General features: G+C 70.7%; 43 protein-coding genes, 1 tRNA gene and 1 pseudogene (1 of these 45 cut by a window edge). 20 read left to right on the top strand and 25 right to left on the bottom strand.

Translation table 11 applies throughout. The features are described 5' to 3' along the window. Positions 1-37: 37 nt before the first annotated feature. On the bottom strand, positions 38-1255 hold the full coding sequence (locus KBX34_RS15750; RefSeq protein WP_210925583.1) for an MFS transporter: 1218 nt from the start codon (positions 1253-1255) through the stop codon (positions 38-40). Between the two features lie 90 nt (positions 1256-1345). Between KBX34_RS15750 and KBX34_RS15745 the strand changes: the two genes are divergently transcribed. Then, positions 1346-1966 carry an ABATE domain-containing protein gene (locus KBX34_RS15745; protein WP_210925581.1) on the top strand — a complete coding sequence of 207 codons (621 nt, stop codon included), beginning with the start codon at positions 1346-1348 and terminating at the stop codon, positions 1964-1966. A gap of 137 nt (positions 1967-2103) precedes the next feature. After that, positions 2104-2868, top strand: coding sequence for an ATP-grasp domain-containing protein (locus tag KBX34_RS15740; RefSeq protein WP_210925580.1), 765 nt, complete (start codon positions 2104-2106; stop codon positions 2866-2868). 49 nt (positions 2869-2917) lie between these two features. Here the strand turns inward: KBX34_RS15740 and KBX34_RS15735 are convergent, their stop codons facing one another. After that, the gene (locus KBX34_RS15735; RefSeq protein WP_210925578.1) at positions 2918-3361 is read right to left on the bottom strand and encodes a hypothetical protein; all 444 of its coding nucleotides are present in this window, start codon (positions 3359-3361) and stop codon (positions 2918-2920) included. Between the two features lie 197 nt (positions 3362-3558). Next, positions 3559-4140, bottom strand: coding sequence for a suppressor of fused domain protein (locus KBX34_RS15730; protein WP_210925576.1), 582 nt, complete (start codon positions 4138-4140; stop codon positions 3559-3561). A 310-nt stretch (positions 4141-4450) separates the two neighbouring features. Here KBX34_RS15730 and KBX34_RS15725 point away from each other — a divergent pair, with 310 nt between their 5' ends. The 5 genes and pseudogenes from KBX34_RS15725 to KBX34_RS33620 all read left to right on the top strand — a co-directional run. Then, positions 4451-4846, top strand: a complete 396-nt coding sequence (locus KBX34_RS15725) for a hypothetical protein (protein ID WP_307871407.1) — start codon at positions 4451-4453, stop codon at positions 4844-4846. Further along, positions 4843-5205 carry a WXG100 family type VII secretion target gene (locus KBX34_RS15720; RefSeq protein ID WP_210925575.1) on the top strand — a complete coding sequence of 121 codons (363 nt, stop codon included), beginning with the start codon at positions 4843-4845 and terminating at the stop codon, positions 5203-5205. The genes KBX34_RS15725 and KBX34_RS15720 overlap by 4 nt, the downstream gene beginning before the upstream one ends. Beyond that, positions 5202-5933, top strand: coding sequence for a WXG100 family type VII secretion target (locus KBX34_RS15715; protein WP_210791235.1), 732 nt, complete (start codon positions 5202-5204; stop codon positions 5931-5933). The genes KBX34_RS15720 and KBX34_RS15715 overlap by 4 nt, the downstream gene beginning before the upstream one ends. Next, positions 5920-6237 (top strand): hypothetical protein, encoded by a 318-nt coding sequence (locus KBX34_RS15710; RefSeq protein WP_210791237.1) that lies wholly within the window; start codon positions 5920-5922, stop codon positions 6235-6237. Before KBX34_RS15715 ends, KBX34_RS15710 begins: the two co-directional genes overlap by 14 nt. 107 nt (positions 6238-6344) lie before the next feature. Further along, a pseudogene (locus tag KBX34_RS33620) lies at positions 6345-6629 on the top strand (tyrosine-type recombinase/integrase); the annotation flags it as partial. Positions 6630-6745: 116 nt separating this feature from the next. Here KBX34_RS33620 and KBX34_RS15700 read toward each other — a convergent pair. Further along, positions 6746-6822, bottom strand: a tRNA-Thr gene (locus KBX34_RS15700). A 351-nt stretch (positions 6823-7173) separates the two neighbouring features. On the opposite strand from KBX34_RS15700, the gene KBX34_RS15695 reads away from it, so the two are divergent. Together KBX34_RS15695 and KBX34_RS15690 are read left to right on the top strand one after the other, a co-directional pair. After that, on the top strand, positions 7174-8265 hold the full coding sequence (locus KBX34_RS15695) for an ABC transporter ATP-binding protein (RefSeq protein ID WP_088950475.1): 1092 nt from the start codon (positions 7174-7176) through the stop codon (positions 8263-8265). 168 nt (positions 8266-8433) lie between these two features. After that, positions 8434-9030 (top strand): hypothetical protein, encoded by a 597-nt coding sequence (locus KBX34_RS15690; RefSeq protein ID WP_210925573.1) that lies wholly within the window; start codon positions 8434-8436, stop codon positions 9028-9030. Positions 9031-9079: 49 nt separating this feature from the next. Here the strand turns inward: KBX34_RS15690 and rlmB are convergent, their stop codons facing one another. Both rlmB and cysS read right to left on the bottom strand, forming a co-directional pair. Further along, on the bottom strand, positions 9080-10213 hold the full coding sequence (gene rlmB, locus KBX34_RS15685; protein WP_088950477.1) for a 23S rRNA (guanosine(2251)-2'-O)-methyltransferase RlmB: 1134 nt from the start codon (positions 10211-10213) through the stop codon (positions 9080-9082). Continuing rightward, on the bottom strand, positions 10213-11628 hold the full coding sequence (cysS, locus tag KBX34_RS15680; RefSeq protein WP_088950478.1) for a cysteine--tRNA ligase: 1416 nt from the start codon (positions 11626-11628) through the stop codon (positions 10213-10215). Before cysS ends, rlmB begins: the two co-directional genes overlap by 1 nt. Before the next feature lie 63 nt (positions 11629-11691). Here cysS and KBX34_RS15675 point away from each other — a divergent pair, with 63 nt between their 5' ends. Further along, complete coding sequence (locus KBX34_RS15675; protein ID WP_307871406.1) at positions 11692-12489, top strand: helix-turn-helix domain-containing protein; 798 nt, start codon at positions 11692-11694, stop codon at positions 12487-12489. A 767-nt stretch (positions 12490-13256) separates the two neighbouring features. Here KBX34_RS15675 and KBX34_RS33610 read toward each other — a convergent pair. Continuing rightward, positions 13257-13436, bottom strand: a complete 180-nt coding sequence (locus tag KBX34_RS33610) for a hypothetical protein (protein WP_247671859.1) — start codon at positions 13434-13436, stop codon at positions 13257-13259. Between the two features lie 207 nt (positions 13437-13643). Between KBX34_RS33610 and KBX34_RS33605 the strand changes: the two genes are divergently transcribed. Next, on the top strand, positions 13644-14267 hold the full coding sequence (locus tag KBX34_RS33605; protein ID WP_247671858.1) for an endonuclease domain-containing protein: 624 nt from the start codon (positions 13644-13646) through the stop codon (positions 14265-14267). A 236-nt stretch (positions 14268-14503) separates the two neighbouring features. On the opposite strand, the gene KBX34_RS15660 is transcribed toward KBX34_RS33605, so the two are convergent. From KBX34_RS15660 to KBX34_RS15650, 3 genes are all read right to left on the bottom strand, one after another. Further along, a complete protein-coding gene (locus KBX34_RS15660; protein ID WP_185755434.1) occupies positions 14504-16195 on the bottom strand; it encodes a S8 family serine peptidase in 1692 nt (563 codons plus the stop codon). 97 nt (positions 16196-16292) lie between these two features. Further along, positions 16293-17084, bottom strand: a complete 792-nt coding sequence (locus KBX34_RS15655; protein ID WP_210925570.1) for an HAD family hydrolase — start codon at positions 17082-17084, stop codon at positions 16293-16295. A gap of 95 nt (positions 17085-17179) precedes the next feature. After that, the gene (locus KBX34_RS15650) at positions 17180-18145 is read right to left on the bottom strand and encodes a DMT family transporter (RefSeq protein WP_210925568.1); all 966 of its coding nucleotides are present in this window, start codon (positions 18143-18145) and stop codon (positions 17180-17182) included. An 85-nt stretch (positions 18146-18230) separates the two neighbouring features. Between KBX34_RS15650 and KBX34_RS15645 the strand changes: the two genes are divergently transcribed. Continuing rightward, positions 18231-18776, top strand: coding sequence for a CGNR zinc finger domain-containing protein (locus KBX34_RS15645; protein WP_141911512.1), 546 nt, complete (start codon positions 18231-18233; stop codon positions 18774-18776). Here the strand turns inward: KBX34_RS15645 and KBX34_RS15640 are convergent. From KBX34_RS15640 to KBX34_RS15630, 3 genes are all read right to left on the bottom strand, one after another. Next, positions 18743-19324, bottom strand: coding sequence for a GNAT family N-acetyltransferase (locus KBX34_RS15640; RefSeq protein ID WP_210925566.1), 582 nt, complete (start codon positions 19322-19324; stop codon positions 18743-18745). The two genes, KBX34_RS15645 and KBX34_RS15640, sit on opposite strands and share 34 nt — an antisense overlap. 176 nt (positions 19325-19500) lie before the next feature. Beyond that, positions 19501-19683 carry a DUF397 domain-containing protein gene (locus tag KBX34_RS15635; RefSeq protein ID WP_099849054.1) on the bottom strand — a complete coding sequence of 61 codons (183 nt, stop codon included), beginning with the start codon at positions 19681-19683 and terminating at the stop codon, positions 19501-19503. Then, positions 19674-20486: a helix-turn-helix transcriptional regulator gene (locus KBX34_RS15630; RefSeq protein WP_210925592.1), complete on the bottom strand. Its 813-nt coding sequence runs from the start codon at positions 20484-20486 to the stop codon at positions 19674-19676. Before KBX34_RS15630 ends, KBX34_RS15635 begins: the two co-directional genes overlap by 10 nt. Positions 20487-20774: 288 nt before the next feature. Between KBX34_RS15630 and KBX34_RS15625 the strand changes: the two genes are divergently transcribed. Then, the gene (locus KBX34_RS15625; protein WP_210925564.1) at positions 20775-21065 is read left to right on the top strand and encodes a hypothetical protein; all 291 of its coding nucleotides are present in this window, start codon (positions 20775-20777) and stop codon (positions 21063-21065) included. Between the two features lie 17 nt (positions 21066-21082). Here KBX34_RS15625 and KBX34_RS15620 read toward each other — a convergent pair whose 3' ends face one another. The 5 genes from KBX34_RS15620 to KBX34_RS15600 form a co-directional block, all read right to left on the bottom strand. Further along, positions 21083-22492 (bottom strand): class II fumarate hydratase, encoded by a 1410-nt coding sequence (locus KBX34_RS15620; protein WP_199176986.1) that lies wholly within the window; start codon positions 22490-22492, stop codon positions 21083-21085. Positions 22493-22527: 35 nt separating this feature from the next. Beyond that, positions 22528-25509 (bottom strand): AfsR/SARP family transcriptional regulator, encoded by a 2982-nt coding sequence (locus KBX34_RS15615; RefSeq protein ID WP_210925590.1) that lies wholly within the window; start codon positions 25507-25509, stop codon positions 22528-22530. A 257-nt stretch (positions 25510-25766) separates the two neighbouring features. Continuing rightward, on the bottom strand, positions 25767-27434 hold the full coding sequence (locus KBX34_RS15610) for a fumarate hydratase (RefSeq protein WP_210925562.1): 1668 nt from the start codon (positions 27432-27434) through the stop codon (positions 25767-25769). A gap of 126 nt (positions 27435-27560) precedes the next feature. Then, complete coding sequence (locus KBX34_RS15605) at positions 27561-29006, bottom strand: PQQ-binding-like beta-propeller repeat protein (RefSeq protein ID WP_371409946.1); 1446 nt, start codon at positions 29004-29006, stop codon at positions 27561-27563. Positions 29007-29076: 70 nt separating this feature from the next. Further along, complete coding sequence (locus tag KBX34_RS15600; RefSeq protein WP_088950485.1) at positions 29077-29580, bottom strand: Lrp/AsnC family transcriptional regulator; 504 nt, start codon at positions 29578-29580, stop codon at positions 29077-29079. A gap of 138 nt (positions 29581-29718) precedes the next feature. On the opposite strand from KBX34_RS15600, the gene hppD reads away from it, so the two are divergent. The 6 genes from hppD to KBX34_RS15570 all read left to right on the top strand — a co-directional run bounded on the left by hppD (position 29719) and on the right by KBX34_RS15570 (position 35511). Further along, on the top strand, positions 29719-30924 hold the full coding sequence (hppD, locus tag KBX34_RS15595; RefSeq protein ID WP_210925560.1) for a 4-hydroxyphenylpyruvate dioxygenase: 1206 nt from the start codon (positions 29719-29721) through the stop codon (positions 30922-30924). An 11-nt stretch (positions 30925-30935) separates the two neighbouring features. Next, a complete protein-coding gene (locus tag KBX34_RS15590; RefSeq protein ID WP_210791250.1) occupies positions 30936-31643 on the top strand; it encodes an RDD family protein in 708 nt (235 codons plus the stop codon). Next, entirely contained in the window at positions 31640-32668 is a 1029-nt protein-coding gene (locus KBX34_RS15585) for an RDD family protein (RefSeq protein ID WP_141911529.1), read from the top strand. Before KBX34_RS15590 ends, KBX34_RS15585 begins: the two co-directional genes overlap by 4 nt. Beyond that, positions 32665-33768: a histidinol-phosphate transaminase gene (hisC, locus tag KBX34_RS15580; protein ID WP_099849068.1), complete on the top strand. Its 1104-nt coding sequence runs from the start codon at positions 32665-32667 to the stop codon at positions 33766-33768. The genes KBX34_RS15585 and hisC overlap by 4 nt, the downstream gene beginning before the upstream one ends. Before the next feature lie 137 nt (positions 33769-33905). Then, entirely contained in the window at positions 33906-34460 is a 555-nt protein-coding gene (locus KBX34_RS15575; RefSeq protein ID WP_307871405.1) for a hypothetical protein, read from the top strand. A gap of 94 nt (positions 34461-34554) precedes the next feature. Next, on the top strand, positions 34555-35511 hold the full coding sequence (locus KBX34_RS15570; protein WP_210791252.1) for a hypothetical protein: 957 nt from the start codon (positions 34555-34557) through the stop codon (positions 35509-35511). 85 nt (positions 35512-35596) lie between these two features. On the opposite strand, the gene KBX34_RS15565 is transcribed toward KBX34_RS15570, so the two are convergent. The 6 genes from KBX34_RS15565 to KBX34_RS15540 all read right to left on the bottom strand — a co-directional run bounded on the left by KBX34_RS15565 (position 35597) and on the right by KBX34_RS15540 (position 40487). Beyond that, complete coding sequence (locus KBX34_RS15565) at positions 35597-35956, bottom strand: LPXTG cell wall anchor domain-containing protein (RefSeq protein ID WP_210791254.1); 360 nt, start codon at positions 35954-35956, stop codon at positions 35597-35599. A 100-nt stretch (positions 35957-36056) separates the two neighbouring features. Further along, positions 36057-37313, bottom strand: a complete 1257-nt coding sequence (locus KBX34_RS15560; RefSeq protein WP_210791256.1) for a PQQ-binding-like beta-propeller repeat protein — start codon at positions 37311-37313, stop codon at positions 36057-36059. Positions 37314-37414: 101 nt separating this feature from the next. After that, a complete protein-coding gene (locus KBX34_RS15555) occupies positions 37415-37897 on the bottom strand; it encodes an SRPBCC family protein (RefSeq protein ID WP_210791258.1) in 483 nt (160 codons plus the stop codon). Between the two features lie 143 nt (positions 37898-38040). Next, on the bottom strand, positions 38041-38250 hold the full coding sequence (locus tag KBX34_RS15550) for a DUF397 domain-containing protein (RefSeq protein WP_088950494.1): 210 nt from the start codon (positions 38248-38250) through the stop codon (positions 38041-38043). A gap of 174 nt (positions 38251-38424) precedes the next feature. After that, positions 38425-39621 carry a fumarylacetoacetase gene (gene fahA / locus KBX34_RS15545; RefSeq protein WP_210925558.1) on the bottom strand — a complete coding sequence of 399 codons (1197 nt, stop codon included), beginning with the start codon at positions 39619-39621 and terminating at the stop codon, positions 38425-38427. Continuing rightward, a complete protein-coding gene (locus tag KBX34_RS15540) occupies positions 39618-40487 on the bottom strand; it encodes a hypothetical protein (RefSeq protein WP_099849078.1) in 870 nt (289 codons plus the stop codon). Before KBX34_RS15540 ends, fahA begins: the two co-directional genes overlap by 4 nt. A gap of 94 nt (positions 40488-40581) precedes the next feature. On the opposite strand from KBX34_RS15540, the gene KBX34_RS15535 reads away from it, so the two are divergent. Beyond that, the gene (locus KBX34_RS15535; protein WP_088950497.1) at positions 40582-41748 is read left to right on the top strand and encodes a homogentisate 1,2-dioxygenase; all 1167 of its coding nucleotides are present in this window, start codon (positions 40582-40584) and stop codon (positions 41746-41748) included. Between the two features lie 136 nt (positions 41749-41884). Here KBX34_RS15535 and KBX34_RS15530 read toward each other — a convergent pair whose 3' ends face one another. Beyond that, positions 41885-42261, bottom strand: partial view of a tetratricopeptide repeat protein gene (locus KBX34_RS15530; protein WP_210925556.1) — the 3' end only. Its footprint extends 652 nt past the window's final position; 377 of the gene's 1029 nt are visible here — the last part of the coding sequence; its start codon lies beyond the right edge, outside the window; it ends in the stop codon at positions 41885-41887.

Genomic DNA, 42261 nt, shown 5'->3' with positions numbered 1-42261 from the left:
CGCAGCATCGCCCGGTTCGACTCCTCCACCGCGCGACTCATCGGCCCCCGTCCACTCCGCTCGTCGCCCGGCCCCAGGCTACCGCCGGTGCCTTCGCCGGTCGGGTAGCGCGCCGCCGCCCGGTGAAAGCACCGGCGACCATCATCAGAGCGACGACGCCGAGCAGTGCGCCCAGCAGCACCGTGCTGCGCACACCGTGGCTCGGTAGCGCGAGGCCGGCGACCAGGGTGCCACCGGTGATGCCGACGTTGACGGCGGCAGAGACGGTGGCGGCGGCGAGGTCGGAACGCCCGGGCGCAACCTCGAGCACAATGCCACCGAGCACCGCGGTGAACGCCGCGAACGCCAGCCCGGCCAGGGCGAGCAGGCCCACGGCAGCCGCCGGCCGGTGGCCGACCGCGTACAGCCCGAGCAGTGCCACCGACTGGAGCGTGACGGTCGCAGCCAGGGCGAGCCACGGGCTGCGGTCCACCACCACTCCGACGGCGAGGATCCCGAGCACGCTGGCGACGCCGCGCACCAGCAGGATGACCCCGACCGCCGAGGCGGCGAACCCGCTGACCTCGGTGACGAAGAGGGCGACGTAGGTGTAGCCGGCGATGGCACCGGCGGTCGCCAGGATGGCCACCGCGACCAGCAGCCAGAAGCGGTAGACGTCGGGTGTCGCGCCCCGGGCGGCATGTCCCTCGTTGGGTGGCGTCGACGGCAGGAGCGAGGCCACCGCGACGAGCACGATCGCGCCGAGCCCGGCCACCGCCAGGAACGACACCCGCCAGCCGGCGCGTTCGCCCAGCCAGGTGCCCGCGGGCACGCCCAGGACCAGAGCGACGCTGCCGCCGGCGAACACGATCGCGACCACCCGACCGCGCAGTCCGGGTCGGAACAGCTCGGCCGCGGCCGGCACCACCACAGCCCAGAACAACGCATGGGTCGCCGCGGTTGCCATCCTGGCCGCCAGCAGCAGCGCAAACGAGCTCGCGAACACCGTGATCGCGGTGCTCACCACGAAGCCGGCCAGGAGCGCGGACAGCAGTCGCCGACGGGGGATTCTCCGGGCCAGCGCCGTCAGCGGGATCGAGGCGACGACCACCACCGCGCCGTACGCGGTGACGAGCATGCCCACCTGCGACGGCGAGACGGCAAGGTCCGCGGCCATCGGGAGCAGCAGCCCGATGGGCAGCGCCTCCGCTGTGGTGTAGAGGAACGTCCCGCCCGACAAGCCGATCAGTGCTCCCACTGCTCGCCTGTGGCCCATGCGACCTCCCTTGTTACCAGCTAAATCATGTACGCCAGAAACAAGCTAGCGATCCCCCTTGCCGACGGTCAACTGGTAAAGTTGGTTTTGATGGAAACAGTCGAGGGCGTCACGCGGATGAACCTGGTGGGCGGCAACCTCGCCCTGGACTTCATCAACACCCGCTCCGGCCCACCCGTCGGGCTCCCGGACGACGACGTGCTGACCGGCTATCCGGAGCTGGTCGCCTGGGGGGTGCACGCGGGCGCCCTCACCGAGACAGAGGCGACAGCGCTGCGCCGGCTGTCCCGCAACGACCCGGACGGCGCCAGCGCTGCCTTCTCGCGAGCCCTGCACACCCGCGACTACCTCGACGAGGTGTTTCGGCCGCTGACCGTTGGAGAAGCCCCGAGCACGTCTGCACTGGCCCGGCTGCGCGACGACGAAGCGGACGCACTCGGCCACGCACAGCTTGAGGGCGGCAGCACGTTCGACTGGGTCTGGCGAGACGACCACACGCTCGCCCGACCTCTGCGGCCAGTGGTGCACGCAGCAGTCCAGTTGCTCACCACGGGTGCGCTGGACCGGATCAAGGGATGCGGAGGCTGCCGCTTCATCTTCAACGACGAAAGCAAGAACCGCAGTCGCCGCTGGTGCAGCATGGACGACTGCGGAACCGCCGAGAAGATGCGCCGCTACGTCGCAGCGCGCCGCACGCGCGCGACGCAATGAGCGCGCTGCCGCCGTCGGGAAAGCCTGGTGGATACCCGTTGCTGTCGACAGCCCACCGCGCGCTCGCGCGCCGGCCGCACCAGAACGCCTGATAACCGCTGTAACGGTCACGGTGCATTCGGGCAGGATCATCGGCCGTGACACTTGTCCTGCCGCCGCGCCTGACCGCCTCGGCTCAGAGCTTGCGCGAAGCCGCTCACCGACGCGGACTACGCACCGTCCAGCTTCGCACTTTCGACGTACCTGCCGGGTTGCGTGCTGATCACCTTCATGCGGGACCAAGCTTCGCCGACGTCGTCGCACCGCTGCTCGGGATCGCGCCCCTGGAGGCTGCACCTGGCTGGCTGACTGGCCTTCCTCGTGAACTTACCCGCCGCGAGATCACCTTGGTCGCCATCGGCGAGGCCTACGAACTCCGGCGACCGGCGTTCATCAAGTCGCCCAACGACAAGAACATCCCGGCGATGATCTACACCGATGGCTCCCGCCTGCCCGGCCCGGATGCTGTCGACCGACGGACTCCAGTGCTCGTCAGCGACATCGTCGACTTCACCGCCGAGTACCGGCTACACCTGCTCGACGGTGTTGTCCACACAGGCAGCCAGTACGCCGCGCACGGCCGGTTGCACCTCGGCCCTCCGTCGACTGACGCACTAGCCTTCGGCACCGATCTCATCGCCGGATACGGGCACACGCTGCCCTCCGCCATCGTCGTGGACGTTGGACTGGTCGACGGCTCCTGGGCTGTGATCGAGGCGAATGCCGCATGGGCCAGCGGCGCCTACCTGGCGGATCCAGACCTGGTTCTCGATGTCGTCCTCCGAGCGGCCAGCCCAACGGCTTCGGTCACCGCCCGCGACCGACAGTTCATCCGACGACCTCAGGTGACCGGTGCGATCTAGGCTCTGTGAGCGCCACCTCGTCGAGTTGAAGCAGCACCAGGAGCGGTTGTCAGGGCAGACCTCGTGCATCGTTCCATCCGGTCCCATCCGGTACCTCCGCGGTGGTCCCATGGCCTGTAGTGCCGCTGCGGTACGCGGCCTCACGGGCGGCCTGTTCCTCGCCGGCCGGGTCGGTCACCCGAAAGCCGTGCAGGTGAACGGCCTCGGCGTCGATGTCGTCCGGCGCAGAGCGGCCCTCGACGGAGAAGCCGAACAGTGCGCGCAACGCCTCCTCGCCCAAGTCAAGGGGATGGAACGGCAGCGGGTAAGGGTCCTGGTTGTGCCAGCCCGGTACGGGCTCGACGGCATGCTCACCGGCCCAGTACGGCAGTTCGAAGTCGTACGGCTTGCCGATGTTTTCCTGGATGCCTCCGTCCGGCGACAGGCTCAGCGACCTGATCAGCACACCGTCCTCCCAGACCGCGAAACTGAGCCAGTCCAAGACCGAGTGCATCCCGTGCATGATGATCCTTCGGCTCGCCTCGACCGCTTGGCACCACGCAGCGCCGGACGGATGTCTCCGTCGGCAAAAGCCAGTAGGGCCGTCTTCGCCCCATACCGCTCCTCACGATTTCGGCAAACGACCGTCGCGCGCCTCTGGCAGACGCCTCCCGACGGCGTCGACCCGGCTCGCTCGTGACACTCGTTCTTTCAGGCTACGGACGCGCGCAACGGATCCGTTGGGTCGATCGCGGCATCGTCGAATCGCTGTTCCAACGCCTCGGTGTCGTGCTGCTGCCGGAACGCCTTCTCGGCTGTGGTGATCGGCAACAACCACAAGAGCCGGGCATGCCCAGACGGCAACGCGCACACCTCCAGGTCTGGGCCGTGCAGATAGGGCAAGCTGACGAGCAGGTGATCACACGCGGAGCCCGGGAGCCAAGGGTCGCCAATCGGCATCGTGTGCCAGTGGTCGAGGCGATGGCCCACGTGGTAGTAGGCGGCCATGGCGATCAGATCGACCATTGCCGATTCCCGCAATTTCGACGTCATCACGAACTCGATCCCGTGGCCGTCCTGGTTGACCGCCGACCAGCAGCCGGCGGTGACATATGCCCAGGAGTCGCTGCGGGGTCCTGGACCGACGATCATGATGCGCAGGTCGGGCACAGCCCTGCGACGGCCGAACCCAAGGTCGTAGTCGACGATCTCAACGTCATGCCCAGCGAAGAAGGCCCGCACGTGAGCCTCGGTCGCCTCCACAGCCGCCAGCCGTTGCCGCCTCCGTTTCACCGTGCCCTCCTCCTCGCCTCACATCCTGGCGCGCACGGCCTCACCGTGATCATGTCGGCCATTATTCGACGCCGCTCTGTCAGGCATCAAACGAGACCCGGCATCGCCCGCAGCCGGTTGTCCGGCCGGCCCCGTCAGGGGCCGAGGCTTCTCTGATGCTCGCCGAACGATCGGGTGAGGCTGTCCAGAGCGGCTTTGCCCTCCTCGGCGGTGCCCACGCCAACTTCGACGCTTCCAGCGGCGCTAGCCGCTTCATTTTGAAGTCTGGATGTCAAGACTGAATCCCTCAGTGAAGGCGGGGTCGCCCTCGGTGGTCGCCCTGTGGGATGGTGCGGGCGTGAGCGAAACGGGGCAGTCGGATCCGGTGACGGCGATGCCGGAGAAGCTGGATCAGTGGCACGACTTCCGCAAGAGCGTGGCGCTGGTGTCGATGGTGCTGTTCTTCTTCTGCCTCCTCGCCCTGGGCAACGTCGTCTACCAGGTAGCCATCGCTGGCGACGAACGGGGAGTCTTCGACCCGTGGTCGTTCCTCGGCTTCCTGTCGGTCGCGGTGCCGCTTGGCGTGGCCGCAGTAACCGGCTTGCGCGTCTACCGGGCAACCAACAACGCCGAGTCGAAGCGGCGCGGTCGGATCATGGGCCTTGCGTTGCTCGCCGCCGCTGTCCTGCTCGTCGTAACGGGCGTCATCGGGGACCTGCTGTCGTGAGCTTCGTCGTCGAACCCGGTGCCCTGGACCGGGCTGCGGCCCTCATCAACGACGCGAGCAACGATGCCCAGACCGCGAAGGCTTACATGCTCAGGCACACGGACATGCAGTTCCACAGCCAAGGGCTACTGAACAAGGCGTGGCAGGCGCATGGGCACCTCGTTGATGAGATGACCAAGCGGCTCACCCACCTGATCGACCTGCTGAACAAGTCACGAGATGCGCTGCAAGGCACCGCGAACCACTACCGGCACACCGACACCGGCAACGCGGCCCGTCTGGACGCCACCTACCCCACCGTTGACCGCAGCGGCTACGAACTGCCCGCTGGCCGCCCGCTGAGCGGGAACATGCCGTGAGAGAGCCAACGGACTTCCTCGTCGAGCCCGGCCAACCGGACGCCTCACTGACCAAGGGTTTCGCCAACCCCATCGGCATCCTGGACGCCATCTCCATCTCCCACTGGATCAACCAGATCATCAAGGACGTCGCCGGCTACGACGTCATCGGCACCATCACCAACGTCTTCGTCGGGGACTGGGAGAGCTTCTACAAAGCAGGCGACGCCTACGGCAACCTCGGCCAGAGCCTGCAAGCTCTCGGTCAGAACGTCAGCCTGATCTCCTCCCAGCTCGACCAGCAGTGGGACGGCCAGGCCGCCGACGCCGCGTTCACCTACTTCCGCCAACTCGGGACCGCAGCGGTTGAGCAGAACGTCGTCCTGGCGCAGATCGAGGAGCAGTACCACGAAGCCGGGCGGGCAATCTGGCTGTTAGCCGACATGATCGGCGGCCTCATCAAACTGATGATCGACAAGGCCATCATCATCGGCGTCAGCGCCGCCGCCGGCACCGCGCTCATCGAGACCGGCGTTGGTGCCGTCGCCGGTTACGGCATCGCCACCTGGCAAGCCATTGAGCTGGTCAAAAAGGTCAACGACGCTGCGTTGAAGATCCAGACCGGAGGTACCCTGATCCTCGGCTTCTTCAGCTTCATGAAGACCCTCGCTGAGCAGGGCGGCGACCTGTCCAAGGTCCCCCTGCCCGATCAGCCCTACACAAGTCCGGTGCTCCGTGACGCAACCTGAATCCCAACCAGAGCGGCAGTTCCTCGAACTCACCGAAGGCAACCAAGGGCTCGCCAAGCTCCTCCACGCCTGCCTCACCCAACTCCGCGACGGCGTTGCCGGAAGCGACCTCCAGGAGATGGCCCGCGACGTCCTGGCTGGCCACACCGACCTTCGACAGATCGCCGCCACCGACGCCTACGGCGGCATGCTGCTGGATCACTACCAACGCTTCCGCACGTGGGAACAAACCCTCGACCCGGAGGAACGCCAACACATGGCGGACCAAGCGGCCGACCTCACCGCACGTCCTGAGGCGCACTGATGTGCCCCTAGCGCTGCTGCTCAGTCGGTCGCTGCTGCCAGCACCGCCCCAGCGCTCGTCAGATCCAGTTCGTGCACCCGGTGCTGCGCAACGCACTACAACACGCAATGCGGGAAGAGCTGGTGTCGCGCAACGTCGCCAAGCTGGTACGAAAGATCCTGGCTGCCGCAGCCGGTCACCGGCTCCATGCGCTCTACGTCGTGACGGCCGAGGTGTGGGAGGACCACGCCCTCGTGTTTCCCTCGGAACGGGGCACTCCGATGGAGCCGACCAACCTCAGCCGCTCTTTCGCCCGACTCCGGGAAACCGCCGGTCTGCCTGGTGTCCGCCTTCACGACCTGCGGCACGCCGTGGTCTCGCTACTGATGGAGCTGGGCGTACCGCCGCACGTCGTTCAGGCCATCGCTCGGCAAGCTCGACGGGAAGCTCTCGTGAGTGCCGTTGCTGTCAGCGTTGCTGTCAACCGGTTGACTCGCGGCAGTGCCCAGCGGGAAAAGCCTGATGGAATTGGAGCCCCCGGCCGGGATCGAACCGGCGACATCTCGCTTACAAGGCGAGTGCTCTGGCCAGCTGAGCTACAGGGGCGCGTGCGTCGAGGTCAGCATAGCGAGTGACGTCCGGATATCCCGCTCGCGATGCCTCCCGAGCACGGGAAACGTCAACAACCCGACGCCTGTACGCCTTTCCGCCGCCTGGCCGTGTGTCGATTGATGTCCGACCGTGCCGGAGTGACCGGAATGTGTAATCCGTATGTCACCTCCGACGCTCCCCGACCTTGGCAGCAAGGGGAAACACGTTTACGGTTCACACACGGACGACAGCCCGGCGCCCCCGCGTGACCGAGCCGCCGTCCGCTGACCGGCACGGATACGCGCCGGTTGCTCCTTCACTCGGATCGTCCGGCACGTTCCTGCCGGTGAAAGGAAGCGCTTCACCATGGCTACAGTCACCTATTCCAAGGCGTCCCGGGTCTACCCGGGCCAAGAGCGTCCCGCCGTCAACGAGCTGGACCTCGAGATCGGCGACGGCGAGTTCCTCGTCCTGGTCGGCCCCTCCGGTTGTGGCAAGTCCACCAGCCTGCGGATGCTCGCCGGCCTGGAGGACGTGGACGCCGGCTCGATCTACATCGACCAGCGTGACGTCACCCACCTTCCTCCGAAGGCCCGCGACATCGCGATGGTCTTCCAGAACTACGCGCTCTACCCGCACATGACGGTGTACGAGAACATGGCGTTCGCCCTCAAGCTGCGCAAGACCTCCAAGTCGGAGATCGACCGGCGGGTCAAGGAGGCGGCGGCGCTGCTCCAGCTGGAGGAATACCTCGGCCGTAAGCCGAAGGCGCTCTCCGGTGGTCAGCGTCAGCGTGTCGCGATGGGCCGGGCGATCGTCCGCGAGCCGCAGGTCTTCCTCATGGACGAGCCGCTGTCGAACCTCGACGCCAAGCTGCGTGTGCAGACCCGTACCCAGATCGCGTCCCTGCAGGCCAAGCTGGGCGTCACCACGGTCTACGTCACGCACGACCAGGTCGAGGCCATGACCATGGGTCACCGGGTCGCGGTGCTGCTCGACGGTGTCCTCCAGCAGGTGGACACCCCGCGGGCGCTCTACGACACCCCGGCCAACGTGTTCGTCGCCGGCTTCATGGGCTCTCCCGCCATGAACATCAAGACCGTTCCGCTGAACGAGCAGGGCGCCGAGTTCGCTGAGCTGCAGATCCCGCTGACCCGGGAGCAGGTCGCGGCGGCCCGCGCCGAGGGTGGCGACGGCAAGGTCACCGTGGGCTTCCGCCCGGAGGACTGCGAGCTGGTCAGCCCGACCGAGGGCGGCATGCCGGTCGTGGTCGAGCTGGTCGAGGACCTCGGCTCGGACGCCAACGTCTACGGCCACGCCGCGCTGGGTGGCAACTCGGAGCGCTTCGTCGTCCGCACCGACCGGCGCACCATGCCGAACATGGGTGACACCGTGTTCGTCAAGCCGGTCGCCGGTCGCAGCCACGTCTTCCACGCCGCCACGGGTGGCCGGATCTGACGTAACGCCTCACCGACGGGGGCGGTCCGCTTCGGCGGGCCGCCCCTTTCGTCGTACCGGCAAGGGCTCTTCACCCTGCGGAGCCAGCCCGGAGGTGGCTCTGTGGGGTGACTCGGCACGGCGGCTCTTGCTCGTACCGTCACGGCGACCCGAGCCCGAGGAGACGCCGTGCCCACCGTTCCCGCCCAGTCCACTGCTCACCCGACCGCGCGTGCCCGGCCGTACCAGGTGGTTCGCCTGGCGGGCCGCAGCCTCGCCTACTGCGCGACACTGGTCCCGGTCGCCGTACTCGCGCTGGTGACCGCTCCGCTGGGCAGGGCCGGCGCCGCCGTCGCACGCTGGCGTGCCCTGCGCACCGGGCTGCTCGGGATGCCACCGGCGGCCGTGCCCGGCCGGCGGCCCGGCACGGTCGCGGTGCTCGGCCACGCGCTGCTCAGCCTGCTCCTCGGTGCCGTGGCTCTGCTGCCGCTCGGCGTCCAACTGCTGATGGTGCTGCGCGGCGCGCTGTATGGCGTGGTTGTCTCCGGGCCGTACACCGATTCCTGGGGTGGTCCGACCCGGGCCGGCGCGTGGGTGGCGCACTTCCTCGTCGGCCTGCCGATCACGGCTGCCGGGCTGGCCGCTCTGATCGGCATCGCTGCCGTGCACCAGCGGCTCACCCGACGCCTGGACGGGGAGCGGGGTCCCCGCTGGCTGATCCCGGCCGTGCTGCTGATGGCGCTCGCCGGGGCGCTGCTCTTCGTCGCGTGGACCCGTCAGATCTGACGGCGAAGCCCCCTCCCGCGCTGGGCGGAAGGGGGCCTCGTCGACGTGGTTACAGCTCGGCGGAGCGTCGGCGGGCGACCTCGGCCAGGGTGACCGCGGCGGCCACGCTGGCGTTGAGCGACTCCACCTCGGAGATCATCGGAATGCTGACGGTCAGGTCGCAGGTCTCCCCGACCAGGCGGGACAGCCCGCGCCCCTCGGAACCGACGACCACCACCAGCGGACCGACAGCGGCCTCCAGGTCGTACAGGTCGGTGTCACCGTCGGCGTCCAGCCCGACCACCATGAAGCCGGCGTCCCGGCACGCCTTCAGCGACCGGGTCAGGTTGGTCACCTGCGCCACGGGCACCCGCGCGGCCGCGCCGGCGCTGGTCCGCCAGGCGGTCGCGGTGATTCCGGCGGCACGTCGCTCGGGTACGAAGACACCCTGCGCGCCGAACGCCGCGGCCGAACGGATCACGGCACCCAGGTTGCGCGGGTCGGTGACACCGTCCAGCGCGACCAGCAGGGGGGCCTGCTGCTCCAGGGCGGCGGCGACCATGTCCTCGAAGGGCTGGTACGCGAAGGGCGGCACCTGCAACCCGACGCCCTGGTGCAGCACCCCGCCGGTCATCCGGTCCAGCTCGGCCCGGCTGATCTCCAGGTTGGCGATGCCCCGGTCGGCGGCGGTCCGGATGATCTCGTTGATCCGGTCGTCCATGTCGATGCCCTGGGCGGTGTAGAGCGCCGTCGCCGGCACGTTGGCGCGCAGCGCCTCCAGCACCGGGTTGCGCCCGACCAGCAGCTCCGGGGAGTCCTTGGACGGGTTGGACTTGCGCCCCGGCGCGACCCGCGGGCCGGACCGGCCGGTGGGCTTGCCGCCCCGACCGCCGCCGCTGGCGCCCCGACCGACCGGTACGCCCCGACCGCCGCCCCTGCCCCAGGTGGTGTCCTTGCTGCCCGGCTGACCGATCTTCGGGGGGCGCCCCTCCTCGGCCGCCGCGCGGCGCTCCTTGTCCTGCTTCCAGGCGGTGCGCTGGGGCAGCTTCTCGGTGCCCGAGTAGCCCTTGTGCCAGGGACGCTCGTCCGCGGGCAGGGTGCGACCCCGCCCGGCCAGGGAGTCCTTGTTCTTGCCGCCGGTGCCCTTGGGGGCGCTTGCCTTTGACGTCAGTCGCCGGCCACGGCGCTGCGAGTTGCCGGCCATCAGTCCTGCTCTCCAATAGTCCAACGGGGGCCCTGGGGGGTGTCCTCGACCACCACGCCGGCCAGCTTGAGCTGGTCACGCACCGCGTCGGCGGCAGCCCAGTCCTTGCGGCCCCGGGCCTGCGCGCGCTGCTCCAGGGCCAGCGCGATCAGGGAGTCCACCACGGCACGCAGATCATTCGATCGACTGCCACCGGTCCACGCCGGGTTGAGGGGGTCGATCCCGAGGATATCCAGCATTGCCCGTACCACGGCCAGGGTGGTGCGGACGGTCACATCGTCACCGGCGCTCAGCGCGGTGTTGCCGTCCCGGAGGTGCTGTTGCAGCACGGCCAGCGCGGCGGAGGTGTTGAGGTCGTCGTTCATCGCCGCGACGAAGCCGGCCGGCAGCTCACCGGGCTGCCCGGCGCCGACCCGCTCGGCCGCCCGCTGCACGAACCCCTCGATCCGGCGGTACGCGGTGGCCGCGTCGCGCAGCGAATCCTCCGAGTAGTCGATCACCGAGCGGTAGTGCGCGGCGGCGTAGTAGTAACGCAGCTCGACCGGCCGCACCCCGAGCGAGTCCACGTACGCCAGGTCGAGCGCGTTGCCGGCGGACTTGCCCATCTTGGCCCCACCGATGCTGAGCAACCCGTGGTGCACCCAGTAGCGCGCGAACGGCAGCCCGGCGGCCTTGGACTGGGCGATCTCGTTCTCGTGGTGCGGGAACGTCAGGTCCAGCCCACCGCCGTGGATGTCGAACTCCGGGCCCAGATACCGCCAGCACATCGCCGAGCACTCGATGTGCCAGCCCGGACGACCGAGCCCCCACGGCGACGGCCAGTAGGCGTCCGCCGGCTCGTCCGGTTTGGCACCCTTCCAGAGCGCGAAGTCGCGCGGGTCCCGCTTGCCCCGGTCCGGGGCGTCCCCGGCCGACTGCATCGCGTCCGGGGACTGACCCGACAGCGACCCGTACGCAGGCCAGGACGCCACATCGAAGTAGACGTCGCCGGAACCGTCAGTCGCCGGGTACGCGTGCCCGTCGGCGATCAACTTCGTGATCAGCTCGTGCATCTCCGGGATGTGCCCGGTGGCGCGCGGCTCGTAGGTGGGGGGCAGCACGTTCAACGCCCGGTACGACTCGGCGAGAAGCAACTCGTTGACGTACGCGATCGACCAGAACGGCCGACCCTGCTCGCCCGCCTTCACCAGAAGCTTGTCGTCGATGTCGGTCAGGTTGCGGATGAAGGTGACCTCGTAGCCGGCGGCCAGCAGCCAGCGGCGCAGCACGTCATAGTTGACGCCAGAGCGAAGGTGACCGATGTGCGGCGGGGCCTGAAGAGTGAGACCACACAGGTAGACCCCCACCTTGCCGGCTTCCCGCGGGACGAAGTCCCGCACCGATCGGGTGGCGGTGTCATACAGGCGTAGCGTCACCGCACAAGGGTAGCTGTCCGTGCCTGTCCGGGTCCGGCGGTGCCGGGTCGTACGCTGCCAGGCGTGGATGCGACCGCACGCTCGGGTGAGACTCCGGCCAACCCCAGCGCCCCCGCTGACGCCGTCCCTGGACAGGCGGGCGCGGCGGGGCATGTCGATGCGGCCGGACAGGCTGGTGCGGCCGGACAGGGCGATCGGGTTGTCGGGCGGGCTGACGCCGTTGCGGGACGGGGCGTTGAGACGTCGCAGACCCTCGACCGGGGTCTGCGGCTGCTGCACCTGGTCGCCGACGCCTCGGGCGGTCTGACCGTCACCGAGGCCGCCAACCAGCTCAACATCGGCCGGGCGGCCGTCTACCGGCTGGTCAGCCCGCTGATCGGGCACGGCATGCTGCGCCGCGACGGCGACGGCAGGCTGCGCCTCGGGGCCGGGCTGCTGCACCTGGCCCGACGGGCCCAGCCATTGCTCGCCGAGGGTGCGCTACCCGCGCTGCGCCGCCTCGCCGAGCAGGCCGGAGCGACCGCGCATCTGACCGTCGTCGAGGGTGGCGAGGGCGTGGCCCTGGCCGTGGTCGAGCCGAGCTGGACGTCGTTCCACGTCGCGTACCGCGCCGGGGCACGGCATCCGCTGGACCGAGGGGCGGCGGGCCGGGCAATCCTGGCCGGTCGAGCCGGGGATGCGGCGCCGGTGAGCAGCAGCGGGGAGTTGCAGGCCGGGGCGTACGGGGTGGCTGCGCCGGTGCTCGGCGTACCCGGCTTGGAGGCCAGCGTCGGCGTGGTCGCGCTCGCCCCGCTGGACGTCGACACGATCGGTCCCCAGGTGCTGGCCGCAGCCACGGCCATCACCAACGCCCTCCGCTGACAAACGAGCCACCGCCTGTTCCGACCCGTGCGGGCGGACTCGCGCCCCGCTTGATCAACTCGGGTTCCTGAAACTCGCGGTATCCCGGTGCCGACGACACCCCGACTTTCATGAACGCGAGTGGATCACCGGGTCGAGTGTCCCAATGACAGCAGCGCGGTCACCAATTTCGTCACCAGTTTCGCGGGTCGCTGGCTTGTCTGAGCCCCGACTGAGCCCCGCGTGGGCCGACAGGGCCGACAGGGCCCGCTGGGCCGACAGGGCCCGCTGGGCCGACAGGGCCCGCTGGGCCGACAGGGCCCGCTGGGCCGACAGGGCCCGCTGGGCCGACAGGGCCCGCTGGGCCGACAGGGCCCGCTGGCAGCGCCCTGGAGCTGCCAGCCGGGGGTTCGCCCGCGTAGTGCACCCACGCTGGCCAGCCGGCGATCGCGATATACCACGATCGCCGCACGGATTTTCGGTTGTCCACAGGGTCGGACGGCTGCCCGGGGCAGGTTGTCCACAGGGGTTTCGGCGGTCCATGGGTGGTCGGCAGGCTGCTTGGCATGCCACCACGCCCGCACCGCCCCGACGCCCTGACGTGGCGGGTCTTCCGCGGCTCCGATGCTGTCCGGCATGGCCTGCTCACCGAACATCAGCTGCGCAGTGCTGCCTGGCTGCGGCTGCGCCAGGACATCTATGCCGACGCACGGCTCGACCGGGACCACACCCTGGCCTGTCGCGCCGCACTCCTCCGACTCCTGCCCGGGGTAGTGATCGGCGGCCCGTCAGCCGCCTACCTGCACGGTGTCGAACACGCCGCCGCCTTCACCGACGACGTGCACGTCCTCGTGCCCCGGCCGATGCGGATCGGCCCACAGCGCGGCCTTCGCGTGCACGTCAACGCCATCACCCCGCTCCTCGACGACGAGATGCCGACTCTGGCCGCGCCGCCACCGGGCTCGCACCGCCCACCAGGAACATGGGGTCCGTCGGACGCAGAACGGTCGCCGGACGCAGAACGGTCGCCGGAGACAGGACGATCACGTGACGTAGCGCGCCCATCGCGAACCGGGCTCCCCACGGGAGCAGGGCGCCCGCCGACCATGGGAGCACCATCACGCCCAGCTCGGCAGCTTGCCCGACCGGAAGCGGTGACGGCCAGGACGGGCAGCATGGCGATCACCAGACCGGACAGCGTCGTGGTCTCCAGGCTGGCCGACGGGGGCGGAGCGGGTGTCACGTCCCAGCCCAACGGGGACCCGAGCGGCCCGATCCCCCGCTCCGACCCGGGGCGGGCCGCCTGGGAAACGGCGGTGTGGCTCGACCCGATCCCGGCAGTCGCCGTCGTCGACTCGCTGCTCGGGCAGGGGCTGACCGATCGCGACACGTTGGCCGCACTGGCTGCCCGCAACGCCGAGCGGCCTGGTGGGCGGCGGGCACGATGGGTCTTCGACCTGGCTGACGGCGGAACCCAGTCACCGCCGGAGTCGCACCTGCGCGTACGGCTGGTGCTCGGTGGGCTGCCACGGCCGGTCGTTCAACATCCGGTACGCCTGGCCAGCGGCGTTGTCCTGCACCCCGACCTGGCGTGGCCGGAGTATCGGGTCGCAGTCGAGTACGACGGCAAGCGGCACTCCGACGCAGATCAGCTGCACCGGGACCGCCGTCGGCTCAACCTGCTGGTCGGCGCGGGTTGGTTGGTCCTGCATGTGACGAGTCGACGGCTGCACGCCGAGTTTCCGGCGGTGCTCAGAGAGGTGCGGGCCGCCCTGGTCAGCCGCGGATGGCGACGGTGATCCCCGACCTGTCCTCGATCGACTCGGGTTCCTGGAAACCGTGGCATCCACCGGCCCCCGACACCCCGCCTTCAAGAAACCCCAGTCGATCAAGGCCAGGAACGAAGCCGCGCACGCCGACAGGGCCGCGCACGCCGACAGGGCCGCGCACACCGACACCGCCGCGCACACCGACACCACCGCGCACACCGACAGGGCCCGGTCGACGATTGTCGACCGGGCCCCGAGGTGGTGCTTTACGGGCGGGCGTTCGGCTTGAGCGGGGTCTTCACCGCCGCGTAGGCGTCGACGATCCCGTAGCCGTAGAAGCCGTTGAAGTTGACTCCACCGGCGCAGTAGGCGTCGTAGGTCTCGTCCCGGCCCTCGTTGCGGTACTGCTGGAGGCGCGGCTCCGGGCAGGCGTGCTCGGCTGCCGTCCGGTACAGGTGCTGCTCGACCAGGTCCGGCGACATCCCGAAGCCGCCCCGGCGCTCCGGCTTGCCGTACCGGCTGACGATCAGCGCGGCGACGCCGGCGGCGTGCGGGGACGCCATCGAGGTGCCCTGCAGGTAGGTGTAGTAGCCACACTCACCGTTGGCCTTGCACTGCTTGAAGACCGACTCCTCGAACCCGGCGACGATGTTGCCGTCGGCGTCGACCGAGCCCTCCTCCTGAAGCACGTGCTTCGGGTACGAGGAGAGGATCATGTTGGCGTCGGTACGGAACGTGTCAGTCCCGAAGCCGTCCCGGAACCAACCGCCCGGGGCGGCGACCGAGGTCTGCTCGGTGCCGTAGTTGGAGAAGTCCGACTTCTTGCCGGACGGACCGACCGACGACACACCGATCACGTGTGGGCCTTCGGCGGGCATGTCCCAGCAGCTGTTGTTGTCGATCGGCCGGGGGTACGGGTCGGCACCGTAGTCCGGGCTCGTAACGTCGGTCCGGGGTGCACCCAGGTCCTCGTTGTTGTTGCCGAGCGCACCGACGAGGGTGACGCCCTTGTTGTGAGCGAAGATCAACGCCCGCTTCATCGCCTTGATGATGGCCCGCTGTTCGGCCTGGTCCTCGGGCGAGTCGGCAGGGTTGGCGGTGCAGTTGTAGAGCCACGGGTCGACGTAGAAGGACATGTTGACCACGTCGATCCCGGACCGGCCGGCGTAGACCAGGGCGTTGACGACCGGGTCGAGGAAGAAGTAGCCGGAGTCCTGGCCACCCTTGAGCTCGACCAGCGAGACGTTCGGGGCAACGCCGGAGAGGCCGAAGCCGTTGGCCGCTGCGCCGATGGTGCCGGCCACGTGGGTGCCGTGCCCGCCGTCGTCGGTGCCGACCGGGTCGAGGCAGCTCGGCACCTCACAGGGGCCGTCCACGTCGGTCAGGTCGGGCGCGAAGTTGCGCGACAGCGACCAGTTGAAGTTCGGCGCGATGTCCGGGTTGCTGGCATCGACGCCCGTGTCGAGTACGCCGACGGTCACGCGACGGTCGCCGGGCTCGATCTTGCGGGCCTTGTCGGCCCGGATCATCTCCAGGCCCCAGAGCTTGTCGTCGAGCGGGTCGAGCTTGGTGCCCTTTTTGGCTGCGGCACGAGCGGCACCGTTGGCGGCAGCGGCCGTCAGGTGCTCCTGCTCGACGCGGTCCAGCTTCGGCTTGCGGCCGATGGCCTTCTGCTCGGCGGCGCCGAGCAGCGTCGGGGCGGCGTTCGCCCTGGCCGCGAAGTCGGCCCGGTCACTGGTGACCTGGAACATGCCGACCTCGTCGGACCGCGACACCACCGTGCCGCCGGCTGCCCGGATCGCGGCGACCGCCGTGTCGGCGGCGACGCCGTCCTCGGCGACGACGGTGAAGGTGCGGGAGTCGCTTGGCGCGGCGCTGGCCGGTACACCCAGCCCCGAAGCCGTAAGTGCCAGCACTGCCGCGGTTGCGACAGTGCCGACGGTGAAGCGCTTGCTCACCACATCAGATCCTCTCGTTGAGGGACGTGGCAGCCATCACACAACAACCTTCGAGTTTGCGCCAGGTGAACGCCCGTTATGGCGGTGAATCTCTCCTTCATCCACCCAGTTCGACGTCAACGCCGCCCACACCAACGCCACCCACACCAGCGCTGCCCACCCCAACACCGCCCGGACCAGCGCCCACACCAATGCCACCCACAGCGGCACCGGCATGCAGATGAGCGAGCGCGATCGGCAGTTCGGCCATGCTGGACACTTCGGCGTCGGGCGTGCACCCGGCGGGGCGGGGCAGCCCTTGCCGGTTCAACCACACCGACCGCAGGCCGGCCCGCTGGGGTGCCACCACGTCGTGTTCCCAGGAGTCTCCGACGTACACGATCTGCTCGGCCGGCACCTCGGCCGCCGCCACCACCGCTGCGAAGAACTCCGGCGCAGGCTTCTTGGGCAGGCCGTTGACGTGCGCGTACACCTCGAAGGTGAACTCACCGGCGAGCCCGCACCGTTCGGTGCGGCTGTTTCCGTTGGTGGCGAAGCCCAGGGTGTACCGGTCGCGCAGCGTGGCCAGCGCCGGTGGCACGTCCGGGAACGGTCGGGTGAGGGCGAACCGGCGGGCGAAGAAGAGGGTCGCGACCTCGTCCAGGTGGTCGTCCAGTCCGGCGCGGGCCAGCGACCGGGCCAGCGCGGCCCGGCGGATCTCCGCCACCGGCGCGGCCTTCATCTCGCCGAAGACCGCGCCCCAGTCCGACTCCAGTTCAGCGAGCGTCACCTCGGCCGCCGCCGGGATGAGCCGCCGCATCTCGTCGAGGACGGCCACCAGCCCGCCCGTCACCGCCGGCCGCAGGTCCAGCAGGGTTTCGTCGGCATCGAACACCACAGTGGTCAACACGCCACCCACTGTCCCACCGGCCACCGGCCACCGACCGCAGCCGCCGAGCACCAGCACCGACCCCCGAGCGCGCCAGCACCGAGCACCGAGCACACTCACCGACCGGCGAGCACCAGCTCCGGCTCGGTCGACACCGGCGCGGACGCCGCCGGTGTCCCGCGCAGTTCGTCGAGGCGTACCAGCGCGACCCCGGCAATGATCATCGCGCCGCCGAAGAGCTGCCAGCCGGTGGGCAGCTCGTTCAGGAACAGCCAGGCGATCAGCACCGCGAAGAGCACCTCGGTCAGCCCGACGAACGACGACAGGCGGGGGCCGAGGATCCGGGTGCCGGCGATACCGGCGAGGTATGCGATGACGGCGGCCACCAGCGAGAGCCCGGCGATGGGCAGGAGCCAACTGGTGGGTTGCCCGGCGAAGGTGACCTCGCCGAAGGTGGCTTGCAGCGGCAGCAGACCCGTCAGCCCGACGAGGAGCAGGACGGCGGCGCCGACGGCCATCCCGCCGCTGGCCAGGGCGACCGAGGGTAGCCGTGGGTCGACCCGCCCGGCGAGCACGAAGTACCCGGCCAGGCCGATTGCCGCACCCAGTCCCCAGAGCACACCGACCGGGTGGAAGTCGGCGGTGCCGGCGAGGTCGAGCACGAACGCCAGCCCGGCCAGGGCGGCTACCGATCCGGCCACGGTGAGCCGGCGGGGTCGCTGCCCGTGCCGCACCCACATCCAGCCGACGACGAGGATGATGCCGAGGTATTCCAGCAGCAACGCGACACCGACCGGCAGGTAGCGCACGGCATTGAAGAAGCAGACCTGGGCCAGCGCCACCCCGAGGAGGCCGAACAGCCCGATGGCCGTGGCGTTGCTCCGCAGCACGGCCCACCTGCCCCGCAGCGACAGCAGGGCGGGGATCGCCAGCACCAGGGCGGCGATGCCGACCCGGGCGATCACTGCGGACCCGGCCGACCAGCCGGCGTCGATGAGTGAGCGCGCGAAGGTGCCGGAGGTGGCGAAGGTGACTGCGGAGAGCAACGCCAACGCGGCGCCGGCAGCAGGTCGTGAGTGCATGTCGCGCTCCTCGGGACGGCACCGTGTCATGAGCAAACTATCCTTGTGCCCGTGACGTTAGGCGGAAGCCATGACAGGAGTCAAGATGCTATTTGCTCATGACACTGAATGTTCCCTGATCGCCGCCGCCGCGCTGGTCAACACGACGGGTCGGGACGGCGAGCAGCTGCCCGACGTCGCCGCGTTGGACGCGTTCTTCGTCCGCTACTCCTACAGCGGGCGACACGAGCACACCGACGCCGAGTTACGCGCCGTCCGGGAGTTGCGGCCCCAGCTACGCCGCATCTGGTACGCGGAGCCACCCGAGATCGTCGCGCTGGTCAACGGCCTGCTGCTGGAACACAAGGCACTGCCCCAGCTCATCGAGCACGACGACGAGCCGTACCACCTGCACGCCGTACCCCGGGACGCGCCTCTGGCCACCCGGATCGCGGTGGAGGCGGCGATGGCGATGGCCGACCTGGTTCGCGCCGGTGAGCTGCGTCGGCTACGGATCTGCGAGTACCCGGACTGCGACAGCGTGGTCGTCGACCTGTCCCGCAACCGGTCGCGGCGGTTCTGCGAGGCCGGTTGCGGCAACCGCGCCGCGGTGACCGCCTACCGCGCCCGCCGGGCGGCGGGTCGCTCCTGAGCGGCGGCCCACTCCTCGGCCCGCAACTCGTACTCCACCTCGCCGTGCTCCGTGCCCGGAATCGGGTGGTCCCACTGAAGGTGGAAGGTCCGCAGGTAGCGCAACCCCGCCTTCGCCATCACCCGCCGGGACCGCTCGTTGACCGTCATCGTCTCGGCCCAGACGCGACGCACCCCGACGGCGTCGAAGGCGTACCGGACCAACGCCCGCGACCCCTCCGTGGCCAGCCCGAGCCCCCACGTCGAGCGCCGCAGCCGGTAGCCCAGCTCGGCCTCGGTGCCGTCCTCCGACGGGTCGAGCGCGAACCAACCCAGGAAGTCGCCGGTCCCCCGGTCGAGCGCCGCCCAACGGCCCAACCCGGGATGCCGCTCGTACTGGGCCAGCAGCCTCGGCAACTGCTCGTCGCGGACCGTGGCCAGCGGCGTGGCCACACCACCGCTGAGAAACCGCATCACCTCGGGATCGCTGTCCAGGTCGACCAGCGCGTCCACGTCAGCCATGGTCAACCGCCGAAACCGCAGCCGCTCGGTGCAGGGCAGGTCACTCATGACGGGATCATCCCGCCGCCCCACCCCACCGTCGAGCCGTTTTACCCGCGCCCGTCCGCAGGCAAGATCCGCGCAACATCGGGGAAGTTGCTGCGTCAGGCCGCGACGAGGCAGCAACTTCCCCGATGTTGCGGGCAACCAACCCCGCGACCACCGTCGCGGGCGAGGCGGTCGCGTCAGCGCGGGGGCGCGACCACGAAGAGCCGCCAGGAGTACGCGTCGACAACCAGCACGGGCCCGTCCGAGTCCTTGCTGTCTCGCACCCCGACCACGTCCCCGAGATTGGTCGCCACCTCGACGCACTGGTCATTGGAGCCACTCCGGCTGCTCTTCCGCCACGAAGCTCGGGTCAATTCCACGACTCCGCCACTTCCCTCAGCAACTCGATCGACTCCTGCGGTGGCAACGCCTGCCCGAGGGTCGCTTCCCAGGTCCACTGTAGACGCAGCAGGTCTGCGGGCCGATCAAGTTCCTGGCCGCCGATCTGGCCACCAAGGTAGGCAAGGTCGCTCTGATCCGCCACCGTGGCGAGGATGAACGGCCCGTTCAGGCCGGGATACTCCTCAGCCGAGCGAGGCACCACGTGCAGCTGAACTCGTGGATGCTCGGTCGCCAAGCGCGCCAGGTGCACCGCCTGCTCCAACATCACCTTCCGACCGCCAACGCGCCGCCTGAGCACCGACTCATCCAGCACAGCGACCACATGCGGCGGCCGATCCTCGTAGAGGACCCGCTGGCTGTCCAGCCGGTCCGTCAGCCGACGCTCAACCTCGTCGGCGTCGAGCAGCCGGTCCGATTCGAAAACGGCACGGGCATAGCCTTCGGTTTGCAGCAGTCCTGGGACGTGCAGCGGGTCAAACCAGCGCAGCGCCCGCGCCTCCGCGAGGATCGCACGCCAGCCACGCAGCCACACCTGAGCCTTGTCCAGGCTGACCAGCTCGGTGGACATGCGGCCGAACAGGCCGCCGGTGTCCAGGGCGCGGTCGACGAGTTCCAGGTATTTGGCGGTGGGCGGTTGCTGGCCCAGCTCGACCGCGCTGACCATCGACGCCGAGTAGTTGACCGCCTTGGCCAGCTCGTCCTGACTCCAGCCCTGCCGCGCCCGGGCCCGGCGCAGCTCCGAGACCAGGAACGCCGCCGCCGTCATCTGTCCATCGGCCATGCCGTGCCGCCCCTCCACCCCGCTGACGATCAACTCCAGTCGGCCGCCAGCGGCGGCGCCACCCGAAACAGGGCGACTGTGACGACGCGGCCAAACCCTTCCGACCGTAGTCGCCTGATCACCAGAATGTGAAGTGCGGCGCCGCTCCCCGTCCCCCGGGTCTGTCGGCGCCGCACGGGACCGCCCGCTCCCCCGGCCGGGCGGTCCCACCTCCGGTGGAAAAGGGATGAGCGAGGGGCGAACGGGGCCGATGCCACAAACGATTCAGCTCCAAAGGAAGGCAGCAGCATGTCCCGGACCACCCCGGACAACCGCGCCAAGACGCCCTGTCGGCCACACCTGCCGTTGCGCCCGCTCTGGCTGTGCCGGGTCTGCGCCGCACCCTGGCCCTGCCCGGTCGCGCGGCTCACCCTCCGCCAGGAGTACGCCGACGACCGGGTGGGGTTGAGCGTCTACCTGTGCGCGGTCCTGCACGAGGCGGCCGCCGACCTGTACCGGCTCAACCCACACGACGGCCCGGAGCCCGCGGCGCTCTTCACCCGCTTCCTCGGCTGGGCCAGACCACGCGACACGCGCTGAGCCGGGCAGGCCGGTTGTCAGGGGTGGGTCATCCGCAGCAGGTCCAGCGTCTCGTCGAGCTGGGTCTCGGTGAGCTTGCCGGAGTCGACGTGCCCCCGGGAGATCACCACCTCGCGGATGGAGGTCTGCTTGGCCAACGCCTCCTTGGCGATCGACGCGGCCTCGTCGTACCCGAGGTAGCGGTTGAGCGGGGTGACGATCGACGGCGACCCCTCGGCGTACGCCAGGCAGACCTCGGCGTCCGCGACCAGGCCGACCACCAGCCGGTCGGCGAACAGCCGGCTCACCGCGGAGAGCAGCCGGATCGACTCCAGCAGGTTGCGGCCCATCACGGGGAGCATCACGTTCAGCTCGAAGTCGCCCTGCGATCCTGCGAAGCCGACGGTTGCGTCGTTGCCGATCACCTGTGCGCAGACCTGCCGCATCGCCTCGGCCACCACCGGGTTGACCTTGCCCGGCATGATCGACGAGCCGGGCTGGAGGTCGGGGATGCGCAGCTCACGGAGGCCGGCACGGGGACCGGAACCCATCCAGCGGATGTCATTGGCGATCTTGTAGAGGCCGATCGCCACGGTACGCAGCTGCCCCGAGGTCTCCACCAGCGCGTCCCGGGCGCCCTGCGCCTCGAAGTGGTTGCGCGCCTCGGACAACGGCAACCCGGTCGACTCGCGCAGCTTGTCGATCACGGCGGCGGCGAAGCCGAGCGGAGTGTTGATCCCGGTGCCGACGGCGGTGCCACCCAGGGGCAGCTCGGCCAGTCGGGGCAACGAGCCCTCCAACCGCTCGATGCCATAGCGGACTTGCGCGGCGTACCCGCCGAACTCCTGGCCGAGCGTGACCGGGGTGGCGTCCATCAGGTGCGTACGCCCGGCCTTGACCACCGTCTCGAACTCGGCGGCCTTGGCCTCCAACGCCGACGCCAGGTGTGCCAGCGACGGCAGCAGGTCCTCGACGATGAACTGGGTGGCAGCGAGGTGGATCGAGGACGGGAAGACGTCGTTGCTCGACTGGGAGGCGTTGACGTGGTCGTTCGGGTGCACCGGCGACCCCAGCTCCCGGCTGGCCAGGGTGGCGATCACCTCGTTGGTGTTCATGTTCGATGACGTGCCGGAGCCGGTCTGGAACACGTCCACCGGGAACTGGTCGTCGTAGCCGCCGTCGGCCACGTGCGCGGCGGCCGCGGCGATCGCAGCGGCCACGTTGGCGTCGATCACGCCCAACTCGCCGTTGACCTGGGCCGCCGCGCCCTTGATCTGCGCGAGCGCCTTGATCTGGGCCGGTTCGATGCCCCGGCCGGAGATCGGGAAATTCTGCACCGCGCGTTGGGTCTGTGCCCGCCACAGCGCCTCGGCGGGCACCTCCACCTCGCCCATCGAGTCGCGTTCGATCCGGTAACCGGTCGCCTCTGGAGTCGTCACGCGTACCATCCTGCCGCGCCCGTGGCCGACTCGCAGATGATCCGTCAGCCCAACTCGGCCAGCAGCCGTTCCACCTCGTGCTGCTCCGGTGACTCGATCTGGCGGAACAGGGACAGCGCCCGGAACCAGTGCGACCGTGCCGCACCCGGGTCGGTGTCTCGCAGGCAGCGGGCGATACCGTCCAGCGCCCCGGCCTGTTCGTGCGGGGCGTTCATCCGGACGGCATCGGCGAGCACCCGCCGGTGCAGGTCCACCGCGCTGGCCACGTCCCCCTGGTCGAGCAGCGCACGGGCCAGCAGGTTGCGTGACACGCTGGCGGCGATGCGGTCGCCGGACTTGACCACGGCGGCGAGCGCCTCGCGGTGCAGCGTCGCGGCGGCCTCCGGCCGGCCGAGGATCCGCTCGATGCTGCCCAGTTCGTTGAGGACCTCACCCTCCCCGAAGCGGTTGCCCTCCCGGCGCTTGAACTTCAACGCGAGCCGCAGGAACCGGCGCGCTCCCGGGTAGTCGCCGAGCCGGGCCCGCACCGCCCCGAGATGACCGAGGGCGTTGTACAGGCTGTTCATGTCGCCGATCTCGCGGGCCAGGCGCAACTGCCGCCGCGAGGCCAGCCGCGCCTCCGGGTAGCGGCCCCACGCCAACAGCAACAACGCCTGGTTGTTGAGTATCGCGATGACCTCCACCGGCTGATCGCCGGCGGAGACGAGCGCCAGTGCTGCGGCGGAGTGGGCCATGGCGGGAGCCAACTGCCAGTTCGCCCCGTACGCCACGGTCAGGTTCCGACGGACAGTCGCCTCACCACGCCGGTCGCCGAGCCGTTGACGCAGCCGGAGCGCGACCTCCATCAGCTCAATGGCCTCCTGAACCCGGCCGAGCCGGAAGTAGCCCGAGGAAAGGTAGTTCTGCACTGTGGCGATGGCCCCCGCGTCGTCGAGCTGCTCGGCGGCGCGCAGCGCGACGGTGTGCGTGTCCACCAGCTCGTCCAGGTGGCCGTGTTGGAACAGATAGAACCAGGATGTGCGGGCCAGCTGCCAGCAACGTTCCAGCTGCCCCTCGGCGGCGGCCAGCCGCACCAGCGCCGGAAGCGCCGCGCGGTTGGCGTCGAACCAGGCTGCACCATCCGGGACGGACGCCCGCACCAGATCGGCTCGGGGAGGTTCCGGCAGCACCAGGGCGGATCGGCTGGCCACCGGCTCCATCTGACCGGAGATGGCGTGGGCCACGTGCAGGTAATGATCAAGGAGTCGGACGCTGGCGGCCGTCCGGCTCGCTGCGGTCTCGCCGGTCTCCAGCAGTTGTCGGGCGTATTCGCGCATCAGGTCGTGGAAGCGAAAACGGCCGGCATCGGGCTCGTCGACGAGGTGCGCGTCGACGAGACTGTCCAGCAGGTCCTGGGCGTCCGGCAGCGGCAGGTCGGCGACTGCCGCCGCCAGCCGATCGTCGAAGAAGCCCACCGGGTGCAGCGCCAGCAGCCGGAACATCCGTTGCTGGTCGACGTCGAGCTGTGCGTACGACAGAGCGAAGGCCTGCCCGACGGAGCGTTCGCCGGCCGACAGCTCGGTCAGGGTGTCCCGTCCGGTGGCGAGCCGGTCCGCCAGGTCGCGGACCCGCCACCGGGGCCGGTGGGCGAGTCGGGCCCCCGCCAGCCGGATCGCCAGCGGCAGGTGCCCGCAGCGGGTGATCACCTCGGTGGTCGCCTCCGGCTCGGCGGCGACCCGGTCGGCACCGACCACCCGTCCGAGCAGCTCCACCGCCTCCTCGGGGTCGAGCACGGCCAGTGATGACGGTTTGCCGCCGTCCAGCCCGGCGAGCCGGCGGCGGCTCGTGATCAGGGTGAGGCTGTCCCGACCACTGGGCAGCAGCGGCGCGACCTGAGCGGCGCTGGCGGCGTTGTCGAGCACCACGATCGCCCGCCGTCCGGACAGTTTGCTCCGCCACAGGGCGGCGCGTTCGTCAGCGTCGGCGGGGATCCGGTCCCCGGGGACACCGAGCTGGCGGAGCAGCGCGGCAAGGGCAGCGGCCGGCGGCAACGGCTCCCGTTCGCTGTGCCCGTGCAGGTCGATGAAGAGGTGCGCGTCGGGGTAACGGTCCGCGAGCGCCGTGGCGACGTGCACGGCCAGCGTGGTCTTCCCGCTGCCCGCCATGCCGTCGACGAGCTGGATTCGGGCGTCGTCTTCCTCGATCTCCTTCACCAGTCGGGCGAGCGTCTCCTGCCGTCCGATGAAATCGTTGATCGCCCTGGGCAGTGCCCGGACCGGAGCGAAGGACCACTCCTCCGAGCTGGTGACGGCCAGGTCTCCAGCGAGCACCCGTTGGTGCAGCTCCTGCAGCTCGGCACCTGGTTCGATGCCCAGCTCATCGGCGTAGAACCGCCGGCCCTCGCGATAGACCGCGAGCGCGTCGGCCTGCCGACCGGCCGAGGACAGGGCGAGCATCAGCTGGCCACGCAGCCGTTCCCGCAGCGGATGCTGGTCGACGCTTTCGGCGATCTCCTCGATCAGCTCGGCGGCCCGCCCGAGGCGCAGCTCGACGTCGACGCGCTCCTCCAGCGCGGTGAGGCGCTGTTCGTCGAGGGTCTGTGCGCGACGGCGGACGCTGCGGCTGGGAATGCCGCTGAGCGCCGGCCCGCGCCAGAGCGCCAGGGCCGCGTGGAACCGCTCAGCCGCCTCGGCGAACCGACCGGCCGCGACGGCGGCTCGGGCCTCATCGACGCCACGGGCGAAGGTGTCGGCGTCCAGGTCGCTCGGGGCGATACGGACGCCGTACCCGGCCGGGTCGGTGACGATGATTTCCGGTGCCAGCCCCAGCTCGGCGAACCGTCGCCGCAACCGCGACACACAGGTCTGCAGTTGGGCCCGGGCGGTTGCGGGCGGACGTTCCTCCCAGACCGCGTCCACCAGATCCTCGACGGGCACCAGCCGGCCGGAGCGCAGCAGCAGCATGGCGAGCACGATCCGGTCCCGGCCGGCGGTGACGGTGGCCTCGCCACCGCCGACGCGCAGAGGCCCCAGGATCCCGAACCGCATCTGCTCCCCCGCCGTGATCTGCAACTTGCAGCAGCGTAACCCGATGGTCACACATTGACGCATTCCGGTGATAGTGATGTGAGAGCGGATCGACAGGGGTGCACATCAGACTCGCACCGGGTTGTCGGTGACGGCATCCGACGGGGGCGGTGCGCCCGCCCCACCCCAGCGGGGCGGGCGCACCGATGTCGGCAGAGCACGGACGACAGAGGGGGTGCCGGGCGAGTTCGCCCAGCACCCCCTCGCGTACGTGTCGATCAGCGGCGGCCGACGGTGAGCACCGGTTTGGTGACCTCGGCGAAGAAGTCGTTGCCCTTGTCGTCGACCACGATGAAGGCCGGGAAGTCCTCCACCTCGATCTTCCAGACCGCCTCCATGCCCAGCTCCGCGTATTCGAGGACCTCGACGTGCTTGATGCAGTCCTGGGCGAGGCGGGCCGCGGGGCCACCGATCGAGCCGAGGTAGAAGCCGCCGTGCTGCTGGCAGGAGCGGGTCACCTGACCCGACCTGTTGCCCTTGGCCAGCATCACCTGTGAGCCGCCCGCGGCCTGGAACTTCTCCACGTACGCGTCCATCCGGCCGGCGGTGGTCGGGCCGAAGGAGCCGGAGGCGTAGCCCTCGGGGGTCTTCGCCGGGCCGGCGTAGTAGACCGCGTGGTCGCGCAGGTACTGCGGCATCGGCTCGCCGGCGTCCAACCGCTCAGCGATCTTGGCGTGCGCGATGTCCCGGGCCACCACGAGCGGGCCGGACAGCGACAGCCGGGTCTTCACCGGGTACTTGGACAGCTCGGCGCGGATCTCGTCCATCGGCCGGTTCAAATCGACCCGCACGACCAGCTCGGCGTCGAGCGAGTCGTCGGTGACGTCGGGCAGGAACCGGGCGGGGTCGGTCTCCAGCCGCTCCAGCCACACACCCGACGGGGTGATCTTGGCGACCGCCTGCCGGTCCGCCGAACACGAGAGGGCGATCGCCACCGGGCAGGACGCACCGTGCCGGGGCAACCGGACCACCCGCACGTCGTGGCAGAAGTACCGGCCGCCGAACTGGGCGCCGATGCCGAAGTTGCGGGTCAGCTCCAGCACCTCCGCCTCCAGCTCCAGGTCACGGAATCCGTGCGCGCTCATCGAACCCGAGGTGGGCAGCGCGTCGAGGTACTTGGCGCTGGCGTACTTCGCGGTCTTCAGGGCGTACTCGGCGGAGGTGCCGCCGATGACGATGGCCAGGTGGTACGGCGGGCAGGCGGCGGTGCCGATCAGCCGCAGCTTCTCCTCCAGGAACTGCATCATCCGCGTCGGGTTGAGCAGCGCCTTGGTCTCCTGGTAGAGGTACGACTTGTTGGCCGAACCGCCACCCTTGGCCATGAACAGGAACTTGTACGCGTCGGGGTGCCCGTCCGGGTCCTCGGCGTACAGCTCCACCTGGGCCGGCAGGTTGCTGCCGGTGTTCCGCTCGTCCCACATGGTCAGCGGGGCGAGCTGGGAGTAGCGCAGGTTGAGCTTGGTGTAGGCCTGGTAGACGCCCCGGGAGATGGCCTCGGCGTCGCCACCGTCGGTCAGCACGTGCCGGCCGCGCTTGCCCATGACGATCGCGGTGCCGGTGTCCTGGCACATCGGCAACACCCCACCGGCGGCGATGTTGGCGTTGCGCAGCAGGTCCAGTGCGACGAACCTGTCGTTCGGCGAGGCCGCCGGGTCGTCGATGATCGCCCGGAGCTGGCCCAGGTGCGCGGGGCGCAGGAAGTGCGCGATGTCGTGCATCGCCTCGGCGGTCAGCGCGGTGAGCGCGGCCGGCTCCACAGTGAGGAACCGGCGGCCTCCCGGGCCGTGTACGACGTCCACGCCCTCGTCGGTGACCAGGCGATAGTCCGTCTGGTCGGGGCCGGTCGGCAGCAGAGGGGCGTACGAGAATGCGGCGGCACTGCTCATGAGCGGCAAGCCTAGGGCAGACCGGTCGATCACTCCCACCCGCCGGGCGGGTCCTGGGACGCCGCTCTCATCGCCTCGGGCCCGCCGAGCCTCCCCGCCGTCCGGATCCGCTGGTGACTCGCCCGCTCAGCCGTCCTTGCCGCCGTCCGGCTCGGGGCAGAGTTCGCCCTTCGGCCCGCAGTCACCGTTGTTCGACCCGCCCGGCCCGGTGCCACCCGGCGCGGGATTACCGCCGTCGCCGGGCGGTCGGGCGGGCGAGCCCCCGGCCGCACCGAAGCGGACGTACCCGATCTCCCGCCCCTCGCCGACGATCATGCCCTGCGACCCGACCGCGAGGGCGTTCGCCGAGGTGCGCAGGACGGCCAGTTCCCGGCCGGTGCGTGGGTCCAGCGCGGCCAACCGGGACGGCTTCTCGTCGGCGACCACCGCCGCATACGGGGTGAGCGCGGCACCGGCCTTGCCGCTGGCGGGTCGGGTCCACAGCACCTTCTCGGTGCCCAGCTCATGGGCGGCCACCGACCGCTTGTCGGCCGCCCGGAACACCGCCAGGCGGTCGTCGACCGCGATCAACTTGGTGCCCGAGCCGCCGACCCAGAGCAGTCGCCCGTCGTACCCGTCGATGACCGCCTCGCGGCCGTCCGGGCCGACGCCGATCAGCACGTTCCGCGCGCCCTGCGGGTCTTCGCGCTGCACGCAGCCGGCGGAGTCGGCGGTGCGCAGGTTGACCCCGGCCCGCTGCCAGGCCTCCTGCCCGGTCGCCGGGTCCCGCGCGGAGATGGCGAAGTAGCAGGTGCCGTCCTGGGAGCGGGCGGCGATCCGAAGCATCCGGCCCCCCACCACGGACAGCCGCTCGTCCCGGCCGGGTTCGACGTTCTGCAACACACGACCGGTGGCGGTGTCGACCACGTGCACGCGGCCATCCACCGGGAACCCGAGCAGCGGTGGCGCGGGTTCCGCCCCGGCCACCCCGTCGTCGATCCGGGTGTTGGTGAGCCGGCGGGTGCCGCGCAGGCCAGGGTTGTCGGCGAGCAGGCCGCTGTGCACACCGGGCAGGAACGCCGTCCAGAGTGGCGTGGTGCCGCGCGGGTCCCAGGCGCTCAGGGTGCAGTCGGTGGCGTCCGTGCAGCGGGCGTCGAGGAGCAGGTTGCGGTACGTCCACACGGCCACCGCGTCGTCGTCGCGTCGCCGGGTCACCCCGGTGGCCGGGTCGAGCAGCTCGTACCCCTTGACCAGGAGCTTGCCCACGGCGACGACCGGGTCACGGTCGCCGCCGGCGACCGCCGACCAGTCCGCCTTGCGCTCCCACAGCTGGGTGCCGGTGGCCAGGCTGCGGGCCTCCACCCGGGTGCGCTGCTCGACCACGACGGAGTCGCCGGCGATGGTCACGCTGCGCGGAGTGCCGCCGACCCGTTGCTGCCAGACCACGTCGGGCTCGGAGATGGGTTCGCTGCGGTCCACCCAGTCCCACAGGCCGGGGAAGGGGTTCCACACGCCGGTCGCGGCGAGGGCGACGACCACGGCAAGGCCGAGCAGCAGCCCACCGCGCACGCTCCCCTTCGCCACACCGCACACCGTAGCCACGATCACGGATCTTCCGTACGCCCACGCCGCCGTGTCGCCACGCTTTCTGGGCTCGGAGGTGTTAGAGCGCCCTTCCTTCGGCCCGAACGGCGCTCCGCACCAACGGAAGCGTGCGGTAGGGGATCTGCTCGGCCAACGCGATGATCGTGGACGCCCGGGTGATGCCCGCGGACGAGACGATCTGGTCGATGACCCGTTGCAGGTCGGTGTTGGAGCGGGCCACGATCCGGCAGAGCAGGTCGCTGGAGCCGGTGATGGTGTGCGCCTCCAGCACCTCGGGGATGGCGGCGAGGTGGGCGGTGACCGGGTCGTGGCCGTGCCGCTGGCTGATCTCCAGGGTGACGAAGCTGGTCACGCCGAACCCGATCGCGGCCGGTGAGATCTCCGGGCCGAAGCCCTCGATGACCCGCCGCTCGACCAGCTTGTCCAGCCGGGCCTGCACGGTGCCCCGGGCCACGCCGAGGCGACGGGAGCACTCCAGCACCCCGATCCGCGGCTCCTCGGCGAGCAGTTCGATCAAGCGCACATCGAGCCCGTCGAGCTGTACATTCTGCTCACCATTCATGGGTGCCAACCATACCGAATGCGCAACCTGACCAGCATTTCCGTCAACAGTTGCCCACCCGGTGCCGGGCCAGCGATCCTCGCCACAAGAACCGACCACGGCGGCCACAAGGCCGGCCGGTACGCGAGGGAGCCCACCATGACCCAGGCGATCGACCGACCCCAGTCGACCGAGGACGTCGACGTCGACCGGCTCGTCGGCGCAGTCGACCACGACATCAGCCACGACCCGTTCCCGGTCCGGGGCCTCGACCACGTGCACTTCCTGGTCGGCAACGCCAAGCAGGCCGCCCACTACTACTCCACCGCGTTCGGCATGACCTGCGTGGCGTACCGAGGCCCCGAGCAGGGCTACCGGGATCACGCCCAGTACGTGCTGACCAGCGGCTCGGCCCGTTTCGTACTGACCGGCATGGTGCGCCCGGACGCCGACGGCGCCGACCACGTGGCCCGGCACAGCGACGGGGTCAGCGACATCGCGCTGGAGGTCCCGGACGTCGACGCCGCGTACGCGCACGCCATCGCGCAGGGCGCCACCAGCGTCGTCGAGCCGCACGAGGTGACCGACGAGCACGGCACGGTCCGGATGGCCGCCATCGCCGCGTACGGCGACACCCGGCACACCCTGGTCGACCGGTCCCGCTACACCGGGCCGTTCCTGCCCGGCTTCGTGGCCCGTGGCCCGATCGTGAACCGGCAGCCGATGATCGACGCCGGCATCCAGCCGAAGCGCTTCTTCCAGGCCGTCGACCACGTGGTCGGCAACGTGGAGCTGGGCCGGATGGACGAGTGGGTCGAGTTCTACAAGCGGGTGATGGGCTTCTCCAACATGGCGGAGTTCATCGGCGACGACATCGCCACCGACTACTCGGCGCTGATGAGCAAGGTCGTGGCGAACGGCACCCGCAAGGTGAAGTTCCCGCTCAACGAGCCGGCGATCGCCCGCAAGAAGTCGCAGATCGACGAGTACCTGGAGTTCTACCAGGGGCCTGGCGCCCAGCACATCGCCGTCGCCACCAACGACATCCTGGCCAGCGTCGACGCGATGCGGGCCGCCGGTGTGGAGTTCCTGGACACCCCGGACTCGTACTACGAGGACCCGGAGCTGCGCGCCCGCATCGGCAACGTGCGGGTGCCGATCGAGGAGCTGAAGGCCCGCAAGATCCTGGTCGACCGGGACGAGGACGGCTACCTGCTCCAGATCTTCACGAAGCCGGTGCAGGACCGCCCGACGGTCTTCTTCGAGCTGATCGAGCGGCACGGCTCGCTGGGCTTCGGCAAGGGCAACTTCAAGGCGCTCTTCCAGGCGATCGAGCGGGAGCAGGAAGCCCGCGGCAACCTGTAACACTTGCGAGCGTGACGCAGCCTCCGTCGTACCCGACGCCGCCGGTCGGTGGGCCTCAGCCCGCCGCCGGCGCCGTCGCGCCGCCGCCCGGACCACACCCGCAGGGGTACGCCGCGCCGCCGCAGTACGCCCCACCCGGTTACGCCCCGCCGCAGTGGCACGCCGGACCACCCGGCCCGCTGCCCCCGCCGCTGAGCCCGGGCGGTCAGCCGCTGGCCAGCTTCGCCGACCGGCTGCTGGCCTGGCTGATCGACACGGCGCTGGCGACCGCCGTGTCGCTGGCGTTGTTCAGCCCGTTCCTCGTCATCCTGTGGCTGCGCATGTTCAGCGAGATGACCCGGACCAACCCGGACGGGACCTTCGTGGAACCCGACCCGGCCGTCTTCCTCGTGGACTTCTTCCTGCCGATGATCCTGCTCCAGTTCGGGCTCATCGTGGTGATGCTCGGGCTCTACTGGCTCTACCACGTGGAATACCTCAAGCGCCGCGGTCAGACCCTCGGCAAGAAGGCCATGAAGCTGCGGGTGGTGCCGCTCGACCCGACCCGCACGCTCAACCGGGGAATGGCCGGGCGACGGTGGGTGGTGCAGTACCTGGCGGGCTCGCTGGTCCCCGGGAGCAGCTACCTCGATGGGCTCTGGCAGCTCTGGGACAAGCCGTGGCAGCAGTGCCTCCACGACAAGTTCGCCGAAACGGTCGTCGTTAAGGTGTCCTCGTGAGTGTGCAACCCGGCTGGTACGTCGACCCCGCCGACACCGAGACCCGGCGCTACTGGGACGGCGAGGGTTGGCTCGGCGCGCCCATTCCCGTCGACGCCACCCCGCCGGACGGTCCACCGCCGCCCGAGCCGGTCACGCCGCCCGAGCCGCCCACGCCCCCAACCTCCGGTCCGACCTCCCCGGGGCCCGTCGCACCCGGCTGGCCGCCACACCAGGGCCCACAACCCGGACCACAACCGGGGTACGGCCCGCCGCCGGGTCACGGCCCGGGCTGGGGACCGCAGGCCGGCCCGCCCGGTTGGGGTCCGCAGGGCGGTCCTCCCGGCTGGGCCCCTCCGGGTGACCAGTCCGCCGGGACGCCCCCGGCCGGTCAACCCGGCTGGGCGCCTCCGGCTGGTCACCCCGGCTGGGTGATACGACCGCCCGAGCCTCGGCCGCACGGCCTCAGGCTGGCCGGTTACGGCCGCCGGCTCACCGCGCGGCTGATCGACCTCGCGCTCCTCCTCGCACTGAACGTGGTGGTCAACGGCTGGTTCGTCTGGCGCTGGGCACAGGAGTGGGCACCGTACTGGCAGGAGTTGTTCCGGCGCGCCGCGCGCGGCGACACCTCCGCCGAGGGCCTGCCCGTTCCCGGCGAGCAGGCAGGATCGCTCCTCGTGGTGATCCTGCTGATCGCCACCGCGCTGTGGCTGGCGTTCGAGGTGCCCGCCATGGCCGCCGGTGGGCAGACCGTCGGCAAGCGGGTGATGCGGATCCGGGCGGTGCCGATGGCCGCTGACCAGCCGTTGGGCTTCGGCCGGGCGCTGAGCCGGTGGAGCACGCTGGGCCTGCCGACGCTGCTCTGGTACTGCGCCGGGATCGGCCTGGTGCTGCAATTCGTCGATTCCCTGTCCCCCCTCTGGGACCACCCTCTGCGCCAGGCGCTGCACGACAAGCGCGCGCAGACGGTGGTCGTCGAAGTCCCCTACCGCCCCGCTTCCGCCCCCTCGAACGACCGCGACCAGCCCCCGGGAGACACCCCATGACCGACTCCGGACGTCACCAGCCGGCGCTGCGGCTGACCCGCGCCGACCTGGACGCGTTGCCCAACTACGTGCCGGGGCGCAGCCCTGCCGACCTGGCTCGGGAGTTGGGCCTGCCGGAGGCCATCAAGCTGGCCAGCAACGAGGTTCCCTACGGGCCGCTGCCCGGCGTGGTGGAGGCGGTCACCGAGGCGATCACCACCTCGCACCGCTACCCGGACATGGGCGTGGTCGCGCTGCGTGACGCGCTGGCCCAGCGGTACGGCGTGGACGCCGACCGGATCGCCACCGGCTGCGGTTCGGTGGCGCTGGCCGAGCACCTGGTCCGGGCCACCTGCCTGCCCGGCGACGAGGTGCTCTACTCGTGGCGGTCGTTCGAGGCGTACCCGATCATCGTGGCGACCAGCGGCGCGACCAGCGTGCGGGTGCCCAACGACGCCGGGCACGGGCACGACCTGGCGGCGATGGCCGCGGCGGTGACCGACCGGACCCGGGTGATTTTCGTCTGCAACCCGAACAACCCCACGGGTACGGCGTTGCGCCGGGCCGAGTTGGACCGGTTCCTCGACGCGGTGCCGGACGACGTGCTGGTGGTGATCGACGAGGCGTACCGGGAGTTCGTCACCGACCCGGAGGTGCCGGACGGGCTCGACTACCTGGACCGGCCCAACGTGGCGGTGCTGCGCACGCTGTCGAAGGCGTGGGGGCTCGCCGGGCTGCGAATGGGCTGGTTGGTCGCCCAGCCGGTGGTGGCCGCCGCGATCCGCAAGGTGGCGACGCCGTTCTCCAGCAGCACGGCGGCCCAGGCCGGTGCGCTCGCGGCGCTGACCCAGGCGGCCGAGATGGAGCGCCGCTGCGCCCTGGTCGTCGCCGAGCGGGACCGGGTCACCGAGGCTGTCCGCAAGTTCGTGCCGGACCTGCCGACGAGTCAGGCCAACTTCGTCTGGCTCCCGCTGGCCGACCGCGCGGTGGCGTTCGGCAAGGCGTGCGAGGCGCGTGGCGTGATCGTCCGGCCGTTCGCCGGGGACGGCGTCCGGGTCACCATCGGCACCCCGGCCGAGAACGACGCGTTCCTGGCCGCCGCCGAGGCGGCGCTGACCTGAGCGTCGACCTGGTGTGACCAACCAGTGACATAAGAGGGCGTTTGTCCTGTTTAGGGTGTTTTTACCCCTATCTTTCGAAGTAGCCGGTCGTGCGAGGACGCACACCGGCTCACTTCGAGAAAACGGGGTAACGAACAGTGCGTACTGCCAAGATCTGTTTCGCCGGGGCGGCCGCCGCCGCGATGGTGGGAGTCCTCGCCGCACCGGCCGCTGCCGCGCCGACCGACACCACGACCACCACCTTCGAGGTGCTCGCCGGCACGCTCGACATCGACGCGCCGGCCGCCGCCGACCTCGGTGACGGCGCCCCCGGCGGCACCATCACCGGCCAGCTCGGCACGGTGACCGTCACCGACTCCCGGGGCGCCACCGACGCGTCCTGGGTCGCCTCGGTGACGGCGACGGTCTTCCAGACCGGCGGTGGCTCACCGCCCGAAACGGTCCTACCGGAGGAGATCAACTACTGGTCTGGCCCGTCGACGGCGTCCACCGGCGACGGCACCCTCACGCCGGGACAGGCGGCCGCCGGCGACGCCGATCCGCTGTCCAGCGCCACCCCGCTCACCGCGTTCACCCACAGCGGCGGCACCGGCGGCAACACCGCCAGCTGGAACCCCACCCTGGTGGTCAACGTCCCGCTGGACAGCATCGCGGGCGTCTACACCGGCACGGTGACGCATTCGGTGGCGTAGCCCCCGGGGGCGGTCGACCATCGCGGTCACGCTCGCTCTGTTCTGCCTCGCCGGTCCGGGTCTGTCGACCCGGGCCGGCGCGGTCGAACCGGACGTGGGGTCGGACGACGGGGCCATCGGGATCCGGCTGTTGGAAGCCCCGGCCGACCGCCGCACCGATCCTCGGGCGCTGCGCTACGTCGTCGACCACCTACCGCCGGGCACCACCATCAATCGGCAACTGCTGATCGTCAACCGCACCGACGAGACCCGTCGCGTCGACGTGTATCCGGCAGCCGCGACCCTGGAAGCCTCCGCGTTCCGCTTCGGCGAGGGTCGTGCCGAGAACGAGCTGACCTCCTGGGTCACCCTCGACCAGCGCGCGCTGGAACTGCAACCGTGGGGCGAGGCCCGGGTCCGGGCGACCGTCACGGTGCCGCAGACCGCCTCGAAGGGCGAGAGGTACGGGGTGATCTGGGCGTCCACCGCTTCGGCACCCCGGGCCAGCGGTGAGGTGACACAGGTCCACCGGGTCGGCGTCCGGATGTACCTCGACATCGGGCCCGGCGGCGAACCGGTCTCCGACTTCTCGATCGGTGAGGTACGTCCCGCCCGCGGCCCGGAGGGTGACCCGTCGGTGACCGTCCAGGTCCGCAACACCGGCGGCCGCGCCCTCGATCTGACCGGCACGGTCTCCCTGACCGACGGTCCAGCCGGCAGCCGGGCCGGCCCCTTCCCGATCGGGCAGGGCGTCACGCTGGCACCGGGTAACGCCGGGCAGGTCATCGCCCGATTCCCGGTCGAGTTGCCGAACGGCCCCTGGAAAGCGGAGGTGAACCTGGAGAGCGGGTTGGTGAAGCGAAGCGTCACCGCGCAGGTCCAGTTCCCCGATGCGGGTCAGGTCGGAAAACGGGGCAGCGTCGTCAGCCGGATCATGTCCGGCTGGGCCGTGGGGGCGGCCGTCGCTGGCCTGCTGTTGGTCACCGGCCTCGCGGTGCTGGTCCGCCGATCCCGGCGATCCGGTCGGCCGCCAGCCGGCCGGCCGAGGGAGCGGATCCGCGCTGGCGGCTGACAGCACGCCGGCGACCGCACGGGCCGCCAGCCTGAGGGCACAGGCCGCCGGCCGGAGGCCGCACGGGCCTGGCCGGAGGCTCAGGTCAGACCGGCCGCCTCCGGCGGACAGCGAGCCAACCGACGAGGAGCAGACCCCCGCCCAGCCCGACGAGCAACAGTGTCGACCCGCCCGGGCCGGTGACCGGCAACTGACCACCGTGGCTGGGCGTGGGTTGAGGAGGGTCGGGCGTGGGAGTGGGTGGAGGCTGGGTCGGTGTCGGTGTCGGTGTCGCCGGCAGGATCTCGAAGGTGACGCCGGTGTCCGCCGACGGCTCGGCCCGGACGGCGCTGATCCCGCGCGCCGATGCGGGGTCGACGCTCAGCACCGGCGGGACCGCCAGCACGAGGCTCGCGGTCGCGGCGAGCGCGCCGCCCACGAGGTAGCTGGCTGCTGTCCGACCCATGCGCCGACCCCTTTCCCGGAAACCTGAACCATGAAAAACCTACCCTTTCTGGACAAAGGGTATGGGCTGGTCGAGGGTTCAGGTGCCGAAGACGCCACGATCAGGTGGCAGCCAGGATCACCGCTTCGCCGGTGTAGTAGTAGCGCTGGTCGTCACCGTCCGGGTCGACCGGCTTGCGGAGTCGTTCGACAGCGACGTAACCGTCCGCCGCCGCCACCGCCCCGGGGACCCAGCCGGTCCCGTCCGAGCCGACGTTGAGCAGGAAGCGGGACAACTGCGTACCCGTCGCCGGATCCAGCGTCACCAGGTCGTTCGCCTCGGTCAGCAGGTGCACCCGGCCAGGCTGCGCGGCCAGCACCCGGGCCGCACCCAGGCCCTCGGACCGCCACAGCTCCGTGCCGGTGGCCGCCGACCGGCCCACCGCGACCCCGTCGAGCACGACAACGGCCTGGTCACCGACCAGCACCGCGCCGGCCGGATCCAGCGCCGGGGCGGCGACCGGCACACCAGCACCGAGCAACCAACCCCGGCCGCCCTCGTCACCCGGACCGGAGGTCCGCAGGGCGAGGCAGTCCGACTGGCCGGTACGGCAGCCGATGGGAGTCACCACCAACTCGTCCGGGCCACCCGGCGGTCGCCAGCGCTCGCGCACGACGCCGGTCGCGGCGTCCCGGAACTCGATCGTGGCCGGCCCGGCGCAGGTGTCCAGGCCGATCAGCTGTCCCGAGGAGCTGGTGCCGACGTCGCTGCGGCACCTGCCCGGCAGGTCGACCCGCCACAGCTCCCGGCCGTCGCTCAACTCGACCCCGCGCGCCTGGGCGTCCCCGCTGACCAGCAGCACCGTTCGACCGCCCGGGAGGTCGGCGAGCTGGAGCCCGCGCGGGTCCCACACAGGGGCCGCCCAGGTACGTCGCACCACCGCCGTGCTTGCGGCCGGCTTCGGACCGTCGGCCTTCCAGAGCACGCCGCCGGTCCGCGCGTCGAGGGCGACGAGTTGGCCGTCGGACCAGCGGCTGACCACCGTGCTGCCGCTGGCGACGATCCCGGTCAGCTCGGCGGGCCAGCGCCGGTACGACCAGTACGGGCTGGTCCGGTACCGCCCGTCGACCGGCCGGTCGGCGTAGACCTGACGGTGTGCGGCGTACACCCGCAGTCGCCCGTCCACGATCAACGGGGCGACCGGCAACCGACCGATCACTCCGGCAGCCGGTCGGGCCGGGGGCGGGTAGTCACCCCGCGCCAGCGTGCTCACCTCCGCCGGTGCGAGCACCCGGTGGACGATGACCGCGACAGCTGCGATCGCGAGCAGCGCCGCGACCGCCATCACGAGCCGTCGTCGACCCCTCGGGAACCCCATGCCGCACCTCCGACCGGCACCCTACCCAGCGGAACCGGCCGCACCCCGCTCAGGTCACGGCGACGACGGTCGCGCGGAGGGCGGATCTGACGGGTCGGCGCTCAGGCGGCTTCGACCGAGCCGAGGACGCCGGCCGCGACGGTCAGGTCGGCGAGATCACGCCGCAACGCCACCTCGACCGCCCGCGCGGCGAGACCGCCGAGCAGCAGCGCCACCACCCGACCGTACGGGTCGGTCGGCGCCGCCTCCTGGCTGACGGTGATCGCCGTGCAACCCCGGCGGCGACGACGGACCGGACGCAGGCTCCAGGTGATGCGGTAATCCACGCCGGCACCGGAGGAACAGAGAACCAGCCGATGGGGAGCGACTGCCTCCACCACCAGGAACTCCTCGCTCAGCGTGCCGCCGCCCGGCTGGGCGCGCTCCTCACGCCAGGCGGTGCCCGGGCCGAACGGCCCCGGGGTGAGGATCTCGATCGGGCCGGCGGCGCTCAGCCGGGCCGCACGGCCGGGCAGGTCGGTCAGCAGACGCCAGACATCGACAGCGTGCGCCTCGATGAACCCGGTAACCGCGACCGTCGACATGCCACCCTCCCGTGTCCCCGACGGTACGCGGAGTGAGGGCCGGACGGGGCCCCCGGGACGGAATTTCCACCACCCGGAGGCCGCGCTGTCCGTTTGGACCGTTGCTCGGCACCGGACGTCGTCGACCGGTGCCGATGCTCCGGTCAGTGCTCGAATCGACCGGCCCGGATCGCGCCGATGAAGGCTGTCCACCCCGGCGGGCTGACCGCGAGCGTGGGGCCGGCCTGGTCCTTGGAGTCGCGGACCGCGACCAGACCGTGGACGTCAACCAGGTTGTCCGCGACCTCCACGCAGAGCCCCTGGTCGTTCGAACGGCTGCTGGTACGCCAGATTGCGCCCGTAAGATCGTGCATCGTCGTTACCTCCGTGTGCAATGGAAGCCCCACCGCTGAGAGCCGGGCGGAGCCCGGCCCGGATCGCGCGGCGAGGCAACGGGATCCGGACGATCAACGGGTCAACCGGGGCCGGTTATCGCACGGGCTGTGCGATGACCGGTCCCGTGCACGAGACGGATGGAATGCGACCGTTCAGTTGGCCGGACGAATGGTGCCGCTGACCTCGCCGAGGGCGATGGTGGTGCCGTCCGGGCCGGGCGCGGTGGCGGTGATGGTCACCGTGTCGCCGTCGGCGAGGAAGGTGCGGCTCTCGTCGCCCACCTTCACCGGCTCCGCCCCACCCCAGGTCAGTTCCAGGAACGAGCCGACCTGCGATCGGTCCGGGCCGGAGACGGTTCCGGAGGCGTACAGGTCGCCGGTGCGCAGTGACGCGCCGTTGACGGTGAGGTGCGCCAACTGCTGAGCCGGCGTCCAGTACATGGTGGCGAACGGCGGCTCGCTGACCTGCTCGCCGTTCCACTCGACAGCCAGTCGGAGGTCCAGGCCCAGGTGCGGCACGTCACGCAGGTAGTCGACCACCGGCGGGTCCTGGTCGGGGGCGGGCACGAACGCGTCGCCGAGCGCGTCCAGCGGCGTCACCCAGGCCGAAACCGAGGTGGCGAACGACTTGCCGAGGAACGGCCCGAGCGGCTGGTACTCCCAGGCCTGGATGTCCCGGGCCGACCAGTCGTTGACCAGCACCACCCCGAAGACGTGGTCGGCGAAGTCGTCGACCGACACCCGACGCCCCATCGGGCTGGGCACGCCCACCACGAAGCCGACCTCGGCCTCGATGTCGAGGCGTACGGACGGGCCCGTGACCGGGCCCTCGGCGGAGGCGCGCTGCCCGGTCGGTCGGATCACCGGCGTGCCGGAGACGACCACGGTGCCGGCCCGCCCGTGGTAGCCGATCGGCAGGTGCTTCCAGTTCGGCAGCAGCGGCGGCTGGCCGGGGCGGAAGATCTGCCCGACGTTCGACGCGTGGTGCTCGGACGAGTAGAAGTCGACGTAGTCGGCCACCTCGATCGGGAGCAGCATCTCCACGTCGTCGAGGGGCACCAGCAGCGGCTCCACCGCGGGTCGGTGCGCCGGGTCGGTCAGCAGCTCGGTGATGCGCTGCCGCACCGCCGTCCACTGCGGACGGCCCAGCGCCATGAACTCGTTGAGGGTGGGCCGGCACAGCGCACCGGCGGCCAGCACCAGGTCGGCTGCCTCCGCGGCGGCCAGGTCGAACACCCAGGACCCGATCCGTACGCCGATCCGCGGCTGACCCTCGTCGGACCGGAACACCCCGTACGGCAGGTTCGTCACCCCGTACGGCGATCCGTCAGCGCCGGTCACCCAGGTCATGCGTCGTAGCCCCCGTTCACCAGCCCCAGCCGGATCAGATCGGTCAGTGGTTCCAGGATGCTGCACGAGCCGAAGCCCACCCACAGTGGGCGCGGTAGGTCCAGTCGTGTCGTCGCCCGCTCCACCAGTGGGCGTGGGTCGACCACGGTCAGCAACTCGGCGACCGCCTCCACACCGTCGCCGTCGGCGGCGGCCAGGGTGGCGGCCAGCACGTTGGCGTATCCGTGGTGGGTGAACCCGGTCTCCGAATCCAGGTGCCGGACGGCCTGGTGCAGCCCGGCGGTGAGCTTGAAGGGCAGGCCCCGGTCGCGGCAGGCGCAGATCACGGCGGCGAGCTCGGCTGGCGTGGGAAAGAGTTCGGCGGCCAGGCCACCGGTGCGGAACTTGGCCGCGACGGGCACCCCGTCGTTCCGGGCCGCGGCGAGTGCGTCCAGCGCGCCCATCAGCCCGAAGGTCAGGGGCAGCTCGGCGTAGACGGCCTCGACGTCCGGCAGCGCATCGGTCAGCCGCAGCAGCTCGGCGATGCCGGGCAGGGGGTCCTCGCCGCGCTTGGCGACGGCCACCTCGACCTGGCGGGCGGTGACGCCGTCCGGGGCGAGAAACGAGAGCGCGTACGGCAGGTTCCCGATCCCGGTGTCACCGATCAGCCCGATCACCAGGCCCTCACCCGGGTCGACGAGACCAGTCAGCTCGCCCGCCGAGACTGTCGAGGCGGGGATCAGCAGCGGGCCGACCAGGTCGGCGTACCAGGCTGCGCGGTGCCGGCGGTGGGCGGTCAGCGCGTCGGGCAGCGTGGCGCTGCCCGGGGGGAAGACGGCGGCGTCGTCCACCAGGCCGTCGAGGAGTGCGGGCACCTGCGTTGACACGGAACAAGAATGTACGGGACGCTACGAGGAACGGACAACAGCGTCCGATTATCGGACGCGGTTGATCGGTGAACGGAACATATCGGGAGGCGAGATGCCGTATTACCGCAGCGTCGGCGATGTGCCGCGCAAGCGCCACACCCAGTTCCGCCAGCCCGACGGCACCCTCTACGCCGAGGAGCTGATGGGCCAGGAGGGCTTCTCCTCCGACTCGTCCCTGCTCTACCACCGGCACGCGCCCACCGCGATCCTGGCCGCCGACGAGTTCACCCCGCCCGCGTTCACCCGGGCACCGAACCTGCCGCTCAAGCCCCGCCACCTGCGCACCCACAAACTGGACACCGGCGGCTCCGACCCCGTCCTCGGCCGGCAGTACCTGCTCGCCAACGACGACGTACGGATCGGCTACGTGCTCGCCGACCGCCCCTCACCGCTGTTCCGCGACGCCACCGGCGACCACTGCCTCTACGTGGAGTCGGGCACCCTGCGGGTCGAGTCCCCGTTCGGGGTGCTGGACGCGGTGGCCGGCGATTACGTCATCATCCCCACCTCGACCATCCACCGGTTGGTGCCCACCGGTGACCAGCCCGTCCGCCTGCTCACCGTCGAGGCGTCCGGGCACATCGGCCCACCCAAGCGCTACCTCTCCGTCCGCGGCCAGTTCCTGGAGCACTCGCCGTACTGCGAGCGCGACGTCCGCGGCCCCGACTCGCCGCTGCTCGTCGACGGTGAGGAGGTCGAGGTGCTGGTCCGCCACCGCCGTGGTTGGACCCGCTACGTCTACGCGAACCACCCGTTCGACGTGGTCGGCTGGGATGGGCACCTCTACCCGTGGGCGTTCTCCATCCACGACTTCGAGCCGATCACCGGGCGCATCCACCAGCCCCCGCCGGTGCACCAGACCTTCCAGGGCCCCAACTTCGTCATCTGCTCGTTCGTGCCCCGCAAGGTCGACTACCACCCGGACGCGATCCCGGTGCCGTACAACCACCACAACGTCGACTCCGACGAGATGCTCTTCTACACGGGCGGCAACTACGAGGCCCGGCGCGGTTCCGGCATCGAGCAGGGCTCGATCTCCCTGCACCCGTCCGGGTTCACCCACGGTCCCCAGCCGGGTGCAGCCGAGCGTTCCATCGGTGCGGACTACTTCGACGAGTTGGCCGTCATGGTCGACACGTTCCGCCCCCTGGATCTCTGCGACGCCGCCACCGGCTGCGAGGACGAGGGATACGCCTGGACCTGGGCGCGTTCGGTCTAGTCGCGCTGGGATTTCGCCGGAGCCCACCCGCTCTGGGCGGTCAGGCTTGATCCCGACGCGGGCGGGCTCCGGCGAAACCCTGACGTGCGCGAGCTGGGCGACGCTTGTTGATCTGTCGCGGTGCTGCCGGAGAGGGCTAGCGGATCGCGGTGCGGGTGAACACGGCGAACTCAGCGATCGCCGTGGCGACGATCGCCAGCACCAGCGGCCATGGCGAGCCGATCACCGCGTACACCAGCAGCAGCACCGGCGCGGCGGCCACGGCGTAGACCGCCAGGGCCATCGCGCGGTCAGAGTGCAGCATGGCGGGCAGGACGGTCCGGGCCAGCCCGGGCAACCGGGCCGCGAGCTGCCAGACGACGATCCCACCGGTGAGCGCGGCGAGCACCGCCAGCATGCGGGAGAACCCGTCGCTCGCCGACGCCGCGACCGCGACCAGCACCGCCGCCACCAGCGACCACCCCGCCCCGTAGAGCACCAGGCGGTGCAGGCCGGACGCGAGGGTTCGCGGCG

Source organism: Micromonospora sp. M61 (genome assembly GCF_018070245.1).
Lineage (GTDB): Bacteria > Actinomycetota > Actinomycetes > Mycobacteriales > Micromonosporaceae > Micromonospora > Micromonospora zamorensis.
The sequence above is the reverse complement of the archived record's forward strand: the minus strand, read 5'-3'. Positions and strand labels throughout refer to the sequence as shown.

Bases quoted from the DNA above. Each gene is read 5' to 3' on its own strand.
- KBX34_RS15630 (WP_210925592.1), bottom strand. From the start codon at position 20,486: ATGGCCGATGGACAGATGACGGCGGCGGCGTTCCTGGTCTCGGAGCTG.
- rlmB (WP_088950477.1), bottom strand. From the start codon at position 10,213: ATGGCCGGCAACTCGCAGCGCCGTGGCCGGCGACTGACGTCAAAGGCA.
- KBX34_RS15620 (WP_199176986.1), bottom strand. From the start codon at position 22,492: ATGGTACGCGTGACGACTCCAGAGGCGACCGGTTACCGGATCGAACGC.
- KBX34_RS15615 (WP_210925590.1), bottom strand. From the start codon at position 25,509: ATGCGGTTCGGGATCCTGGGGCCTCTGCGCGTCGGCGGTGGCGAGGCC.
- KBX34_RS15555 (WP_210791258.1), bottom strand. From the start codon at position 37,897: ATGTCGACGGTCGCGGTTACCGGGTTCATCGAGGCGCACGCTGTCGAT.
- KBX34_RS15625 (WP_210925564.1), top strand. From the start codon at position 20,775: ATGTCCCGGACCACCCCGGACAACCGCGCCAAGACGCCCTGTCGGCCA.
- KBX34_RS15600 (WP_088950485.1), bottom strand. From the start codon at position 29,580: ATGAATGGTGAGCAGAATGTACAGCTCGACGGGCTCGATGTGCGCTTG.
- KBX34_RS15535 (WP_088950497.1), top strand. From the start codon at position 40,582: ATGCCGTATTACCGCAGCGTCGGCGATGTGCCGCGCAAGCGCCACACC.
- KBX34_RS15550 (WP_088950494.1), bottom strand. From the start codon at position 38,250: ATGCACGATCTTACGGGCGCAATCTGGCGTACCAGCAGCCGTTCGAAC.
- KBX34_RS15695 (WP_088950475.1), top strand. From the start codon at position 7,174: ATGGCTACAGTCACCTATTCCAAGGCGTCCCGGGTCTACCCGGGCCAA.
- hisC (WP_099849068.1), top strand. From the start codon at position 32,665: ATGACCGACTCCGGACGTCACCAGCCGGCGCTGCGGCTGACCCGCGCC.
- KBX34_RS15645 (WP_141911512.1), top strand. From the start codon at position 18,231: ATGCTATTTGCTCATGACACTGAATGTTCCCTGATCGCCGCCGCCGCG.
- KBX34_RS15745 (WP_210925581.1), top strand. From the start codon at position 1,346: ATGGAAACAGTCGAGGGCGTCACGCGGATGAACCTGGTGGGCGGCAAC.
- KBX34_RS15650 (WP_210925568.1), bottom strand. From the start codon at position 18,145: ATGCACTCACGACCTGCTGCCGGCGCCGCGTTGGCGTTGCTCTCCGCA.
- KBX34_RS15735 (WP_210925578.1), bottom strand. From the start codon at position 3,361: ATGCACTCGGTCTTGGACTGGCTCAGTTTCGCGGTCTGGGAGGACGGT.
- KBX34_RS15565 (WP_210791254.1), bottom strand. From the start codon at position 35,956: ATGGGTCGGACAGCAGCCAGCTACCTCGTGGGCGGCGCGCTCGCCGCG.
- hppD (WP_210925560.1), top strand. From the start codon at position 29,719: ATGACCCAGGCGATCGACCGACCCCAGTCGACCGAGGACGTCGACGTC.
- KBX34_RS15560 (WP_210791256.1), bottom strand. From the start codon at position 37,313: ATGGGGTTCCCGAGGGGTCGACGACGGCTCGTGATGGCGGTCGCGGCG.
- KBX34_RS15610 (WP_210925562.1), bottom strand. From the start codon at position 27,434: ATGAGCAGTGCCGCCGCATTCTCGTACGCCCCTCTGCTGCCGACCGGC.
- KBX34_RS15750 (WP_210925583.1), bottom strand. From the start codon at position 1,255: ATGGGCCACAGGCGAGCAGTGGGAGCACTGATCGGCTTGTCGGGCGGG.
- fahA (WP_210925558.1), bottom strand. From the start codon at position 39,621: ATGACCTGGGTGACCGGCGCTGACGGATCGCCGTACGGGGTGACGAAC.
- KBX34_RS33605 (WP_247671858.1), top strand. From the start codon at position 13,644: ATGGCGATCACCAGACCGGACAGCGTCGTGGTCTCCAGGCTGGCCGAC.
- KBX34_RS15640 (WP_210925566.1), bottom strand. From the start codon at position 19,324: ATGAGTGACCTGCCCTGCACCGAGCGGCTGCGGTTTCGGCGGTTGACC.